The 57,671-nt window shown below is 41.7% G+C and carries 50 protein-coding genes, 4 tRNA genes and 1 riboswitch (1 of these 55 running past the window's edge); of the genes, 28 read left to right on the top strand and 26 right to left on the bottom strand.

Annotated elements, in window-relative coordinates; genetic code table 11:
• The 4 genes in view from rfbB to rfbC are tightly spaced (at most 3 nt apart) and all read left to right on the top strand, a layout consistent with a single transcriptional unit that may run on beyond the window.
• On the top strand, positions 1-746 hold the 3' portion of the coding sequence (rfbB, locus tag AXW61_RS00905; RefSeq protein ID WP_062031432.1) for a dTDP-glucose 4,6-dehydratase. 322 nt of this gene lie to the left of the window's left edge; only the last 746 of its 1,068 coding nucleotides appear in the window; its start codon lies beyond the left edge, outside the window; its stop codon occupies positions 744-746.
• Positions 747-749: 3 nt separating this feature from the next.
• Complete coding sequence (gene rfbD / locus AXW61_RS00900; protein ID WP_062031430.1) at positions 750-1,643, top strand: dTDP-4-dehydrorhamnose reductase; 894 nt, start codon at positions 750-752, stop codon at positions 1,641-1,643.
• Complete coding sequence (gene rfbA / locus AXW61_RS00895) at positions 1,640-2,524, top strand: glucose-1-phosphate thymidylyltransferase RfbA (protein ID WP_062031428.1); 885 nt, start codon at positions 1,640-1,642, stop codon at positions 2,522-2,524. The genes rfbD and rfbA overlap by 4 nt, the downstream gene beginning before the upstream one ends.
• On the top strand, positions 2,521-3,075 hold the full coding sequence (rfbC, locus tag AXW61_RS00890; RefSeq protein ID WP_062031425.1) for a dTDP-4-dehydrorhamnose 3,5-epimerase: 555 nt from the start codon (positions 2,521-2,523) through the stop codon (positions 3,073-3,075). Before rfbA ends, rfbC begins: the two co-directional genes overlap by 4 nt.
• A 74-nt stretch (positions 3,076-3,149) precedes the next feature.
• On the opposite strand, the gene AXW61_RS00885 is transcribed toward rfbC, so the two are convergent.
• The 6 genes from AXW61_RS00885 to AXW61_RS00860 form a co-directional block, all read right to left on the bottom strand.
• Complete coding sequence (locus tag AXW61_RS00885) at positions 3,150-4,850, bottom strand: glycosyltransferase (RefSeq protein WP_062031423.1); 1,701 nt, start codon at positions 4,848-4,850, stop codon at positions 3,150-3,152.
• Between the two features lie 105 nt (positions 4,851-4,955).
• Positions 4,956-5,969, bottom strand: coding sequence for a glycosyltransferase family A protein (locus AXW61_RS00880; protein ID WP_062031420.1), 1,014 nt, complete (start codon positions 5,967-5,969; stop codon positions 4,956-4,958).
• 35 nt (positions 5,970-6,004) lie between these two features.
• On the bottom strand, positions 6,005-6,223 hold the full coding sequence (locus AXW61_RS00875) for a hypothetical protein (RefSeq protein ID WP_004983573.1): 219 nt from the start codon (positions 6,221-6,223) through the stop codon (positions 6,005-6,007).
• 150 nt (positions 6,224-6,373) lie between these two features.
• Positions 6,374-7,258, bottom strand: a complete 885-nt coding sequence (locus AXW61_RS00870; RefSeq protein WP_062031417.1) for a lysophospholipid acyltransferase family protein — start codon at positions 7,256-7,258, stop codon at positions 6,374-6,376.
• Between the two features lie 319 nt (positions 7,259-7,577).
• On the bottom strand, positions 7,578-9,362 hold the full coding sequence (aspS, locus tag AXW61_RS00865) for an aspartate--tRNA ligase (protein WP_004697728.1): 1,785 nt from the start codon (positions 9,360-9,362) through the stop codon (positions 7,578-7,580).
• A gap of 152 nt (positions 9,363-9,514) precedes the next feature.
• Entirely contained in the window at positions 9,515-10,279 is a 765-nt protein-coding gene (locus AXW61_RS00860) for a DUF4184 family protein (protein WP_062031415.1), read from the bottom strand.
• A gap of 138 nt (positions 10,280-10,417) precedes the next feature.
• Between AXW61_RS00860 and znuD the strand changes: the two genes are divergently transcribed.
• Together znuD and AXW61_RS00850 are read left to right on the top strand one after the other, a co-directional pair.
• Positions 10,418-12,493, top strand: a complete 2,076-nt coding sequence (gene znuD / locus AXW61_RS00855) for a zinc piracy TonB-dependent receptor ZnuD (RefSeq protein ID WP_062031412.1) — start codon at positions 10,418-10,420, stop codon at positions 12,491-12,493.
• Between the two features lie 167 nt (positions 12,494-12,660).
• The gene (locus AXW61_RS00850) at positions 12,661-14,124 is read left to right on the top strand and encodes a phospholipase D family protein (protein ID WP_062031410.1); all 1,464 of its coding nucleotides are present in this window, start codon (positions 12,661-12,663) and stop codon (positions 14,122-14,124) included.
• 92 nt (positions 14,125-14,216) lie between these two features.
• Here the strand turns inward: AXW61_RS00850 and AXW61_RS00845 are convergent, their stop codons facing one another.
• Positions 14,217-14,669, bottom strand: coding sequence for a hypothetical protein (locus AXW61_RS00845; RefSeq protein ID WP_062031407.1), 453 nt, complete (start codon positions 14,667-14,669; stop codon positions 14,217-14,219).
• 196 nt (positions 14,670-14,865) lie between these two features.
• Here AXW61_RS00845 and AXW61_RS00840 point away from each other — a divergent pair, with 196 nt between their 5' ends.
• Positions 14,866-15,318 carry an RcnB family protein gene (locus tag AXW61_RS00840; RefSeq protein ID WP_062031405.1) on the top strand — a complete coding sequence of 151 codons (453 nt, stop codon included), beginning with the start codon at positions 14,866-14,868 and terminating at the stop codon, positions 15,316-15,318.
• Positions 15,319-15,388: 70 nt separating this feature from the next.
• Here AXW61_RS00840 and AXW61_RS00835 read toward each other — a convergent pair whose 3' ends face one another.
• The 4 genes from AXW61_RS00835 to AXW61_RS00820 form a co-directional block, all read right to left on the bottom strand.
• Entirely contained in the window at positions 15,389-15,886 is a 498-nt protein-coding gene (locus AXW61_RS00835) for a phosphate-starvation-inducible PsiE family protein (RefSeq protein WP_004983586.1), read from the bottom strand.
• Between the two features lie 140 nt (positions 15,887-16,026).
• Positions 16,027-17,808, bottom strand: a complete 1,782-nt coding sequence (locus AXW61_RS00830; RefSeq protein WP_062031402.1) for an acyl-CoA dehydrogenase C-terminal domain-containing protein — start codon at positions 17,806-17,808, stop codon at positions 16,027-16,029.
• 197 nt (positions 17,809-18,005) lie between these two features.
• The gene (locus tag AXW61_RS00825; RefSeq protein WP_004983590.1) at positions 18,006-19,808 is read right to left on the bottom strand and encodes an acyl-CoA dehydrogenase C-terminal domain-containing protein; all 1,803 of its coding nucleotides are present in this window, start codon (positions 19,806-19,808) and stop codon (positions 18,006-18,008) included.
• 305 nt (positions 19,809-20,113) lie between these two features.
• Positions 20,114-20,731 carry a hypothetical protein gene (locus AXW61_RS00820; RefSeq protein WP_062031399.1) on the bottom strand — a complete coding sequence of 206 codons (618 nt, stop codon included), beginning with the start codon at positions 20,729-20,731 and terminating at the stop codon, positions 20,114-20,116.
• A 137-nt stretch (positions 20,732-20,868) separates the two neighbouring features.
• Here AXW61_RS00820 and baeS point away from each other — a divergent pair, with 137 nt between their 5' ends.
• The 3 genes from baeS to AXW61_RS00805 all read left to right on the top strand — a co-directional run bounded on the left by baeS (position 20,869) and on the right by AXW61_RS00805 (position 24,795).
• A complete protein-coding gene (gene baeS / locus AXW61_RS00815) occupies positions 20,869-22,521 on the top strand; it encodes a sensor histidine kinase efflux regulator BaeS (RefSeq protein ID WP_062031476.1) in 1,653 nt (550 codons plus the stop codon).
• 19 nt (positions 22,522-22,540) lie between these two features.
• On the top strand, positions 22,541-23,227 hold the full coding sequence (locus AXW61_RS00810; protein ID WP_004983596.1) for a response regulator: 687 nt from the start codon (positions 22,541-22,543) through the stop codon (positions 23,225-23,227).
• A gap of 212 nt (positions 23,228-23,439) precedes the next feature.
• Entirely contained in the window at positions 23,440-24,795 is a 1,356-nt protein-coding gene (locus AXW61_RS00805) for an amino acid permease (protein WP_062031396.1), read from the top strand.
• 896 nt (positions 24,796-25,691) lie between these two features.
• On the opposite strand, the gene AXW61_RS00800 is transcribed toward AXW61_RS00805, so the two are convergent.
• The 7 genes from AXW61_RS00800 to AXW61_RS00770 all read right to left on the bottom strand — a co-directional run bounded on the left by AXW61_RS00800 (position 25,692) and on the right by AXW61_RS00770 (position 33,093).
• On the bottom strand, positions 25,692-26,063 hold the full coding sequence (locus AXW61_RS00800; protein ID WP_062031393.1) for an MmcQ/YjbR family DNA-binding protein: 372 nt from the start codon (positions 26,061-26,063) through the stop codon (positions 25,692-25,694).
• Positions 26,064-26,133: 70 nt separating this feature from the next.
• A complete protein-coding gene (locus tag AXW61_RS00795) occupies positions 26,134-27,579 on the bottom strand; it encodes a protein adenylyltransferase SelO family protein (RefSeq protein WP_062031389.1) in 1,446 nt (481 codons plus the stop codon).
• Between the two features lie 78 nt (positions 27,580-27,657).
• Positions 27,658-27,987, bottom strand: a complete 330-nt coding sequence (locus AXW61_RS00790; protein ID WP_062031386.1) for a DHCW motif cupin fold protein — start codon at positions 27,985-27,987, stop codon at positions 27,658-27,660.
• 74 nt (positions 27,988-28,061) lie between these two features.
• Complete coding sequence (locus AXW61_RS00785; protein ID WP_062031384.1) at positions 28,062-29,228, bottom strand: acyl-CoA desaturase; 1,167 nt, start codon at positions 29,226-29,228, stop codon at positions 28,062-28,064.
• Between the two features lie 276 nt (positions 29,229-29,504).
• Positions 29,505-30,227, bottom strand: coding sequence for a glycerophosphodiester phosphodiesterase (locus AXW61_RS00780; protein ID WP_058951656.1), 723 nt, complete (start codon positions 30,225-30,227; stop codon positions 29,505-29,507).
• A gap of 307 nt (positions 30,228-30,534) precedes the next feature.
• The gene (locus tag AXW61_RS00775) at positions 30,535-31,113 is read right to left on the bottom strand and encodes a cob(I)yrinic acid a,c-diamide adenosyltransferase (protein ID WP_062031381.1); all 579 of its coding nucleotides are present in this window, start codon (positions 31,111-31,113) and stop codon (positions 30,535-30,537) included.
• Positions 31,114-31,215: 102 nt separating this feature from the next.
• Positions 31,216-33,093 (bottom strand): TonB-dependent receptor, encoded by a 1,878-nt coding sequence (locus tag AXW61_RS00770; protein ID WP_062031379.1) that lies wholly within the window; start codon positions 33,091-33,093, stop codon positions 31,216-31,218.
• A 34-nt stretch (positions 33,094-33,127) separates the two neighbouring features.
• Positions 33,128-33,335: riboswitch (cobalamin riboswitch) on the bottom strand.
• Between the two features lie 143 nt (positions 33,336-33,478).
• Between AXW61_RS00770 and AXW61_RS00765 the strand changes: the two genes are divergently transcribed.
• From AXW61_RS00765 to AXW61_RS00750, 4 genes are all read left to right on the top strand, one after another.
• On the top strand, positions 33,479-34,120 hold the full coding sequence (locus AXW61_RS00765) for a phosphoribosylanthranilate isomerase (RefSeq protein ID WP_062031377.1): 642 nt from the start codon (positions 33,479-33,481) through the stop codon (positions 34,118-34,120).
• Positions 34,104-35,333 (top strand): tryptophan synthase subunit beta, encoded by a 1,230-nt coding sequence (gene trpB, locus AXW61_RS00760; RefSeq protein WP_010327485.1) that lies wholly within the window; start codon positions 34,104-34,106, stop codon positions 35,331-35,333. Before AXW61_RS00765 ends, trpB begins: the two co-directional genes overlap by 17 nt.
• Before the next feature lie 375 nt (positions 35,334-35,708).
• Complete coding sequence (locus AXW61_RS00755; protein WP_062031374.1) at positions 35,709-36,221, top strand: DUF1543 domain-containing protein; 513 nt, start codon at positions 35,709-35,711, stop codon at positions 36,219-36,221.
• Between the two features lie 159 nt (positions 36,222-36,380).
• Positions 36,381-37,373 carry a DUF2804 domain-containing protein gene (locus AXW61_RS00750; RefSeq protein ID WP_062031371.1) on the top strand — a complete coding sequence of 331 codons (993 nt, stop codon included), beginning with the start codon at positions 36,381-36,383 and terminating at the stop codon, positions 37,371-37,373.
• A gap of 62 nt (positions 37,374-37,435) precedes the next feature.
• Here the strand turns inward: AXW61_RS00750 and AXW61_RS00745 are convergent, their stop codons facing one another.
• Positions 37,436-38,311 carry a metal-dependent hydrolase gene (locus AXW61_RS00745; protein WP_062031369.1) on the bottom strand — a complete coding sequence of 292 codons (876 nt, stop codon included), beginning with the start codon at positions 38,309-38,311 and terminating at the stop codon, positions 37,436-37,438.
• Positions 38,312-38,446: 135 nt separating this feature from the next.
• On the opposite strand from AXW61_RS00745, the gene AXW61_RS00740 reads away from it, so the two are divergent.
• Positions 38,447-39,469, top strand: coding sequence for an AraC family transcriptional regulator (locus tag AXW61_RS00740; RefSeq protein WP_062031473.1), 1,023 nt, complete (start codon positions 38,447-38,449; stop codon positions 39,467-39,469).
• Positions 39,470-39,521: 52 nt separating this feature from the next.
• Here the strand turns inward: AXW61_RS00740 and AXW61_RS00735 are convergent, their stop codons facing one another.
• Positions 39,522-40,853: a Na+/H+ antiporter NhaC family protein gene (locus AXW61_RS00735; protein ID WP_062031366.1), complete on the bottom strand. Its 1,332-nt coding sequence runs from the start codon at positions 40,851-40,853 to the stop codon at positions 39,522-39,524.
• A 372-nt stretch (positions 40,854-41,225) separates the two neighbouring features.
• Here AXW61_RS00735 and trpA point away from each other — a divergent pair, with 372 nt between their 5' ends.
• From trpA to AXW61_RS00715, 4 genes are read left to right on the top strand one after another with little or no spacing between them, the layout of a single operon-like run.
• Complete coding sequence (gene trpA / locus AXW61_RS00730) at positions 41,226-42,029, top strand: tryptophan synthase subunit alpha (RefSeq protein ID WP_004983629.1); 804 nt, start codon at positions 41,226-41,228, stop codon at positions 42,027-42,029.
• On the top strand, positions 42,026-42,922 hold the full coding sequence (accD, locus tag AXW61_RS00725) for an acetyl-CoA carboxylase, carboxyltransferase subunit beta (protein ID WP_004697788.1): 897 nt from the start codon (positions 42,026-42,028) through the stop codon (positions 42,920-42,922). The genes trpA and accD overlap by 4 nt, the downstream gene beginning before the upstream one ends.
• Complete coding sequence (gene folC, locus AXW61_RS00720) at positions 42,919-44,202, top strand: bifunctional tetrahydrofolate synthase/dihydrofolate synthase (protein WP_010327478.1); 1,284 nt, start codon at positions 42,919-42,921, stop codon at positions 44,200-44,202. The genes accD and folC overlap by 4 nt, the downstream gene beginning before the upstream one ends.
• Positions 44,199-45,206 carry an SPOR domain-containing protein gene (locus AXW61_RS00715; protein ID WP_062031363.1) on the top strand — a complete coding sequence of 336 codons (1,008 nt, stop codon included), beginning with the start codon at positions 44,199-44,201 and terminating at the stop codon, positions 45,204-45,206. Before folC ends, AXW61_RS00715 begins: the two co-directional genes overlap by 4 nt.
• A gap of 26 nt (positions 45,207-45,232) precedes the next feature.
• Here AXW61_RS00715 and AXW61_RS00710 read toward each other — a convergent pair whose 3' ends face one another.
• From AXW61_RS00710 to AXW61_RS00700, 3 genes are all read right to left on the bottom strand, one after another.
• Positions 45,233-45,808 carry a dual specificity protein phosphatase family protein gene (locus tag AXW61_RS00710; protein ID WP_062031360.1) on the bottom strand — a complete coding sequence of 192 codons (576 nt, stop codon included), beginning with the start codon at positions 45,806-45,808 and terminating at the stop codon, positions 45,233-45,235.
• The gene (locus AXW61_RS00705) at positions 45,805-46,629 is read right to left on the bottom strand and encodes an MBL fold metallo-hydrolase (protein ID WP_062031358.1); all 825 of its coding nucleotides are present in this window, start codon (positions 46,627-46,629) and stop codon (positions 45,805-45,807) included. Before AXW61_RS00705 ends, AXW61_RS00710 begins: the two co-directional genes overlap by 4 nt.
• A 309-nt stretch (positions 46,630-46,938) precedes the next feature.
• Positions 46,939-47,580 carry a peroxiredoxin gene (locus AXW61_RS00700; protein ID WP_062031356.1) on the bottom strand — a complete coding sequence of 214 codons (642 nt, stop codon included), beginning with the start codon at positions 47,578-47,580 and terminating at the stop codon, positions 46,939-46,941.
• A gap of 355 nt (positions 47,581-47,935) precedes the next feature.
• On the opposite strand from AXW61_RS00700, the gene AXW61_RS00695 reads away from it, so the two are divergent.
• The 9 genes from AXW61_RS00695 (at position 47,936) to AXW61_RS00655 (ending at position 54,992) form a co-directional block, all read left to right on the top strand.
• Positions 47,936-48,361: a hypothetical protein gene (locus AXW61_RS00695; RefSeq protein WP_062031353.1), complete on the top strand. Its 426-nt coding sequence runs from the start codon at positions 47,936-47,938 to the stop codon at positions 48,359-48,361.
• Positions 48,362-48,576: 215 nt separating this feature from the next.
• Positions 48,577-51,300 carry a preprotein translocase subunit SecA gene (secA, locus tag AXW61_RS00690; protein WP_005401950.1) on the top strand — a complete coding sequence of 908 codons (2,724 nt, stop codon included), beginning with the start codon at positions 48,577-48,579 and terminating at the stop codon, positions 51,298-51,300.
• A 192-nt stretch (positions 51,301-51,492) separates the two neighbouring features.
• Entirely contained in the window at positions 51,493-51,840 is a 348-nt protein-coding gene (locus AXW61_RS00685) for a hypothetical protein (RefSeq protein ID WP_004983653.1), read from the top strand.
• A gap of 158 nt (positions 51,841-51,998) precedes the next feature.
• Positions 51,999-53,219, top strand: coding sequence for a bifunctional glutamate N-acetyltransferase/amino-acid acetyltransferase ArgJ (argJ, locus tag AXW61_RS00680; RefSeq protein ID WP_062031351.1), 1,221 nt, complete (start codon positions 51,999-52,001; stop codon positions 53,217-53,219).
• Between the two features lie 146 nt (positions 53,220-53,365).
• On the top strand, positions 53,366-54,433 hold the full coding sequence (nadA, locus tag AXW61_RS00675) for a quinolinate synthase NadA (protein ID WP_062031470.1): 1,068 nt from the start codon (positions 53,366-53,368) through the stop codon (positions 54,431-54,433).
• A 153-nt stretch (positions 54,434-54,586) separates the two neighbouring features.
• Positions 54,587-54,663 (top strand) — tRNA-Pro (locus AXW61_RS00670).
• A 46-nt stretch (positions 54,664-54,709) separates the two neighbouring features.
• Positions 54,710-54,786: transfer RNA gene (locus tag AXW61_RS00665), tRNA-Arg, on the top strand.
• Positions 54,787-54,821: 35 nt separating this feature from the next.
• Positions 54,822-54,897: transfer RNA gene (locus AXW61_RS00660), tRNA-His, on the top strand.
• Positions 54,898-54,915: 18 nt separating this feature from the next.
• A tRNA-Pro gene (locus AXW61_RS00655) sits at positions 54,916-54,992 on the top strand.
• Between the two features lie 115 nt (positions 54,993-55,107).
• On the opposite strand, the gene AXW61_RS00650 is transcribed toward AXW61_RS00655, so the two are convergent.
• Genes AXW61_RS00650 through AXW61_RS00640 form a run of 3 tightly spaced genes read right to left on the bottom strand, consistent with a single transcriptional unit; the run spans position 55,108 to position 57,324 of the window.
• Complete coding sequence (locus AXW61_RS00650; protein WP_062031348.1) at positions 55,108-55,587, bottom strand: OmpA family protein; 480 nt, start codon at positions 55,585-55,587, stop codon at positions 55,108-55,110.
• On the bottom strand, positions 55,581-56,819 hold the full coding sequence (locus AXW61_RS00645; RefSeq protein WP_062031346.1) for a sensor domain-containing diguanylate cyclase: 1,239 nt from the start codon (positions 56,817-56,819) through the stop codon (positions 55,581-55,583). The genes AXW61_RS00650 and AXW61_RS00645 overlap by 7 nt, the downstream gene beginning before the upstream one ends.
• Before the next feature lie 4 nt (positions 56,820-56,823).
• Complete coding sequence (locus AXW61_RS00640; protein WP_062031343.1) at positions 56,824-57,324, bottom strand: YfiR family protein; 501 nt, start codon at positions 57,322-57,324, stop codon at positions 56,824-56,826.
• Between the last annotated feature and the right edge of the window lie 347 nt (positions 57,325-57,671).

Here is a 57,671-nt window from a genome sequence, read left to right as displayed (position 1 = left end):
TGGAAGCGGCGCGTAAATACTGGCTTAGTTTGAGTGATGATGCAAAACAAGCATTTAGATTTCATCATATTTCGACCGATGAGGTTTATGGTGATTTAGAAGGGACTACAGACTTATTTACGGAAACGACTGCTTACTCTCCAAGCTCACCTTATTCGGCATCTAAAGCGAGTTCGGATCATTTGGTACGTGCATGGCACCGTACCTATGGTTTGCCTGTGATTGTAACGAATTGCTCCAACAACTATGGCCCTTACCATTTCCCAGAAAAACTTATTCCCCTGATGATTTTAAATGCACTACAGGCTAAAGCTTTGCCTGTGTATGGCAATGGTCAGCAAATCCGTGACTGGCTCTTTGTTGAAGATCATGCACGTGCACTTTATAAAGTCGTTACAGAGGGCGTTGTGGGAGAAACCTATAATATTGGTGGTCACAATGAAAAAGCCAATATTGATGTGGTCCATAGTATTTGTGATTTGCTTGAAGAGTTAGCGCCAAATAAACCTGAAGGGATTCAGCACTATAAAGACTTGATCACCTATGTTACAGATCGACCTGGTCATGATGTTCGATACGCGATTGATGCATCTAAAATTCAAAATGAATTAGGTTGGGTGCCAGAAGAATCATTTGAAACGGGTTTGCGTAAAACCGTTGAGTGGTATTTGAATAATCAGGAATGGGTCTCACACGTACAAAGTGGAGAGTATACATCTTGGTTAGAAAAACATTATCACGGTTAACGCATGAAAATTTTATTATTGGGTAAGAATGGTCAAGTAGGCTGGGAGTTGCAACGTTCCTTAGCACCGTTGGGGGAGCTGATAGCGCTTGATCGACATGGCTTAAATGAGTGGTCTGGGGATTTAAGTCTACCAGAAGATGTTGTTCAAACAATTTTAGCAATGCGACCTGATATTGTTGTGAATGCCAGCGCATATACAGCTGTTGATTTGGCAGAGACAGATCAGGTCACTGCTGATATCGTAAACCATATTGCGGTTCAAAAAATTGCCGAGGCATGTACCCAAATTAATGCATTATTTGTTCATTACTCGACCGATTATGTTTTTCATGGTGATGGGATTAGTGCCTTTACTGAGGATGATAATACGCAACCGATCAATACTTATGGTCAAACCAAAGTACTGGGCGAGCAAGCGATTGTAAATTCAGGTTGCAGACATTTAATTTTTAGAACATCTTGGGTATATGCAGCTAAAGGAAAAAACTTCCTTAAAACGATGTTGATGCTTGCTCAAAATAGAGAAGAACTCTCGGTGATTAATGATCAGATTGGTGCGCCGACATCGGCTGAACTGATTGCAGATGTCACTGCACAGATCATACCGCAAGTTCAATCCTCGCAAGCTAAGACTGGGATTTATCATTTGGTTGCAAGTGGAGAAACAAGCTGGTTTGGTTATGCCAAGTTTATTTTCAAACAGGCACAATTGTTGGGTGAAAACTTAGTGGTCAAACAGGTTCATCCTATTCCGACATCATCTTATCCGACACCAGCCAAACGACCACATAATTCAAGATTGAATAATCAAAAAATTCAAAATACATTTAACCTATATTTGCCTGATTGGCAGTTAGGTGTAGAAAGAACATTAGTGGAGATACTCAAGAAATGAGTTTAAAACGTAAAGGTATTATTCTTGCTGGAGGCTCAGGAACTCGTCTGCACCCTATTACGAAAGGGGTATCGAAGCAACTGTTGCCTATTTATGATAAGCCGATGATTTATTATCCTTTATCAGTGCTGATGTTGGCGGGCATAAAAGAGATTTTGATTATCTCAACACCAGAGGACTTACCAAACTTTGAGAAACTTTTAGGGGATGGTTCTCAATTTGGTATTGAGCTGAGTTATAAAGTTCAACCTTCTCCAGATGGCTTGGCTCAGGCATTCCTGATAGGGGAAGAGTTTATTGGTGATGATCATGTTTGCCTGATTTTAGGAGACAATATTTATTATGGTCAAAACTTTAGTAAACAGTTAAAAGCAGCGAGTGATCTTGAGCATGGTGCTACGGTATTTGGTTACCATGTGACAGACCCAGAGCGCTTTGGTGTGGTTGAATTTGACCCTTCTGGTAAAGTTTTGAGTATCGAAGAAAAACCAACGCAGCCGAAATCGCCCTATGCTGTAACAGGATTATATTTTTACGATAACCGCGTGGTTGAGTTTGCGAAACAAGTCAAGCCTTCACATCGTGGTGAGTTAGAAATTACTGACATTAATAATGCCTACTTAAAAGATGGCTCCTTAAATGTTGAGCTATTAGGTCGAGGCTTTGCATGGTTAGATACTGGTACACATGAGTCATTGTTAGAGGCTGGACAGTTTGTATACACGATTGAAAAACGTCAATCGTTGAAAGTGGCTTGTCTCGAAGAAATTGGTTTTCAGCAAGGTTGGATTTCTCGAGAAAAGCTGACTGAAAGTGCTGAAGCGCTGAAGAAAACAGAATATGGGCAATATTTGTTTAAATTGTTGGAAGAGTCGAAGTGAAAGTAGAAACCACCAAAATTGAAGGTCTTTTAATTTTACATCCAAGTGTCTTTGGGGATGATCGTGGTTGGTTTATGGAAAGCTTCAACCAACAACGATTTGAAACTGCATTAAAAGAGTTAAATTTACCCATTCCTACTTTTGTACAGGATAATCACTCGCTTTCGCAAAAAGGAGTGTTACGTGGGTTGCATTTTCAACGTGAACCCTATGCACAAGGCAAACTTGTACGTGTGGTACAAGGCAAAGTGTGGGATGTTGCGGTTGACATTCGACCTGAGTCAAAGACTTATGGTGAATGGGTTGGTGTAGAGCTGAGTGCAGAAAATAAAACTATGTTCTGGATTCCTGAAGGTTTTGCGCATGGATTTGTCGCACTGGAAGATAATACTCAATTTTTGTATAAAACCACGAACTATTATCATAAAGAAAGTGAAGGTGCGATCCTTTGGAATGATTCCACTTTAGCAATTGATTGGCCTTTAGAGGGCATTGAAGAAGTTTTGGTGAGTGATAAAGATAAAGAAGCTGATTATTTTAAAAATATATAATGTGACTCTGATATAGCTTAATTTAACTTTTCATTAAAAAAGCCTGATTAAATATCAGGCTTTTTTAATGAGGTTCAAGTCTTGGAAATTTTATCTTGAATAGCTTTAATGCTATTGAGGGTCATATCATTGTAGCTAAAACTAGAGAAATGTTTTCTATCCCATAGTGTAGTGCATATATCCTCTTTATGCCCGACAAGATATGGCAATGTAGTAATCACCTTTAAATCAGGCTTATTTTCGATATATCGATCGATTGCGTTGGTTTTAAGATCTTGATTTTTTTCATCCCATCTTAATAAATAATCGTAAACAGGTTGGTGGTAGATATTAAATACGGTTCCTGTGGTTTTGTTGAGCAGGACGTAGTTGGTCAGTTGATTTTTACTTAGTAGACGAATATCTGCTTCTGGGTGAAGGTTAGTCACATGGCCAGAGAAAATATCCCAGTTGAGAGACTTATCATCTAAAACATGATGGATATCCTCAAGCTTCTTTTGGATATCGTCAGGGAATAGCACATCATCTTCACAAATACTTATGTTGTTCCATTGATGATCCCGTGCATAGCGCAACATGTATTTATAACTTAGACCACAGCCAATCCATGGTGTTTTATGGCGGATACCGGGAAAGCTCCATATAGTTGGAATTTTATTTTGCTCTTTATGGAACTCGGCTTGTCGCTCTGTTGACTCAGGCAAACCTAAACACCAAAAGTTTGAAGTTGGATTCCACGTTTGATTCGTGAGCTGATAGAGCGTATTAAAATCGATCAATTCAAGAGATAATAAAACGCGATAAAAATAAAAGTTAAAAATATTTTGATCTTTTTGTACATATTGTTTAATGCGATTTTTTTGTTCAAGATATGCTTCAGTATGGTCTTTCCAGTACTGAATTCTTGTGAGCATATGTTCAACATCACCAATTTCAACAAAGTCGACTAAATCTGCGAGATCTGTATGTTGTTCGAAGTCTGAACTTTTTTCTGAAATAACCAGTGCGTGATTGGAAAGGCATTCATATAAGCGAGTGGTTTCTAGTAAGGCACTTTCATAATAATGAATGTTAATCACAACTTTTGCTTTACGGATTGCATGCCAAACATCTTCACCAAAAGCATTGTTGATGATCTTTACTTTGAATCTCTTTTCTAAAGCCTCTAGGTATACCTTGCGACGATCATTGTTTGTATCTCCATAAAAGAGAACATCATATTCGTGGTCGTGACTTGATTCGCTTGCCAAATCAATAGGTGAAATCGGGGTGTAGTAAATATGGCTAAGAGGGAAGCGTTGGTTTAAATAACTGATGTTATTGAGTGAATAATCCATCACCAATAATGACTTTTTCAGCTTTTGCATATTTTCCTGACCGAACCAACGGTCTGAAACAGTTTGCTCCATCTGAAATGAGATATAGCTTTCGGGAAGTTTCTTAAAGGCCTGAGGACAAACAAGGATATGAAAAGAGTCATCGAAGCTCTTAAAATCGGTGCCAATTTTTACTTGATACAGAAGTCCAGCTTTGTCTAAAGCTTGTGATAAGAGTTCGGCAATAAATATGGTGTGCGGTGTGGCAATAATAGTAATCGATTTATTGTTTTCGTATTTCCATCGCTTAAAATTTAGCTCTCCGCGATGTTTATGCCATAAAGATTGAACACCATCTTTCCCATTTTGAATAAACTCTCTTCTGTAAAGTTGCCATGCTTTACCTGTACTACCTTGAGTTGAAATGATGTATTGTAGTGTATTAATAAGTTTTTTCATGAAAATACAGCGTCTTAATTAGAGTTAAGATGGAGAGCACAGTTAAAAGTATAACGTTTTATATTCAATATTAATAAAATATAGTGAAGTATTTAAACGATGAATTTATTTTTTTAACAATTTTTTTATAGGTGCGTCAAAAATAATTGAATATATCAATTTTATAGCCATTTTAAACATAAAAATAGGGAGTAAATAAACTGGTAAAATGTTGCAGGCATCACGTATTGTGGGGATGATTTCATCAAAGTGTCTGCGTCTTATTGCAAAAGAACAATTGCGAACTACTTCTTTGTATAAGAATATTTTGTTTTTTCTATAAATTTGAGGGGTGAGTTCTGAGTCTGATAAGTGATGTTGCCAAAAATCAGAAATTTCTGATCGAAATAAAATAATTTGTCGACGAAGGCGAAATGGCCCAGATGTTTGTTTGGCTGTCGCGATGACACTAGTCGCATGGGATCTAAAATCATTTAAACAGCGACTAGAAAAGTGGATATCTCCACGAGAGACAATTTTTGCCCATACAGACCAGTCCCCAATCAAATTGAGATGAGAGCAAGCTCCTTCAATTTGAAGATAAGTTTGCTTTTTGAATAGTACTGCACTGGCATTTGGAATCGTATTTTTGATATTGAGAAAACGATGGATGTATTCCCAGCCATTCATATCAAAATTATGTTTAAATAATTCTGAATCTAAATCATCTGTATGGCTTTTCCATGAGCCAGTAATATTACCCTGACTATCCATCCGATGGGATTGGCTATACGCTAAAACAAGATTTGGATTCTGTTGAAAAGGTTCAACTAAGGTTTCTAAAAAGCTAAGATCAGCAACATCATCAGATTCAGCAATCCAAATCAGTTCACCTTGAGCCAATGCCATACCTTTATTCCATTGATGAAAGGTAGAGCCTGAGTTTTTTTCATTGATGATGCAGTGCGATACTTTGGGATGATCTTTATAGGAGAGTAGAATTTCCGCACTTTCGTCTGGAGAAACATCATCCAATAAGATAAGTTCAAAATTTTGATAGGTCTGATTTAATATGCTCTCTATGCGTTGTTTTAAGTACGGAGCATGGTTATAACAGGGAACAATAACACTAACAAACATATAGATATTCAACCAAATCGTCTAAAAATAGGAAATTATTCCTTATCCGCATTTCCCTTCAAGACCATATAAATTAAGCCGACAAAAATGACAAAAGCACCTGCAAGGCTACTTACACAGAAAAAGACAATACGGTCATAGGTGGTTAAATTAAATAATTGATTGTCTAAAATATAGCGCATGAAAAACCACTGTACGATTGCAAAAACAATTAGCACAATACCTCGACGACGGACTTCAGGACGCATAGCCATTTGGTTGCTCACAACTTATCTAAAACAGTGCGCCATTATGCCACTGCTGAGAATTGATCTCAAATAAATAAAAGTATGCTAATCAAGCTCAAAGTAACAATCTTGATTTTGTCTCCTTGCCTTATTTGAATCAGATCGTGATCTATCCAGTCATACATGTGGTTGTTTCTTATATGGATTGATATTGCCATAACAGTTTCGAAAACGTTTATAGGACCAAATGTATTGTTCAGGTGCTTGGTTAATCATATCTTGCATGGCAAGGTTTAAACTATCTACAGACTGTTGTAGATCTTTTGATAAAATGTCTTGAGATAACTCGGTACAGTACACATCAAAACTCGCTGCGTCAGTATTACGAATACAACTTAATCCAATCACATTGCATTGTGTTTTAGCCGCCATTTTAGAGACCAGTGTCGTGGACAAAGTATTCTGCTGGAAAAAATATGAATAAATACCGCCACTAGGTTTTGGCAGATGATCCGGTAAAATCACCGTCAGCCCACCTTGTTTTAAGTGTCTGAAGATACTGCGGATACCTGTTTCATCGGTGGGAACTAGTGTGGCATTAAACTTTTGACGTGCAGCTAGAATATAGCGGTTAATCCCTTTAATTTTATAGGGTTTATACATAATCATTGGTTGCGTATAGACATTTAACCATGCATTTAACAGCTCCCAACAGCCAAAATGCGGAATGACCACAATCACGCCTTTTTTATTGGCTAAAGCTTCTGTTAGAACAGATTCACCATGAATATTTTTTAATAAATCTAAGTTGTATTGTGGTGGCATTCCCCAACATTTTAAAAATTCAATATAGGTCTGACACTGGCTTTGAATGCTGAAATGAACGCGTTTCTGGAGTGTTATTGGGTCGAGTTCAGGGTAGGCCAATTGCAGATTAATGGTGGTGATACGCTTAATTGAAGAGTCACTATAGTAAAGCAGGTGCGCAATTCCGCGTGCGATGTATTGTAAAAAGGACAATGGAAAAAGTGAGATTATTTTAAGTAGATAATAAATAGCCATATTTTGACTCAGAAATTTTTTTTAAAGATGAGATGAGAGAAAATTTTGCAAAGAGACTTAAAAATCTAAGATAGATAAAATCAAAAAAAGATGAGCGTCTTAAGAACAAAATAAATGAATAAATCAATAGAGTGATTCAGTGCCAGAACTGTTGCAATAAAATATAGACTATCGTGAATCACTGTAAGGGGGATAGATTAAAAGTTCAAAAGAAATTTTGGAAAATTTGAAGCGAGAATAATATCTATGAAACGGATGGTCTTGTCTTGAATGAAAAAACCCTGCGCATGGCAGGGTTTCTTTAATCAAAATCTAAAGATTATTTAGTTTCTTCAGCTTTTGGCTTTTCACGTAAGCGAATACCTAAATCACGTAGTTGATTGGATTCAACTGGTGCAGGCGCTTGCGTTAATGGACATTCAGCAGTTTTGGTTTTCGGGAATGCAATCACATCACGAATAGAAGCACCACCCGTCATGAGCATGACTAAACGGTCTAGACCGAATGCTAAACCACCATGCGGAGGAGCACCGTAACGTAATGCGTTGAGTAAGAAACTAAATTTCTCTTCAGCTTCTTCTTCACCAATACCTAATGCTTCAAAAATTGCTTTTTGCATTTCTAGGTTATGAATACGTAGTGAACCACCACCAATTTCAGTACCGTTTAACACCATGTCATAAGCCACAGAAAGTGCAGCACCTGGGTTATTTTTCACATCTTCAACGCTTGATTTAGGCAGTGTGAATGGGTGGTGAACAGAAGTCCATTTGCCATCATCTGTTTCTTCAAACATTGGGAAGTCAACCACCCAAAGCGGTGCCCACTCGCAAGTCGACATTTTTAAGTCATGACCGACTTTAATACGTAAAGCACCCATAGCATCGTTCACAACTTTAGCTTTGTCTGCACCGAAGAACACGATATCGCCATTTTCTGCGCCAACACGTTTTAATAGATCAAGCACGATTGGCTCGATGAATTTCACGATTGGAGATTGTAAGCCTTCGATACCTTTTTCAAGCTCGTTTACTTTGATGTACGCTAAACCTTTTGCACCGTAGATGCCGACAAATTTCGTGTATTCATCAATTTGGCTACGTGGTAAAGAACCTGCACCAGGAACACGTAATGCAACGATACGACCTTTAGGATCTTTCGCTGGACCTGCGAATACTTTGAATTCAACTTCTTGCATTAGGTCTGCGACGTCAACCAATTTCAAAGGAATACGTAAGTCTGGTTTGTCCGATGCATAGTCACGCATAGCATCTGTATAAGTCATGCGTGGGAATTTATCGAATTGAACATCAAGAAGTTCTTTGAACATCTTAACCGTCAAAGTTTCCATTAAATCCATGATGTCATCGTCACTCATGAACGATGTTTCAACGTCGATTTGAGTGAATTCAGGCTGACGGTCTGCACGTAAGTCTTCATCACGGAAACATTTTGCGATTTGGTAGTAACGATCGATACCACCCACCATCAACAATTGTTTGAATAATTGTGGTGATTGTGGAAGTGCATAGAAGCTACCATTTGAAACACGGCTTGGCACTAAGTAGTCACGCGCACCTTCAGGCGTTGCACGGGTTAAAATCGGGGTTTCAACGTCTAAGAAACCATTGTCTTCGAAATAGTTACGAATTAGGTTGGTTAGCTTAGAACGGAAACGTAAACGATCTAACATTTCAGGACGACGGATGTCCAAGAAACGGTATTTCAAACGAATTTCTTCAGAAATATTGGTGTTGTCGTCATTCAATGGGAACGGCGGAGTTTCTGATGCAGCAAGAACTTCGATTTCTTTACCTAAAACTTCGATTTGACCGCTCACCATATTGGCATTTTCTGTGCCTGCATAGCGGCGACGTACACGACCTGTAATTTTTAATACGAATTCTGAACGTACTTTGTCTGCAGTTGCGAATGCTTCAGGAGTGTCTGGGTCAATAACCACTTGCACAAGACCATCACGGTCACGCATATCAAGGAAGATGACACCACCGTGGTCACGGCGACGGTGTACCCAACCGCAGAGAGTTACTGTTTCATCAATTTGAGTTTCGGTTAAAGAACCGCAGTAATGAGTTCGCATCATGGCGTTAAAAATCCAACTATATGGCTAAAGGTAGCGAATACGTAAACAGCGCATCGCCTAAAATTTAATGTGAGATTATGCCTCTTTGGACATTGAGTCACAAGGCGTAGTGTAAAAAAGGCATGAAATAGCATTTAAGCGTTGGTGTAAATTCAGCCTAAGCGGTAGTCACGATCTAAAAATAAAAACAGAATGCAGCCAAAGATTAAAATCAGCAAAGCGACTTGGCTAAACTCATTAATACTTCGCCCTGTAAAATAATACAGGTCTGACTTCCAAACTTGCGTGGGAATATAACGTGCATAGTCCCAAACACTGACTAAACCGCCTAAAAGGCTCAGTATGAACAGTCCCATCGCAAAGCGTTTGATTTTTAAACTCACAGGAAAATGTTGCCGATAGGTTTGGTAATAACGCCAACTCATCCATGCCAACAAGGGCAGAGCCAGTGCCGATGTGCCAATTTGTAAAATGCGGTGTAGCGGATAGCTGTGCCCTAACAAAGAGATCTCTTGGCTTAAAAATGCATGTCCAAACAAGGTGCGGAAGTCAGCATGGGTGAGTCCGTCCCATAACAGATGCGTTGCTGTGCCGAGCAGTATTGCGAGAATAACGGCCACAGAAAATTTAAAAAAACGCAGCATACTGCTGAGCCTTAATTCATGCTGAATGCCTAAAAAACGATAAAAACAGGGCCGTAATAGCGCGTACCACAAGACACAAAAACTGAGTCCAATCCAAAGATCAGGATGAATCAGTGAAGTCCAATAGTGGGTAGTATTTGAATTGGCTTGTGTAAACAGTCGATAAAGATCGGGGGTCATACTGCCAATGGCAATGGCAGCAATGGGTAAACGGTCACCACTGAGTTTGGCTAAAGGGGGCGCGAGAACGGCATGTGAAAGGGTAAAGGGCATTGATCTGTTGGCGTTGGCATCGACTTAGATGGATAGGGCAGTTTATCTTTTTTCTAGGATTGGAATGTTTTTTATTGCAATGAATTTGAAATGTTATATTATAACAATATTGAAAAATTGTACGCTTGAGTGAGTTCCATGGCTTTCCATAAAAATTTGATAACGCTCTCTATTTTGGCGGTGGTCGCACCTGCCGTTTTTGCAGATGACACAACAACACAACAACTTGAAACGTTGACCAGCCAAGCACATCCACTCGTTCAGACCGCTGCTGATTTTGCAGTCGCCGATCAGGTTATCGAGCAAAAAAGTTTAAAAGAACGTGCACCGACCGTCGGGGATGCTTTGGCCGATGAGCTAGGCGTATATTCAAATCAATATGGTTCAGGTTCAAGCCGCCCCGTGATTCGTGGTCAAGATGGCCCTCGCGTGAAGGTCTTACAACATGCTTCAGAAACAGCCGATGTCTCGAGTTTATCGCCAGACCATGCCGTGACGGTCGATCCGATTTTGGCCAAGCAAATTGAAATCATCCGTGGCCCTTCAACCCTGTTATATAGTGCAGGCACCGTGGGCGGTTTGGTCAATGTCACCGATCAAAAAATTCCAACCAGCATGCTTGAAAAAGGTTTAGAAGGTACGGCTGGATTACGCTACAACTCTGGCAGTGATGAAAAGTTGGCCAGTGCTGGGGCGACGGTTGCCTTGGGCAGTCAGTTTGCTTTGCGAGTTGAAGGTTCAAAGCGTGAAGCAAATGACTATATTGCGCCGAACTATTTCCATGAACATGAGGGTGAACTCGAAAAAGAACGTCGTGTCGGAAATACCTTTGCCAAAGGCGAAACGGTCAGTGTTGGTGGTTCATGGATTGGTGAGCGTGGTTTTGCGGGTATCGCCTATACCAACCGTCAAGATCAGTACGGTTTACCTGGGCATAGCCATGAATATGAGAGCTGTCATCCGCATGATGATCATTTGCACTGTGACGGCAGCGATAATCATGGACATACCGATGAACATGATCACTCAGGACACGACCATGCGCATGACGAACATGAGGCAGGGCCTTGGGTTGACTTAAAGTCAGAGCGTTATGACTTCCGTACTGAAATTTTAAATCCGCTTGCAGGGTTTGAGAAGTTACGAGCCCATGCCAGTTATACCGACTACCAACATGATGAAATTGAAGGTGATAGCGTTGCAACTACCTTTAAAAATAAGAGTTATGATGCGCGTCTAGAAATGGTGCATCAGCCGATTGCGGATTGGGAAGGTGTGGTTGGCGTACAGTACAATCAACAAAAATTAGATATCACGGGTGAAGAGTCTATTTTAGAACCGACCAAGACGCAAAAGTGGAGCGTATTTGGTTTAGAACATAAACAGCGGAATGACTTCCATTTTGAGTTAGGAGCACGTGTCGATCAGCAGACCATAGATATTGAGTCAGATCGAAAAGACTATGATGATCATGCCGTGTCTTATTCGGGTGCTGTGAATTGGATGTTTGCACCGAACTATAAACTGTCTTTGGTCGGGTCACATCAAGAGCGTTTACCTTTGGCACAAGAGCTTTATGCTGATGGTAAGCATCTTGCTACCAATACCTATGAGCGTGGCAATGAAAATCTCGGTGTCGAAAAGTCTAATAACCTAGAGTTAGGTTTCCATTACGATACGGATAAAATGGATTATCACGTTCATGTTTACCATAACTGGTATGACAACTACATTTATGCCCAAACTGCAGACCGTTACGAAAACTTCCGTCTAGTGGACTACACCCAAGACAAAGCACGTTTTTATGGGACGGAAGCAGAAGCCTCTTATGCCCTCAATGATGTTTATAAAATGAGTGTCTTTGGTGACTATGTACGTGGCAAAATTGACAATAAAAATGCTCCACGGGTGCCTGCTGGCCGTTTAGGAACAAAAGTGAATGCGAACTTTAGTGACACGTGGTCAGGAACAGCAGAGTACTACCATGTGTTTGAGCAAGATCGAATTGCAAGCTATGAGACCGAAACCGAGGGCTATAACATGGTGAATCTGGGCTTGGCGTATAATGGTCAGTATATGCAGGGCAATGATTATCGCGTGTATTTCAAAGCCAATAACCTCTTAGATGAGACGGTTTATTCGCATACCTCTTTCTTATCGACCATTCCACAAGTGGGGCGTAACTTCACGGTCGGACTGGACTTTAGTTTCTAAGGTGCTATTTCAAGCTTCAACCCAACCTTTTCCATAAAGAGGAGATGCTCGCTCTCTCCTCAAAGGAGAGTGTTAGGGAGAGGTTGCCAAAACATTGACAACAGAAATCCTCTTGAAAAATCAAACAATAAGACCTAGTCTGAGTATATTGGATTAGGTTTTTTGTTATGCGTATCTTTCGAAAATTACATCAAAAGCTCAACTGGACATCGACCCGTTATATCGGTGTCGTGGTGGGGTTATTGGCTCTGACTTATTTAACCTCCGCAGTTTACCATAGCGTTAAACTACTGCCTGATGGCCTGGACTATACGGGCAAGTTACGTCATGCCGATGTCAAATTTATTGCAGATCAAACCTACATCGACGCACAAGGCAAACAGCAACAAGATCATCATATTTTCGACACAGTGTTTAAACTAATTGAAGATGCACAAACCACGATTGTGTTGGATATGTTCTTGTTTAATGATGAAGTGGGGACATCTCAAGCATCACAACGGGCGTTGACTCGGCAGTTGACCGATGCGTTGATTGTCAAGCGAAGCTTACATCCGAATATTGAAATCAAAGTCATCACTGACCCGATTAACTCGGTATATGGCGGGCTATTACCTGAGCATTACCGTAAATTGCGTCAGGCAGGCGTGGATGTAATTGAAACGGATTTACGTCCGCTACGTGCTTCCAACCCTGTTTGGTCTGGTTTTTGGTATATCTGTTGCCAAAATGCAGGTAATAATCCCGACGGCGGTTGGTTAAGAAACCCGTTTGGGGATGAAAAAATCACCCTACGTAGCTATCTAAACTTATTTAATTTCAAAGCTAATCACCGCAAAACTTTGGTGGTCGATACCGCGGAAGGTTGGAAAACCTTGGTCACATCAGCGAATCCACATGATGGCAGTTCGCGACATTCCAATGTGGCGCTGTTGGTGACAGGCAATACCGCAATTGATGTCTTGAAAACCGAGCAAACTGTGGCTCACATGTCTCAGGGCGATGTGCCGATGGTGATTCTAGGCGAAATTGCAGGAAATTCATCGCAGCCTCAGGTACAGGTGCTGACGGAAAAAGCAATCCTAGATACAACACTCAACTTGTTGAATACGGCAAAAGCCAATGACCAGATTGATTTGGCGATGTTCTATTTGTCTGAGCGTCAAATTATTACTGCTTTAAAAGATGCACAGAACCGTGGCGTTAAACTTCGGATTTTACTCGATCCCAATAAAGATGCATTTGGTCGTCAAAAGAATGGAATCCCCAACCGTCAAGTTGCGTCTGAGCTTAACGATGCAGGTATTACAGTGCGGTGGTGTAATACTCAAGGAGAGCAGTGTCATAGCAAAATGATTTTAAAACGCCATGCGCAAGAAGCACAGCTTATTTTAGGTTCAGCGAATTTTACCGCACGGAATTTGAAAAATTATAACTTAGAGACCAATTTACGTGTGATTGGCCAGTCTAAGGCAGCGGTGTTTACAGATGCACAGCAATATTTTGATGGGGCATGGTCGAACTTAAATGGTCGTCAAATGAGTGTGGGCTATGAGCAATACAAAGATGAGTCAAAACTCAAATATGGGCTATACCGCTTTATGGAATGGAGTGGTTTGTCGACGTTTTAGAGATTTTTTTCTTGTTAGAAAAGGCGTAGCACAGCTAGGTAAGAGAAAAACTAAAATAGAAAAAGTGCAATATGCGCTTTTTCTATTTGGACTTACTGTTCAGGATTCGGCGGGATGATTTGATCCAAATCTTTATCAGTCATCTTATCGAGTTCATGTAGATCGGTTTTGATTTTCCATTTTTCAATATCTTCTACAGGGCTTGGTAGGCGTGCTTCTAACCAGTCACAAATGACATCGGGTGGAAAATCAGCATGGTTACACTGAATGACCCATGCCAAGAATTGCTTGGCTTCACCATTCATATACGGCGGGGGTGACACAGGTAAAAACTGCGTCGGTAGGCGCTCATTTTTAGAAATATAGTTCAGTACATGTCCCAGCTCTTGTACCGTTTGCCATGCCAACGGGTGATCTACATCAATTTGAAACTTAAACCACCATGCACTTTTTCCATCTGTGCCATAAGCATCAATCAGATTTTTTTGAATACTGGGCACTTTTGCAAAATATTCATAGAGTCGATCAAAACTTAATTCAGCCACGATTGTTCATCCAATACATTTATAAACAAAGATTAAGTATAAACTGAAAACATATATGTTTTTTGCTTTTCAAAGGAATCCTGCTTCATACCTTATAGCGATGATAATAGGCAGTGATCTAAAATTGATAAATTGTACATTTTTTATCCATAAAATAGGTTTAAAATAATAAGATTCACCTCAGTGGAGGAAGATGATGAAATATTTAAAAATAATCTATGGAATAAGTTTACTCAGCTTATTTCCTGCACTGAGTTCTGCTCAACCAGCGACGCGTTATTATGGAAAACCGCTGACTTCGCAAACCCAGCGTTTCCCAACCTATGCTGGGCCGTATCAAGGTGCAATGCCCAGACCTATATCACCGCCTCAAATTGAACCCCCTCATCACAGACCACCTCCGCACCATCCACCACATGGCGGATATCCAATGCGACCAGGTGTGAGTATTATTTACCGAGCACCCAGCTATTCAACCTATAGTCAGGAAACCAATAGCTATGTGTATGGGGATGGCGACTCCAGTATTGAAAGCCGTGATTATGTGCTGATTACCGATTGGCGACGTTTGGGATTGCCAGACCCACCTGAAGGCATGCACTGGATCTATGAAAATGGACGTTACGCTTTAGAACCTGATTCAAAATAAATGAATCTTTGGCTGATACAAAAAACCCTCCGTTGTTTAGACTGAGGGTTTTTTAGTGGTTAATAAAGAATTAAGCGAGTTCATCATCTTGTGGGCGTGGTGTTTTCCCTTCAGGTAAAGGCTTGTCGGCATGTTTATCCCGAATTACTGAAGGATAATTCCACGATGCATAACGCACCACCAAAATTGCAATCGCCATAATTAAAATTGAACCCGTAATAATCACCAAATCCATATCCGCTTTGTGGTCATGCTGGATATCGGAAATTAAAAGTCGGGTGAGCGCAGTGATGGCGATATAAATTAAAAAGCGGACAGGCATGTGGTTGGTTTTAAAATAGATACCGACCATTGCACCCAGTTCGAGGTAGATGAATAACAATAAAATATCATCAATCGAGGCATATTGTTTAATGGTCAGGATCTCATAAACGGTATGTCCTGCCGACCAAATCACCATACAGCCAATAATAAATAAAGCCACATAGTGAAAGCTTTCTACTGCAGTATTGCCCAGTTTATCGAGGAGGGTTTCTATTTTCTCTATTTTAGGGTCACGGTTAGTCATGGCTGCCTCCTGATATGTTGATGGTGGTTTATTGCATCATAAGCAAATTTCATGCACATGACGTATAAAAGCAAAAATAAAGCTGAGTAATAAAAAAACGCCTGACGAAGCAGGCGTTTTTTTATTCAGTCTTTAAGCGATTAAGCTTGGCTGGTGAAGTAGTATTCAGAGAAGTTCATGATGACTTCTGCACCTGCTTTTACTTTTGCAATACGTAAGTCGATTTCAGGCAAAATACGTTGAGCGAAATAAGCTGCAAGCGCCAGTTTGTTTTGATAGAAGTCACCATCTTTAGCTTTTGCAGCATTGGCAATTCTTGCAAACATATAGGCAAAGCTGAGTAGGCCGACTGCATGTAAGTAATCTACTGCTGCAGCATTCGGGAACTCTGCACTTTCAGCAGCACGTTCAAGGATATACTTGGTCACTTCTTCCACTTCAGTTGCTGCATCGAGTGTTGCATCTTTAATGAAGTTTAGGTCAGCGTCTAAGCCGTTAGCAAAGTCACGGATTTCAGTAATGTAGTCTGCGATGAATGCACCACCACATTTAATGGTCTTACGACCGATTAAATCTTGAGACTGAACACCGTTGGTGCCTTCATAGATTTGTGCAATACGTAAGTCACGTACACATTGCTCCATGCCCCATTCACGAATATAACCATGACCACCGAAGACCATTTGTGCATCTAAAGTTGCTTGGAATGCTGTGTCGGTTAAATACGCTTTTGCAATAGGGGTTAACAATGCAACACGGTCATTGGCTGCTTTCACCGCTTCAGGGTCTGTTGAGAACTTGGTGATATCCAGTTGCTGACCCACGTAAACTGCAAATGCGCGAGATGCTTCATTATTGGCACGTGCATTCAGCAACATACGACGCACATCACCATGAACTAAAATGCTGTCTGCAGGTTTAGCAGGCGATTGAACACCAGAAGCGCTACGGCCTTGTAGACGGTCTGTTGCGTACTGTGCCGCATTTTGGTAAGCAAATTCAGATGCGCCTAAACCTTGAATGCCCATCGATAAACGTTCGTAGTTCATCATCACGAACATTGCAGCAAGGCCTTCATTTTCTTTACCGACCAAGTAACCTTTGGCACCATCAAAGTTCATTACACAAGTCGCAGACGCTTTGATCCCCATTTTGTGTTCAATTGAACCTGGACCTGCCGCATTACGCTCGCCTACAGAACCATCTGCATTCACTAAGAATTTAGGTACGATGAAGAGTGAAATACCACGTGAACCCGCAGGTGCATCTGGTGTTTTCGCCAAAACCAAGTGAATGATATTTTCAGCTAAGTCGTGGTCACCGCCAGTAATAAAGATTTTAGTCCCTGTAATGTTATAGGTACCGTCTTCGTTACGTTCAGCTTTAGTTTTGATAATGCCTAAATCTGTACCTGCATGAGGCTCAGTTAAACACATGGTCCCAGACCATTCGCCTGAGTAAATTTTAGGTAAATAGGTTTCTTTTTGTTCTTGCGATGCGTAGCTGTTCAGCGCCATGCCAGCACCGACAGAAAGAAGCGGGTAGAGCATGAATGATGGGTTGGTTGCGAACAGCATTTCATCTGCAAGAACCGTCAGCATTTTTGGCATGCCTTGACCGCCCCATTCTTCATCAGCCGCTAAGCCAATCCAGCCGCCTTCAGCATATTGCTTAAACGCTTCTTTAAAACCAGCAGGAGTAGTCACTGCGCCATTGCTAAAAGTTGCGCCTTCTTCATCACCTGTACGGTTTAAAGGTAGGGTTACGTTCTGCGCAAATTTAGCCATTTCCTCGAGGATCGCTTCAGCCGTCGCACTGTCTACATGAGCTAGATTTTCATTAGACTGCCAGAACTGATCTGCATTGAAAACGTCATTGAGGATAAATTTCATATCCGCAAGTGGGGCATTATAAATTGGCATGTTCGTTCACCTGTTTATTGTTTGAATCTCTGTAGACTTAGGACAGCTTAATTAACAACGGAGAGTGTTGTTAAATGACCCAAGCGAAATAACGCTCTATTTATAAAGAAAAAGGACCGCCAAAGCTATGACTGTCCTTTTTCATTTCTGTACTCAAGAGTACAACTATTTCGAATATCGAATTAGTTATTAATTACTTAGAATGCAAAGTGCTCTGCATCTAATGCGAGTAATGGTTCTACGCCACCAGCAATCACATCAACGTGTGAGCGAACACGTGGAAGGATCTTCTTGAAGTAGAAACGAGCTGTCGTGACTTTAGCATTATAGAAGTCAACGTCAGTTGTACCTGCAGCCAATGTTTCTTGAGCCACAAGTGCCATACGTGCCCATAGGTAAGCAAGCGTTACATAACCAGAGAAGTAGAGGTAATCGACCGCAGCAGCACCCACTTCATCTGGGTTTTGCATTGCTTTCATACCAATTTGCATGGTTAAGTCGCCCCACTCTTTGTTTAGAGCAGCAAGAGGTTCAACAAACTCTTTCATTGCAGCATTGTCTTTGTTTGCTTCAACAAATTTGTGAATAATCTTAGTGAAGTCTTTCAACATTGCACCTTGAGTACCCAAAACTTTACGACCTAACAAGTCAAGCGCTTGGATTTCAGTTGTCCCTTCGTATAGACACGCAATACGTGTATCACGAACGATTTGTTCCATGCCATGCTCTGAAATAAAGCCGTGACCACCAAACACTTGAACGCCGTGTTTTGCAGATTCAGAACCCGTTTCAGTCAAGAATGCTTTTGCAATTGGAGTAAGCAGTGACAAGATGTTGTCAGAAGATTTACGCTCTTCTTCCGTTGCACCTTGCTCAACCACGTCAGCATGTAGAGACAATAAGTAAACCAGTGCACGACCACCTTCAGCAAATGCTTTTTGAGTTAACAGCATGTTACGAACAGCAGGGTGAACAATAATTGGATCGGCTTCTTTTTCTGGTGCTTTAGGACCTGTCAAAGAACGCATTGCTAAACGGTCTTTCGCATAGGTTAATGCACCTTGGAATGCGCCTTCAGATGCTGCAAGACCTTGTACAGCCGTACCAATACGTGCAGTGTTCATGAAGGTGAACATGCAGTTTAAGCCACGGTTTTCAGGGCCAATCAGGAAACCTTTTGCATTGTCAAAGTTGATCACGCAAGTTGAGTTCCCGTGGATCCCCATTTTGTGTTCGATAGAACCACAACGCACCGCGTTACGCTCACCCACAGTACCGTCTGCGTTTAAGTTAAACTTCGGTACGATGAATAAAGAAATACCTTTAGTGCCTTTAGGTGCGCCAGGAAGACGGGCAAGGACGATATGAACAATGTTCTCAGCCATGTCATGTTCACCCGCTGAGATAAAGATTTTCTCACCAGTGATTGCATAGCTACCGTCTGCTTGTGGCTCAGCTTTAGTACGGATAATACCCAAGTCAGAACCAGCGTGTGATTCTGTTAAGCACATCGTACCTGTCCAAACACCTGAAACAAGGTTTGGTAAGTAAGCATCTTTTTGTTCAGCTGAACCGTGATGTTCTAAAGTACGAACTGCACCATGAGAAAGACCTGGGTACATGCCCCATGCCCAGTTTGCAGTACCGACCATTTCTGAAATCACGTTACCCAAAGAAACAGGTAATGCTTGACCACCGTATTGCTCTTCAGCAGAAAGAGACGGGAAGCCAAGTTCGATATATTTTTGATACGCTTCTTTAAAGCCTGTTGGAGTTGTAACAACGCCATCATTCCAAGTACAACCTTCGCGGTCGCCACTTTGGTTGATTGGAGACAATTCGTTTTCACAGAAATCTGCAGCAGCTTCTAAATATTGGTCAACCAATTCACGGCTTACGGTTTCCTGAAATGCAGGCAATTTAGAATAGTGTTCTTCTGCATTCAATAGCTCATGCAGTACGAATTGCATATCACGTAAGGGCGCTTTGTATTGTGGCATATCGGTTTCCTCAATACTGGTTTAACCAGCTTATAATCCTAATAAACATAAAAACGTGTCTTCTTTGACACGGATTGGAATAACTTAATCGTGCAACATCTTCTAATTTGGTACAAGCGGTTCGGGTGCTTTTCTTGGTGACTGTAAAGTCAAATAAATATTATTCAAAATCGCTAAGTGCACTGAGTGTAAACAGTTTTGCTGCTTTTGGCATGACATAAATAGTCAAAAAGCGTAAAAAGTTATGTCCAATAAAAAAGGCGCAATTTGCGCCTTTTTTATCTATTTATGCTTTTTAGAGTGGCTTAAGCGGCCTTATTCGGTGCTGAAACAGGGGCTTTAGGCTGGAAGTGAACTATACATTTGCCATCTACTGTTTGTGTGCCAACTTTTAACTGCACGGCTTTACCATCGGTTTGACCTTGGCAGGCTTTGGTTGCGGCTTGTTGACGCGCTTGACGTTCAGCTAAACGTTGATCGTATTGCTGGGTTAACTCAGCACGTTTCGCATCGGTTAGTGGTTCGCCACGCTGCATATGCATGCCACGGAATTCACCACGATCGGCTTGATCACCACGCATTGGTCGATGTTCACCACGTTTCATTTCATCACGGTTCGGTTTAAACGAAATCGCACATGTGCCTTCTAGTGTTTGTTCACCTGCTTTAACTTGGACTGCTGAACCCACTGCTTTGCCATCGCAGGCTTTTTTAATGTCTTGCATGACCTGTTTACGTTCAGTACGCATTTTTTCAAACTGTTCGCGTTGTTCAGGTGTCATGTGACGGTCTTTCTGATAATGACCATGCATATGTTGCGACTGCTCCATATCTTTCGGTGCTTGGGTGGATTGACAGGCAGTCAACGCACCTACAGATAAAACGCTGGCAGTGGCTAAAGCCATTTTTGTCATCTTATTCATTCTACAACTCCCCCATACAAGAGCATCTCATTTTGGATGATTAAAGATTAAATAATAAAGATGTAGAAACAATGGAGAGTTTTTTGGTGCAGTGTTCTATACAATAACAAGGCAAAAGAACGACCGAGAGATTGCTTTTGAAGATTCGCCGCGTACCGATTGCTTTACGCTTATTCCTCACTGTATTGCTGACCACTTTGGTGATTACCACGGTGAGTTTAGGTGTGCTGCATTGGACGATGCAAAAGAATTTTGCCAAATATGTGGCGGACGTGGAAATGCAAAAGCTCGATCATCTGATTGATAACTTGGCTGGCGTTTATAGTACCTATCATGACTGGGGCAATGCCATTCAAGCACAAATTTTGCAGATTGAAGGACATGCCGCGCCAGATGATTATGACCGTCTCTCTCGTTGGTGGCTGCGCCGCCAGTACGATATTGCTCTGCAACAGCGTTATTTTAAAGAGAATACCAAAACCTTACTCAGTGATGTCTCTACCACTGAAGTCAAACATGAAAAACAGATTTTAACCGAACAAGAACTGCAAGCTTTGGAGGAAAACTTACCTTCGGAGTTTCAACCCTTTGAAGGTTTAAAGTTTCCGCTCAGCGCCAATCAAAATGTTTTCCGTCCAGATCGTAAAAAAGAAGAGATTGAACAAGAGAGCAAACAAAACGCAGGCAAAAAACAGTTTATTTCCACGCCTGACCGTTTAGGTCTTAGCTCGCGTTTGTCTTTATACGATACGCAGCGTCAGTTTGTGGTCGGTGAACCCTCGGATGATCAAGTTTCTTTCCGTCCTATTGTGGTGAATAACCAAGTGGTGGGCTACTTGGGGCTGAAACCAGTCCTCGATCAAGATGATGCATTGAGTATCAATTTCTTTAGTAATCAAAAACGTTATTTATTACTGGTCTATGGTTTAACCGTTTTTGCCAGTTTAATTGCTGCGTTGTTACTTGCGACTTATTTTAAGACACCGATTCAACGCTTGTTGAATGGTACGCGTGAATTAACGAAGGGTAATTTTCAGCATCAAGTTAAAGTGAATCGAAACGATGAGCTGGGTGATTTATCCAATGAACTGAACCAACTGGCGGTGATTTTAGATCAGCATGAAATTTCACGTCGTCAGTGGGTGTCAGATACTTCACACGAGTTGAAAACACCGCTAGCAGTTTTACAAGCGCAGATCGAAGCGATGCAAGACGGTATTCGAAAGCCAACGCCTGAGCATTTTGAATCGATGTTACGCCAAGTCACCAGTTTGAAAAAACTCACGCATGATTTGGCCGATTTGGCACAAGCGGAAGCACAGCAATTAAACTGTTACTTTGCAACCGTGAACCCGTGGGCGGTGATTGAGCAAGAAGTGGAAAACTTTAAGCCCAAATTTGAACAGGCCCATTTAAGCATCAGTGTCGAAGGTGAGGGCGCCGAGTTACAACTTGATATTGACCGCTTTAAGCAAATCATGGTCAATTTGTTGGGTAATAGCATTCGTTATACCGAAGCGGGTGGTCAGGTTCGAGTTCATACGGAACAGTCTGCAACAGATTGGACAGTCTATGTCGATGACAGTCCATATGGTTTAACTGATGAGCAACTGGCACGACTCGGTGAGCGTTTCTACCGAGTCGATGACTCGCGTACGCGGAGCACAGGTGGTACAGGTTTAGGTTTGGCTTTATCGGCTAAACTGGCACAAGCTTTGGGCGGCGAATTGAGTTTTGATCATTCGCCTTTGGGTGGTTTACGTTGCAAGTTAACGTTCCCAAAAAAATGAAACACAAAAGGAAGTATGTATGAAACATATTATGCTGGTTGAAGATGAAGTAGAACTTGCACAATTGGTCCGCGATTATCTTGAAGCAGCGGGCTTTGAAGTCAGTATGTTTCACGATGGTCAGGACGCATTTGATAGCTTTACGCAGCGTAAACCGAGTCTGATGATTTTAGATTTAATGGTGCCGCGTATGGATGGCTTGACCATTTGCCGTAAAGTCCGTGAACAGTCTGATTTGCCGATCATTATGGTCACTGCACGTACGGAAGAAATTGACCGCGTGCTTGGCTTGAACATGGGGGCAGATGACTATGTGTGTAAACCCTTTAGCCCGAAAGAATTGGTAGCGCGTGTCCAAGCTGTGTTACGCCGTTTAGAGCGTAAGGCTGAGCCTGAAGATCAGTCTTTGTTCCGTATGGATAAAGCGCAGCAACGTATTTGGTATCAACAAAAGCCTTTAAACCTAACACCGACCGAGTTTCGTTTACTGGAGTTGTTTTTAGAGCATGTGGGACAAGTCTATTCACGTGCGCAGTTACTAGATCATATTAACCCAGACAGTTTTGAAGTAGCTGACCGTGTGATTGATAGCCATATTAAGAACTTACGTCGTAAGATTTCGGATGCAGCTGAAACAGGTAACCGTCATGAATGGGTGCAGGCGGTATATGGTGTAGGCTACCGTTTTGAATATCCTGAAGATTAATTCAGTTTTCTGAACGATAAAAAAAGCGGATAAGCTGAGGTTTATCCGCTTTTTTTATGGGATTCAAGCAAAGGCGGCAATCGAAATCAGCAGTTCGCTTAAACCTCTAGCTTGTGAAATGAAACCGAGCAATCTGCAATTTAAAAGGACAAGACTGGTTGATCGTCTGTACAAGCGGTACAATTCATTTTTTTATCAGATGAGCATGTGTTTTGAGCAGCGAGACGCCTAAACTTCAGCGCCGTTTAAAGAACCGCCATATCCAGTTGATCGCCATGGGTGGTGCAATTGGCACAGGGCTGTTCTTAGGTTCAGCACATATTATTGAATCTGCTGGCCCATCGATTATTTTGGGTTATATGATTGGCGGTTTGATTGCATTTTTAATTATGCGTCAGCTCGGTGAGATGATTGTGCATGAGCCAGTGACGGGTTCATTTAGCTACTTTGCTTTTAAATATTGGGGGCGGTTTTCAGGCTTTTTAACGGGCTGGAACTACTGGGTGCTGTACATCTTAGTGGTGATGACTGAGCTGACCGCGATTGGTAAATATGTGAATTACTGGTGGCCACATATTCCTGCGTGGGTCTCGGTGCTGGTGTTTTTTGTGGTGATCACACTGGCCAATCTTGCCAATGTCAAACTGTATGCGGAGTCTGAGTTTTGGCTGTCGATGATTAAAGTTGTGGCGATTATCGCCATGATCATCTTCGGGGTTTATCTGTTGTTGACGGCTGATGTCGGTTCAACCGCATCCGTCACGAACTTATGGGCACATGGCGGGTTTTTCCCGCATGGCTTTGAAGGCTTGTTTTATATGCTGGCCTTTATGATGTTTGCCTTTGGCGGCATTGAGCTGATCAGTATGGCGGCTGCGGAAACAGAAGATCCTGAAAAGAACATTCCAAAAGCCGTCAATCAAACGGTGATTCGGGTTTTCCTGTTCTATATTTGCTCACTGGCGATTCTTTTGTCTTTAGTGCCTTGGAATGAATTGGATTTGGGTGGCTTAGATAAAAGTCCATTTGTGCTTATTTTTAAGCAAATTGGCATTGATTGGGCAGCGCATTTACTGAATTTTATTATTCTGACGGCATCAGTTTCTGTTTGTAATAGTGGGATGTATGCCAATAGTCGCATGCTTTTAGGTCTGGCAGAACAAGGCAATGCCCCGCAAGTTTTTAAGCAGGTGAATCGGCAAGGGACACCGATTGCGGCTGTTTTATTTTCAGCATTACTGATTTTTGGGTGTGTGCTGCTAAATTACTTCTTGCCTGAAAAAGCGCTCAGTTATCTGATTTATATTGTGGTCAGTGCGGCGGTGTTGAATTGGATGATGATCAGTTTGATCCATCTTAAATTTAGACAGAGTATGAAAAAGCAGGGCATTCAAACTAAGTTTCCAGCGTTATTTACACCGTTTAGCAATTATTTTGTTTTAGTGTTTATGCTGATGATTTTATATATCATGTGGAATCAGGGTTTTATGCTTTCCGTGTTGATGCTTCCTGTGTGGATCCTCGTGTTATTTGTGTTATTTAAAACATTGAAGCCGAAGAAGAGCTAAAGCGCAAGTGATGATGTTGAAAAGGACTCATATTGAGTACTTTTTTTATTGGGTTTTTGATCATTTAGGGTTCTGGTTCATGGGTGAATTATAAGTATCTAAAATAATGTTTTAGTTTGTCTTTTTACTTTTACGTTTGTTTTAGACAAAGTTGATGAGTCGATATTCAAATCAGCAACTGAATATGAAAATGAACAAGATTTTACTGATTCTCAATGGGTCTTTATCTGAGGTTTGGCATGACCTGCTGATTAACTTGGGTGGAGAGTGAGCGACTCTCATACTTCATCTTTTCGGATTGATATGTATAGATAATTAAATAGGCAAAATCGAGAAAGAGTGATTGTATTTCCAACAGATTGAAGTACTGAGCTATAAAGTTGCTTTTAAAGTACTCAAAAATTCATTTTAAGGAGTCAAGTTTAGCTTCAGTTGTCCTGAAAACTATCCACAATTTCTGCGGATAATTTTGGGGGTAAGTCTAATTAAGCTTATTTTTCCATGTACGTTTTGGCTTACAACTATTCAAGCGGATTGCGTCTAGGTCAGTCCCAAGATTTTTTATATGATGCAGTCATAGAGAACAGGAAGTTCCAAAACATAAAACAAAAATGATAAGTTCAACACTAGGATGTGAGGTACGACAGGAGTTATACCTAGCTAACCAATACGAAAAAGCCCGACAGGATGTCGGGCTTTTTTTATGATCTATGAATGCCTCATTTCACTTTTAGTTTCAAAATTTGGGTTCAAATGGGCAATACGTAGAAAACGTCGAAAAACTGTCTAGCCGAGACAATATACGTTCAAATCCATGACCTGTTTGATGCAGTGATAGGGTTGAGCTTTACAAAATGTAATAGGAATAATTAAAAATTTTTTCATTCAATACATATTTAGGTGATGGCTTGAAGCGCAGCGATTCGCTGTCTTTGTAGTTTATTCAGCTTGGATACCACGAGCTCATAAGAGCTATGTACCAGATCAATGACTAAATCCGGATCTAAGTCTTCATCTTCATATATTGAAATCCAATGCTTTTTATTCATATGCCAACCTGCATGAATATACGGATAAATATCACGTAGCATCGCGCCGTGGTCAGGCGTAACTTTTAAGTTACTTAAAGCCGCGCCACTTAAAGATGAATTGAGCAAAAACATTTTATCCATGACTTTATATACATCACAGCCTTCACCAAAGGGCTGACTACACGTCACTTCTGGCAGGGCAAGTGCAGCTTTTGCAGCAATAAGGTGTAAGGACATGTTGATCATCACTCTAGTGGGCGAAGCCCTGTGGATATTGTTTAATTTATCCACAGTTTAAGCCAAATGCTTAAGAGGAACAACTCACCATCACCTCAGGAACATCCGTTGGTAAAGGTGCTAAATCCTCAGCTTTCTCTAGTGCTAGATTCCGCTCAAACGGGCGGCTAAGCAGGTCAAATAAGCGTTCGACTTCTGAGAAGTCATTCCGCTCAGCTAGTTCAATCGCTTTTTGTGCCATGTGATTGCGTAGGATATAAACGGGATTGGCTTGTTGCATGGCTACATTGAGTTCTGTTGTGTCTTGATTTGCACGAATTTGTTCATATTGTGCGAGGAAACTTTCAAATTGACGACGGTCAAGGCAGTCATCTTTAATCGTTTCATATTGTTGATTCTGTAAACGCGTAAAGCTTTGTGTGTAGTCGAGCTGTTCGGTTTGTAGAATCCGTAAGAAAGTCATGGCACAGTCAAAACTGTCCATGTGGAAATGAGGTAAGCCCATTTTTTGACTTAAACCCAGTTTGTAGTGCTCCAAGAACGTGGGTTCATAGTGCTCTAAGCAATCTGCAAGGTCTTGCTTCCATTGTTCTTTGTCATAGTCTTGCGGACAAAGTGGAATGAGGTTATTCAACCATGTCCATAAGTTCCAGTGTCCAATGCTCGGCTGCTGCTGATAGGTATAGCGACCTTGGTAGTCGGAGTGATTGTTAATCCAATTCGGGCGGAAGCGCTCCATAAAACCATAAGGGCCAAAATCGAGGGTTGAACCTGTAATGTTTAAATTATCAGTATTCATCACCCCATGTGCGAAGCCGACCAGTTGCCATTTGGCAATCATTACTGCAGTCCGTTGAATCACTTGAGTTGCAAATGCCAAAACAGGTTGCTCTGCCTCTAAACACTCGGGGTAATGCCAAGCGATGCATTTTTGGGTAAATTCGTCGAGTAAATTAGGTTGGTACTGGTTTATCCACTCAAAATGTCCCAAGCGAATATGACAGTCCGATGTACGTAACATCATCGCACCGAGTTCCAGTTTCTCCCGCTGCACACCTTGAGCTGATGAAGTAAAGCCCACCGCGTTGCTTGAAGCCACGCCTAAACTATTCAGCGCATGTCCAGCCAAGTACTCACGAATGACGGAGCGAAGTACCGCACGACCATCTCCCATACGTGAGTAAGGAGTAGAGCCGGCACCCTTTAAATGCAGGTCAATGGTTTGCCCATGTTGATTGAGAATCTGTGCGATCAATAAACCCCGACCATCACCGAGCTGTCCTGCCCACTGACCAAATTGATGTCCTGCATAGACCATTGCCAATGGTTCAAATTCACTAAAGGTTTTTTGTCCGCTACAAATCTCTACCCAAGACTGTTTGTCGGCTTCAGACCATTGCAACTGTTCTGCCAAGGCTGCATTGAAGTGACCTGCTTTTGCGCCTTTTAGTGGCAGGGGCTGTTGATGGTGATAAAGTTTTGACGGAAGGAGAGAATAGCGTGAATTGAACTGCATAGTGAAGGATCACAAGGGATAAGCCATGACCCCATCAATATAGCAAAGTTTTAGTGTTAGGACATATATCCAACTGTTTCAGTCAACTATAAACAGTTTGGCACCTTTTGAGGTGGATGAGCGATGGGCTTCGGCTTGATCCGCAACTTGGTAACTCATGCCAGCCGTGAGGGTAAAGCTACGACCATCATCTAGTTCGGTGTGTAGTTCGCCTTCTAAGCACAACAGGATATGTCCTTTAGAACACCAATGGTCGGCCAGATAGTTTTCCGAATACTCCACCATACGCACGCGAATCGCGTCAAATTGCTGAGTACGCCATAGGGCATAACCCTGATCACCTGTATGGCGGGTGGTTGGTATCTCGGCCCAGTTGGTGATACCGAAAGGAATATTCTTAATATCCATGCTGTTATCCTTTATGAACTGCTAAAAAAAGCCCCTTGCGGAGCTTTCTTTTGAAATGCTGAATCAGAGATTAATTATTGTGAAACAGGGGCTTTTTTAATGCTACGCATCAGTGTGGTCAAGGTTTGACGGTGATGACCTAAGCGCTGTTCAACCAATTGAAATTCAATTTTGAGCTTCTCATCCATTTGATGGATTTTTTCAGCCACTGCTGTTTTCTTGGCTTGAATTTCTTGTTCTTTCAATTTTGCCCAGTCATTCAAGGTTTGGGTGAATGCATCATACTCTTGCGCAATACGAGCTTTCGCAGAACTAATGTCATCACTGACATTCAGACCATGAACTTCTAAGTCTTGTTCAGCATATTTAAACTTCATTGCAAGTTCAGCTTTTTTAATATTAAAGCTCGGAATACGACGTAAGTTTTTAGCTAAACCCAGTTTTGAGCATGACCAAATCAACCATTTGGTTGGGTCATATTGCCACCATTTCACCCCGTTACGATAGTCGTATTGGAAAATGTGGTGGTAGTTATGATAACCCTCACCCCAAGTGGCAATGGCTAACCAGAAGTTGTCACGTGCAGTATTTTCGTCGGTATATGGACGTTTGCCCCACATGTGGCATAAAGAGTTAATGAAGAATGTAACATGGTGACTGAGGATTAAACGCATTAATCCGCCCAACAATAACACCCCCCATAAGTCGCCTACAGCCCAACCAATTGGTAATAAAATACCCATGTGGACGATGATCACTAAAGGAACATAGTATTTGTGTTGGAACATCACCAATTTATCATTCAGTAAATCGGGTGCATTTTTAAAATCAGGTTCTGCTGATGGATAGTCACGAAGCATCCACCCCATGTGCGCATACCAAAAACCATTGTTAATCGAGTACGGATCTTTCTCGATATCATCGACATGGCGGTGATGGGTCCGGTGACCTGAACTCCAAAATAAAATACTGTTTTGCACGGCAAAGGTACCCATAATCATCAAAATGATTTTTAAAGGTAAGCTTGCTTCATAAGCACGGTGTGCCCATAAGCGGTGATAGCCAGCGGTAATACCTAAGCTACTAACACCCAGTAATACAAACATGCTGATCCAAGCGGCTAAGCTGAAATCATGCTGAAAGGCATATAAGGGAATTGCAATCACAGCCACAATGGGAAGAAAAACCAATGCAAAAATTGCAACCCAGTTAAATGGGGCTTTGGGTAGGGGAGCATTCATCTCCAACAGCACTCCTGAAACCTTGGGAGGTATAAATGGAAGGTCAATCCATTACTTTTTGCATGGATTAAGCTACAGCATATTAGCATGAGCGAACCTTGGTTCACTAGCATTATTGTACAGATGTATTGTACTAAACAGTAACAGAATACGAATGTTTAGATATCGAAATTATCGAAGCATTTCTAGGCTTTATCGTAGCAGAGCGATCAATATGAAAAATAAACATTTTCAGTGCCACTGCTCATGTAAAACTCAAGTCAATCTGTGGCCTGTTCAATGCACATCTATCAAATGTTGTAGCATCATTTTAGGAAAATCTGTAATTAATCCATCAATGCCGCAGTCACGTAAATGTTTGGCGCGCTCGATGTCATTTACCGTCCAGACACTAGTGGCTAAATTCGCTTGTTGTGTGGCTTTTAACAAGTCATCGGTTGCCAGTTGGTTCATCCAGCCGATTTGGCAACAGTCGTATTTGAGCGCTTGTTCAATCGCAAGATGTTGAATATCGTCTTCAATCAATAAGCCACGTTTAAATGTTGAGTGTTGATCTTGGAGTGCTTGTAGGATTTTAAGATCAAAACTGGTGATGACCGCACTGTGTTCAAAGCCTCTAAGTTGCTGTGTGAGATGGTGTGTTAGTCGTTCCGCTTCAGCTTGTGTTTCTACAGCTTTGACTTCAACTTCAAGATGTTCAAAGTCCTGCATAATCTGGAGTGCTTGTCGTAGTGTTGGGGTACTTTGCTTTTCCCAGTCTAGCCAAATATGTGCTTGGTTATAGCTATCGAGTTGTGTGCTGCTTAATGGGTAGAGCGCTTGGTCGATCCCAGTGGTTCGGAGCATGTTGTCATCATGCATAATGATCAGCTCATGGTCGTTGAGCTGACGAACATCAAATTCAACCGCACGTATGCCTAGATCATGAATATATCGAAAACCGCCGAGTGTATTTTCTGGGGCTTCGCCACGTGCACCACGATGTCCGATGATTCTCATATTGAACCTGATCTATATACGTCTTTTGCGTGATTGTAGCGCTAAAAACATCGGATTGGGGATAGATTCTAAGGTGGAAATATCAGATATGCGTAAATGCGATTCGTAATGGTTTGAGGTAGGACTGAATTTGAATGAAATGTTTCTGTGATATTTAGGATAAGAGATGGTAGTAGACGAGTTTTACGCTTGGAAAATGGTTTTGGTTTCTTTTCACAAAAGAAAAATAATATCAAAAAGTCTTCCAGTGAATTGATCACAGGAAGACTCTGAAAAAATCTATTTCGTTCTAAAAACTTAGAATCGTTTAAATAGTTTCATTGATATTTTTTTGCCAAAGTACTTCCGAGCCACCTTCAGCACGCTGTAAAGCACGCGATGCAACAAAAAGCCAATCAGATAAGCGGTTGAGTAACTGTAGTGCGGTGCTTTGAATATTTTGATCACGAGTGTGCACCGACATTAAGCTACGTTCAGCTCGGCGACATACCGCTCGTGCTTGATGGGCATAGCTACATGCTAAAGAACCTGAAGGTAAGATAAATTCTTTAAGCATAGGTAAGTCTTCATTCATACGGTCAATTTCTTGTTCAAGAAACTCAATACAAACCGGTTGAAGCAAGTGATAGTTTGGAATACACACTTCACCACCTAAGTCGAAAAGCCAATGTTGAATGAGGCTTAAGCTTTTGTCCCATGTGGCTTTGTCTGTGATTTGGCTTGCATTAATTTGAGCACGAAGTACACCAATTGTTGAATTGAGCTCATCGACATCACCAAGTGCGGTAATTCGTAGATCATCTTTAGTTACACGTGATCCATCACCCAGACCTGTGGTGCCTGAGTCGCCAGTACGGGTATAAATTTTACTTAAACGGTGGCCCATAACTTTTCCTTATGTTGAAATGAAAAAAAAAGGATAATGCCGATCAAAACATTATCCATAAACTGCGCTGTTTTAAATTGTTTTTTGAGTCTTTACATTAAATTAATAACGGAAAGTGACTCCGGCGGTAGCAAGGCGACCGCCATTCACATAATAGTATCCGCTACCATAAGATGTCGTTTTGTATTCAACATCACCAATATTCTGAATATTTGTAAATAATTTAACGTTAGGATTTACATTCCAGAATGCATTTACATCAACAGTAGCATATCCAGAAATTGTACTATTTTTGGGTCTAGATTTAGCTGAAAGTGATGCACTAATGCCATACACTTCATTTTGTAGTCCTGATGTCAAAGTCAGACTTTGGCGTGAACGGCGAGATATATCTTTATCAGTTTCTTTGTCTTTTGGTTGTACATAAGCATATGAAAGATTGGTAAATAACTCATCTTTTGCCCAATCAAGGTTAAACTCGCCACCTGTAAATGTTGCTTTTTTAACATTGTATAGGCGACCTTCATATGTAATTGGATCGGTTACATAAGTAATCAGATCATCAACTTCATTTCGGTATGCAGATAAGCCCATTGTTAAGTGATCTGTAAGTTGTTGGTCGAGACCAATTTCATATGAAATACTTTCTTCTGGTTTCAACTCAGGATTCCCACCCCAGCTTAATGCATATAAGTCATTATTCGTTGGAGCGCGGAAAGCAGTACCAATATTGGTATAAATACTAGTAGCTGGTAAAATTTGATAACGTGCAGCAGCTTGTCCTACTGTATGAGTCCCAAATGTCTCATGATCTTCTACACGGACACCTAATTGGGTGTGTAGTTTTTCGGATTGGTATTGGTGTTGAACAAAATAACCTGTACTTACAACGGTTTTATCGTAGTCGACAATACCAAAAGAACTTACAGAAAAGACATCAGATTTAATATTTTTTGTTGCAATTCCTGCCAAGAGATTCTGAGTAGAGCTAAATTGCCATTTACTATAAAGTTCAGCTTCTTTTGTTGTATTGTAGATTGCATCATGAGAATCATTTTGCTCAAGTTCATCTTTGAATTGAGATAAGCGAGCATGAAGTGCAAAGTTATCGCTTAGGTTTATACGACCTTTCACATTAATGATTTCATTTTTAAAATCTTGCGAGATATTTTCTAAGCCTATGACGTTCCAATCATTATCATATATACCATCAACATAAGTTGAATTACCTTGGTTTTCCGAATAATCAACAGAAGCCGCATATAGTTCTTTTTCTACACCGAATTTTGCACTAAAACCCTTTTGATCATAGGCTCCTGCATTGACTTGAGCATCTTTGAAGTCTGTAACTTGTGTACCATCAGATTCTAAGCGTTGTCCACGAATTTGTGCATAAATTCCATTCTCAGCCAAATCTGCACCAATGACAGACTTATAGGTATTATGCTCACCGATTTCACCAGTTACAAAAGCCCCAGTTTTTTCTGGTGTTTTGGATACGAGTTGTACTACGCCACCAATTGCATCTGTTCCATATAATACAGAGGCTGGACCTTTGAGTACTTCAATTTTTTTAATATCAGTGGTATCAATGAATGAGAGTGAAGCAGAACCTGCAGAGCCAGTATTTAGACGAACACCATCTCGTAATACAAGAGTATGAGTATCGTTTGTTCCACGCATATAGATAGATGCAGTTTGACCATAACCGCCATATTGCATCATATCGATAGAAGCATCACTCATGAGCAAATGTGGTAATTCTGCAATAGGAGATTGTTCAACAATTTGTGGTTCAATAATAGAGATTCTTGAAGGAACGTCTTTAATCTTTTCTTCAGAACGTGTTGCAGTTACAACGAGTGTGTCTAAAGAAGCATTAACAACATTCGTATTGTCTTGTGCAAATGCTGTTGCGGAGAAACCCATCGCAATAGCGATTGCGCCCACTAAAGCTGTAGGCTGAAATAAATTTGGCATGCTGGCTCCATACATTCACCCCCCGTGAATGATTGAGTTAAATGGCGCAATAAGCAGGTCTCCGGACTTAAATATAAATATTGCGAACAATATTGGTATATCCATCTTCCCACACGAGTGCAGTGATGTAAGTGTAAACACTTATAAAGATATACGTTTCGTTTTACCGTTGCGGGGGCAGTGTTGGACTCTCACCAACTTCCCTAAAGCATAGTGCTCAGACTTATTGCATTTGGGCGAAGTATAAGGTTTGTATGCGAATTAAACAATCTATGTAAAGATTTTTCAGGATGAACTTTACGCAAGGTGAAAAAATTGCATTACAATGATTCGCCCTGTTATTTATAGATCAGCTATAAATAGGGTTGAGCCAGAGTCATAACCTATGCGAACCCGTGCCAAAATTTGTGGAATTACCCGTAGCCAAGATATTCAAGCTGTGGTCAATGCTGGGGCTGATGCGATTGGTTTTGTATTTTTCCCGCCTAGTCCACGTCATGTCAGTGCAGCTCAAGCTAAAGAATTGATTCGATATGTGCCTGCCTATGTGCAAACTGTTGGGCTTTTTGTGAATGCAACTGCGGATGACATTGCCGATGTGTTAAAACAAGTGGCACTGGATATTATTCAGTTTCATGGTGATGAAACACCAAAAGACTGTCAGGCAATTGCGGCACAAGTAGGACGTCGTTGGTATAAAGCCATTCAGGTGAAACCTGAACTGGATGTGGTTGCAGAAGTTCAACGCTTCCAACAGGCCGGGGCAAGTGCAGTGCTCTTAGATGCATGGCATCCTGAACTGAAAGGGGGAACAGGACACAGTTTTGACTGGTCACAATTCCCTAAGCTCGATATTCCTTTAATTTTAGCTGGTGGTTTAACCCCAACTAATGTTGAAGACGCTATAAAGACGACTGGGGCTTATGCTGTAGATGTCAGCGGAGGCGTCGAATCCGCTAAAGGTATAAAAGACCAACAACTTATAGAAAACTTCATGCAAGGAGTCCATCGTGGATCAGCAAAGTAATGTGATTGACTATACCCAATACCCAGATGAACGTGGGCATTTTGGTATCCATGGCGGACGTTTTGTGTCAGAAACTCTAATGGCAGCATTAGAAGACTTAGAAAAGCTCTATTTCCGTATGAAGGATGATGAGCAGTTTCTGGCAGAATTCGACCGTGACCTCGCCTATTATGTAGGTCGTCCTAGTCCTTTATATTATGCTGAGCGATGGTCGAAAGAATTGGGTGGTGCGCAAATTTACTTAAAACGTGAAGACCTCAATCATACAGGTTCACATAAAGTGAACAACACGATTGGTCAGGCTTTATTGGCAAAATTGTCGGGTAAAAAACGAATTATTGCTGAAACTGGCGCAGGTCAGCACGGTGTTGCAACGGCTACGATTGCAGCGCGTTTAGGGCTTGAATGTGTGGTATTCATGGGTGCAGAAGACGTGAAACGTCAAGCCATGAATGTCTATCGTATGCGTTTACTCGGTGCGACCGTTGTGCCTGTGGAAAGTGGCTCTAAAACATTGAAAGATGCCATGAACGAAGCAATGCGTGATTGGGTGACCAATGTTGATTCAACTTACTATGTGATTGGTACAGTTGCAGGCCCGCACCCATATCCTCAATTGGTTCGTGATTTCCAATCGATTATTGGTCGTGAAGCTCGCAAACAAATTCAGGAACAAGCAGGGCGTTTACCTGATGCCTTGGTAGCATGTGTAGGTGGTGGTTCAAATGCAATGGGCTTGTTCTACCCATTCTTAAACGATGCTGATGTGAAAATGTACGGTGTTGAAGCTGCAGGTTATGGCATTGAAACGGGCAAACATTCTGCACCGTTAAATGCTGGTCATGTTGGTGTATTGCATGGTAACCGTACATATTTGATGTCTGATGAACAAGGTCAGATCATTGAAACCCATTCGATTTCAGCAGGTTTAGATTATCCAGGTGTAGGCCCTGAGCATAGTTTCTTAAAAGATATGCACCGCGTGGATTATGTGCCAATCAATGACAATGAGGCTTTACAAGGTTTCCGTGATTTAACCCATATTGAAGGGATTATTCCAGCACTGGAAAGCTCTCATGCCATGGCCTATGTGACTAAACTTGCGCCAACCATGTCTAAAGACCAAATTATTATTGCGACTGTTTCAGGCCGTGGTGATAAGGACTTAATGACTGTGGCACGTATTGATGGCGTAGAAATGGTTGAGATGTAATTACTTCCTTGAAGCCTCCCCCATGTAGGGGAGGTTTTACGACTAGATTTAAAGAATCGTGTTGGGTGAAAGCTCAGCACGATTTTTTCTTATGTAGATAGTTTTGGTTCAAAAATGAGCGCTTAAGAGTTTAAAAATTAATATAATTATTTGATTCGAGGAAAGACTGTTTGCAATTGTTTGAGGCAGACTATTAGTTGAACTATACAGTTTCTGCGATATAGTGAACGAATTGATGATATGTGCCGAGTTTTGCAAACGGAAATGCCTTTGGTTACTTTGGGCAAAACCAAAGTAACATGACGAGCTCTGCAAATAAGAAGTACAAACTGTAAGACTCCGTCATGTACATTTTAATTTGAAAAGGAGTAAAACATGCCTAGCCTATTTATGGTCATGCTTGGTGGTCGTCATGCCCGTGCCAATACCGAAGTTCATGATGTTGTATTTGCAGTCGCTGACAGTTTAGAAGAGAGTTACCCGCAACTTAAAAATGCGTGGTTTGGTGAACAAAAAGGCTTACATATTGATGCTTGGACGCAAGTGAATGGTATTGAATGTCGAGGGAAAAAATATCAAATACAGTTTAGCGATGCACAGCCTCAAGTCACAGATGAAAAACTGTGGTTAATCAACTTGGGTGGCTATGACACACGTGAATTTGGTGAGTTACATCGTTATGTACTCGTCGTTGCCCAACATGCCTCAGAAGCCAAACAGCTTGGCAAACAATATTTTGATCAAAAGTGGCAAAAGCAACATACTGACCGTGTTTTAGATGTCGATGATTGTATTGCGATTGATTGTGTACATGGGCGTTATGTGGTTTTGGTTGAAGCTGAATTCGATGCAAACACATGGGAAAATACATATCTCATGTTAAATTAGGTTGGATTATTCCTAATTTTTTAAGTGATGTATTAAAACGAAAAGCAGGTTTAGCGAATAATTTGATGAAAAAACAAACTAAATACTTTTCACCTTTAAAATTATAGGCATAATAGGCTTATGGATATTAATTAACTTTTGCTTAAGGATAAAGCATCAATGGATTTGATACAGTCCAACGGACAACTACATTATGGTCGGTTTAGCGAACTTCCAAAAACCATTGATTTAAATAAGTATCAGTATAAAACCCCATATGGTGAAGTACTCACCGGTTGGCGGAAAAAGCTGAAATATAAGAAATTCAAGTTTTGTAGTATTCAACATGAGCATTACACCATTGGCTTAGCGATTGCTGATATTGCTTGGGCTGGCCATGGTTTTGTTTATATTTATGATCATCTCAAAAATGAAGTGCTTGAATGGAACGCCGTCAATTTTCTGGCGCGTAAAACTGTATTAGATGAACAGCCTTTATATAACCAAAGTGTGTTTGCAAACTCACCTTTTCAAATTGAAATCCAGCATGCCAATGGGGTGCGTTATGTTCAAGTCACCAAGTATGGTGAAATTAAGCTGAGCGCCCGTATTTTCTGTGCAGGCACTGATCCATTGAGTATGTGCAGTCCAACAGGGATTAATGGTTGGACTTATACCCAGAAACTGACCACCTTAGCTTGTGAGGGTTTTTTTACCAATAAAGCGGGGCAGATCATTCAGTTTAATGAGCGAACCTTGGCTGCGCTAGATGATACCTGTGGCTTCCTCCGACCAGAAACAGCTTGGTTTTGGCTTTCTTGCAGTTTTTGGGATGCACAGGGTAAGCGTATTGGTCTGAACTTAGCTTCTGGTGTGAATGAAAGTTTTGGCAATGAAAACTGTTTGTGGGTGAATGGAAAGCTCTACACCGTGAGTGATGTTCTGTTCCAAATGGAAGAAGAAGGGCGTTGGAGCATTCGCTCGCTAGATGAACGCTTAAATTTAACTGTGACTACGGGCTGGCGCCGTTTTGAAAACCTAAATTTGCGTCTCGTGGGCAGTCAGTTTAGTCAGTGGCAAGCCAAGATTAGCGGTACGATTCAGCAGGGTGATCAAGAGGTTGTTTTGCTGAATGAATATGGGCTGCTCGAACAGCACTATGCAAAGTGGTAAAAAGACTTGTGATAAGAAAAACCGGCATCATGTCGGTTTTTTCTTTTGTTATGTTTATGAATTTATTTTCCTGCTTGCCAAAAAGCTTCACCGGCTAAAATCGGGTCATGACTTTCTGCTAGGGTATCGATCCAAACATCGTACTGTTCAATCACAGGATGTTGATTGGGATGAAAGTCTTTCTTAAACCAATCGAGATATTGACCACGCATCCGAGACAGTATCCCTTTTTTCCCAAAGAACCAGGGCAGTCCTTTACGCATCATTTGCAAGCGTTGAATACGGTTAAAGCCATCATGTTTGAGCATGACATCTGCACGATAGGTGGTGAAACCAAACATCATCACCGTGGTAAAGGCCAATGCAAATAGACGCGTCGCTTCAGGCACATGTCCGACTTGTTTCATTACATCAAACGCGACATCACGGTGTTCCATTTCTTCAATTGCATGCCATGCAAATAAAGCACGAACATAGGGGTGGGCCTCAGCCAACGTGGCTTTATGGCTATAAAAAGTTTCGGCCATCAGTGCAGTTAAATGTTCTGCTGCAGCCGTCATGGCAATGTTGTACTGCGGAGAGCGTTTGCTTAATTCGAACTTAAATATTTTATTTAAACGCTGAATGAACTGATCGACAGGCATGCCTTGTTCTCGCATGACCTGATTCATTTTGTCATGGGCAATGCCATGCTGTGCTTCCTGCTTAATAAAATCGGTGACACGAGCCGCTAAGTTTGGGTCTGTAATTTGGTCCCGAAACAAACGCACACTTTGAATAAAATAGCGTTCTCCATCGGGGAAAGTGAGGCTGAGTGCATCAAACATGCGCGTCCGAAATGGGTCGCCGCCAAACCAAAAACGGGGCACTTCATCGAGCTTAAAATTGAGTTGGGTTCGCACAATCGGTTCAACAGGGGCTTTAACAATGGCATTCATTTTGTTTTACTTCATTTGCCTTGGATGATTGCAGTATGTCGGAGAAAATGCAGTTTGTTTTGACAGATATTGCCATTTTTTATACATTTTACGCCAATGTGAAAATATCGCATGTCAAATAGCGGGTGGGCCGTCATGCAAGAGTTACAAATCCCCAATGGTTATTTTCAGCTCTGGAATATGTATCTCATAGAGCAAGGAATTGATTTTCATCAACTCGATTTTTTAGCGCAATATCGGTATGAACTGGAGCATGTATTACAACTGCCAATCGATACCCAATCGCCATTTTCGTTCTTTCAAACGATTTTACAACTGACGCGAGAACAGTTGGATTGCCCTCAGTTGATTATGGAGATGGCAAAATTTATTCAACCTGAGCATTTTGGTGTTTTGGGCTATATGGCCACACGCAGTAATAGCGTGGCTGAAGCACTGAGTTATGTGATGCGCTTTAGTCGTTTGGTGATTGATGGGGCAGAAGTTAGTCCCATGCAGATGCAGCAAAGGGGCAATGAAATTTGGCTGACTTGGCCTTTTCTTAATGATAAATATGCTTCACTGAATGAAATGACCATGGCATCTATTGTGCATTTGGCCAAGAAAATTTTTCCCGATCAATTACAGTTCTTAAAAGTCCAAATGGCGCATCCAGCCCAGATGGCACAGTATCATTATCAAAAATTTTATGGCTGTGAAGTAAGCTTTAATCAAGCCTGCTATGCCTATGTGATGAGTGCGGACAGTTTGACTTTAAAATCGGGCTTTGCGGATCCTTCCTTAACGCAGCTTTTACTGAAACAAGCAGAGGTTGCAATTGCCCTCAAGCCTCGTTATGAGAGCGTATTACAACAGATTCATAGCGCCGTGGCTGATTATCTTAAAGCACATGCGGAAGCTCCTAAAATTGAACAGATTGCCAATGAATTACACCTGTCAACGCGGACCTTACAGCGTCAGTTGCAAGACTGGGATAGTTCATTTAAGCGGGTACTTGAGTCAGAGCGCATGAAGCGATGTGAATATTTATTACAACAAGGTTTGAGTTTAACTGAAATCGCCTTACAACTTGGCTATTCTGGGCAGTCAGCTTTAGCACGTGCCTATAAACAGCATAGTGGTCAGACCTTATTGCAGTTGAAACGACAACTGAAATAACAGCAGGCATAAAAAAAGCGCCTTCGGGGAGGCGCTGAAATGTATGCAATGATCAGACTGATTTTAGTTGTGGAAAACGGAATGCAATTGCAAGGATGGCAAAGATCGCCAGTATCCAACAGTAGTAAATGCTGCCGATGAGTTCAATTGGCGAAAGCTTTGCAATCGAGCAGGCCAAGAGAAGCTGTGCGCCATAGGGAATAAGCCCTTGTACAACACATGAAAAGATATCGAGCAAAGCGGCTGCACGTTTTGGGTCTACGCCATATTCTTTAGCGACTTCGCGCGCCATATCGCCCGATAAAATAATCGCTACAGTGTTGTTGGCCACAAAAATGTTGGAAAACACCACTAAAAAGCTCACTCCGATTTCACCTGCGCGCTCACGACCAACTTTAAATAAACGGGTGAGGCTGTAAATGCGTTGAATAAGCCAGTCGAGTCCACCTTCTTTTTGCATAATGGTCGAAAGACCGCCCAAGAACATCGACAGTAAAGCGACTTCAAACATACCAACAAAACCATCATAGATGGCTGTGTTGAGTTGAATGACCGTAAATTCTGGCTGTGCAATCAGTCCCATCACCCCAGAGAGCACCACACCGACTGTAAGTACCGCAAGCACGTGTAAACGACTGAAGGCGAGGAAAAACACCACCACATAGGGCAATACTAGCCAAGGATTAAAGTCTTTGGATTGAATGATTTCGGTTTGATGGATGCTAAAGACATAAATCGCGATCGTGATTAAAGCCGCAGGTACTGCAATCCAGACATTGACGCGAAACTTGTCTCGAAGTTGAACTTTTTGACTGGTGGTGGCTGCAATGGTGGTATCCGAAATCATCGACAGGTTATCACCAAACATCGCACCGCCCACGACCGCACCTATGGCATAGACAGCAGCAATATCGGTGGCTTGAGAGAAACCAAAGGCAATCGGTGCACAGGCCGCAATGGTGCCCATCGAGGTGCCCATTGCTGTTGCAATGAACGCTGAAATAATGAATAGCATGGGCAGCACAAAGGCTGGTGGAATCGCAGACAAGCCCATTTGCACTGTGGCATCGACACTACCAATGGCGCTGGTGGTACTGGCAAATGCACCTGCCAGCATGAACACCATGAACATCAAGATGAGGTTCGGGTGACTTGCACCGCGCAGAAAGGTTTCGATGCCTTGATTCAGCTCACCGCGATAAATCAATACCGCCAAAATAATGGCAGGAATGGCCGCAACAGGCGCTTTCATTTGATAGAACGCAAACTCGGTTCCAATCACAGAATGGTAAATACCACTGCCTAAGAAAATGGCTAAAAAAACAATAAGCGGTAACAGCGCAAGCGCACGTGCTTGCACTAAACCTGAGTTATCGGTGGTCATAGGAGATAGGGAAATGAAAGAATGTGCGTAGTATAATGCAGGTTTTGCTATTTCATAAAACTTTAAATGTAAAAGCTAAACCGCCTATTTTTATCATTTTTTTGCAAATAAAAATAAGTTTATCTAAAACTTAGACATTTTGGTATTTCCTAAAATTAGGCATCTTTGATCATTGAGAAAAAAACCGAAATATCAGTAAATGGTGCTTTACGGTTGTTCTGAAAATATTTGACGAAAAATGAATTGGAACGCGAACGCGATGTGCTCTATTCAATGAGTAAAAAATAGCGTTACAATGCAGCGTCTTGTATTTTTACAAAGCCAACTCCTCAGTAGTTTTAATTTTAAACAAGTTAAGGAAAGCACAACCCTATGTCACGTTTAGCCACTCGTTTTGGACAGCTTAAATCTCAACAGCGTAAAGCTTTGGTTTCTTATGTTATGGCTGGTGACCCTCATCCACAGGTAACGGTTCCTTTGTTACATCAGATGGTCGAGGCGGGTGTAGATGTGATTGAACTCGGTCTTCCATTTTCAGACCCTATGGCAGATGGTCCTGTGATTGCCCTTGCTGCAGAACGCGCATTGGCAGGTGGTACCAATACCTTAGATGCTTTGAATATGGTCAAAGAGTTCCGTCAAAAGGATCAAGAGACCCCAGTCGTATTGATGGGTTATCTGAATCCTGTTGAAGTCATTGGTTATGAAAAGTTTGTATCGACTGCGCATGCATGTGGTGTCGATGGCATTCTACTGGTGGACTTACCACCAGAAGAAGCAGCAGAGCTTGATGTTGTATTGAAGCAATTTGATATGGATCAAATCTTTTTACTAGCGCCAACCTCAACGGACGAACGCATTAAACATGTGGTGAAACAAGCGAGTGGTTTCATCTATTACGTGTCTTTAAAAGGGGTCACAGGTGCAGCAACTTTAGACGTTGCTGAAGCTGCAAACCGAATTGCAAAAATTAAAGCAGAAACAGATATTCCTGTCGGTGTTGGTTTTGGGATCAGTGATGCGACATCTGCCAAAGCAATGGGCGGAGTGGCTGATGCTGTGATTGTTGGTAGTGCTTTTGTTAAGCAATTTGCAAGCTTAGCACCAGAACAAGCCGTGGTTGAAACGGTTAATAAAGTCAAGGAGCTTCGAGCAGCGCTCGATGAGTTAGTATGAGTCAAGATGTTAAATCAGGGAAAATCCTAAGCCCATCGACGCCATGGACTGAACGTGGTGTACCCGGTATTCAAGTACCTGATGAGCAAACCTCACTCAAGGCGACGTTTACAGAACCAACGATTGAATGCCCTGAGTGCCATGCACTTGTTACACGTACTGCAATGTCATTTAACGCGTATGTTTGCCCTCAGTGTGATGAACATTTGCGTATGAAAGCCCGTGATCGTTTGAATTGGTTCTTTGACCAAGTGCAAACAGAGTTGGGACAAGAATTTAAAGCCAAAGATCCGTTGAAATTTGTCGACTCAAAGCCATATCCAGCGCGTATGAGTGAAGCACAGACCAAAACAGGTGAAACTGAAGCCTTGGTGGTGATGCAAGGTTTACTTAAAGGTATTCCTTTGGTTGCCTGTGCCTTTGAATTTGACTTCATGGGTGGTTCAATGGGTACGGTTGTTGGTGACCGTTTTGTGCAAGCGGCTGAAAAAGCCATTGCGGACAAACAACCTCTGATTTGCTTTGCTGCTTCGGGCGGTGCACGTATGCAAGAAGGCATGTTGTCTTTGATGCAAATGGCGCGTACATCAGCAGCCATCCAAAAAATGAAAGACGCGGGTCTGCCATATTTGGTGGTGTTGACGCATCCTGTTTATGGTGGTGTAACGGCATCTTTAGCGATGCTCGGTGATGTACATATTGCAGAGCCGAAAGCGATGATTGGTTTTGCTGGTAAACGCGTGATTGAACAAACGGTACGTGAAAAGCTAGAAGAGCCGTTCCAGCGTGCGGAATACTTGCTTGATCATGGTGTAATCGATCAAATTGTTCACCGTCACGCATTACGTGATACAGTTTATCGTATTGTCGCGAAACTGATGAATTTGTCTTGAACACAGCACCACTTGCAACAGACTCTTTAGAAACATGGCTCGATTATTGGGGCCATGTTCACGTTACGGGGATTGATTTAGGATTGGAACGGGTCATTCCTGTAGCTGAAAAGCTCGGTGTGACGCGTCCCGATGCTAAAGTTTTAACCGTAGCGGGAACCAATGGAAAAGGTTCGACCACCACCACACTGGCTGCCATTTTAAATGCGCAAGGCTATAAGGTGGGACTGTATCAGTCACCACATATTTACCGTTTTAATGAACGGGTTAAATTGCGTGGTGTAGAGGTCGATAACCAAAGCTTGGTCAATGCTTTTGTACAAGTGGATCAAGCGCGCCGTGATTGTGATTTAAGCCTCTCGTTTTTTGAGGCGACTACACTCGCGGCTTTTGTCATTTTTAAAGACCAAGCATGTGATGTTTGGGTGCTTGAAGTGGGTCTAGGTGGTCGCTTAGATGTGGTCAATGTAATTGAACCCGATGTTGCGGTGATTACCAATATTGGTTTAGACCATACTGACTGGTTGGGCGATACCATTGAAAAGATTGCTTTTGAAAAGGCAGGTATTATCCGTCCCAATATTCCTGTGGTGTTTGGCGGCTTACAACAAATCCCTCAAGCGATTATCGATAAAGCGGATGCTTGTGCTGCAAAACTTTATGCAGTGAATCGTGACTATTTTTATCAACGCAGTGAGCATGGTCAGTCGTGGATGTTTGCATCCTCTGGTACAACCTTAAAATTACCGCAGGGTGCACTCGCTGTTGAAAATATTTCAACAGCCGTTGCTGCTGTTTTATTGAGTGGTTTAACGGTTACTCAAGTGGCTATTTCTGAAGGAATTCAAAACGCAAAATTGCAAGGTCGTTTTGAAATTCGCCAAATACAGAACAAAACAGTGATTTTTGATGCAGGGCATAACCCGCATGGTGTTGCTTTTTTATTAAATCAATTGCGAAATTTCCTAAAATACAATAAACAGTACACTGAAGTAGTCAGTGTTTTCTCGATGTTGGCAGATAAAGATGTGAAATCTGTCACAGAGTTATTGAAAGACTCCATACAAACGTGGAAAATTGCGGCATTAACGGTCCCGCGTGCAGCTCCAATTGAACAATTGGATCAAGCGCTGCAAGGGCAACATGTGCAGCACTTTGACAGTGTGAAATTGGCTTTTAAATCAGCGCTCGACGAAACAAAGAATAATCAGCTGATTTTGGTATGTGGTTCATTTCATACCTTAGAAGCGGTATGGGAGTATTTGGAAGAATGTCAATGAATAGCAAACAACGTTGGATGGGTGGCGTTGTTTTATTAGGTGGTGGTGTCCTTTTGGCGGCATTACTGCTTAAAGGCAAAGAAGAAATACATCAAAATAATATTAAAACACCAGAGCTAGTCACACAAAATGTGCAACGTAATGCCGAAGGTGAGTTGGTTCAACTTCAGCCGTTAACGGTTGATGTCGAAACAGAAAAGCGTTTACTGGAACAACAACGTGTAGCACGTGAAAAATCGGTTGCTGAACAAGAAGCTCGTGCGGCCGAATTTTTAGCAATGCAACAGCAAGCCGAAGCAGATGCTGCGCGTAAAGCAGCGGAAGAATATGCCGCGTTGAATGCACACCGTAATGCTGCACAGCAAAGCTCGGACAACATTCCACCAGAATTGGTTGAAGATGAAAAAGCCAAGCAACAGCGAATTGCTGCGGACAAAGCGGCTGAAGTAAAGAAGTTGGAACAGCAAAAGCTGCAAGCGCGTACTGAAGCTGAAAAAGCAGCGGCTGCAAAAAAACTGGCTGAGCAAAAAGCCTTAGCAGAAAAGCAAGCACTTGAAGATAAAGCTAAGCGAGAAGCTGAGGCTAAACGTAAAGCAGAAGATGAGCGTAAGGCTGAAGCGAAAAAAGAAGCTGAACGTAAAGCAGATGCTGAGAAAAAAGCGGAAGATAAACGTAAGGCAGATGAAAAGCGTAAAGCTGATGAAGCAAAGAAAAAGGCGGAAGCTGAAAAAGCACGTGATTTGCTTGAACATGGCGATAAGCAGTGGATGGTACAGGTGGCATTGGCTGCCAATGAAGCCAATGCGGATGCACTGGCGGCGAAACTTCGTGCCAAGGGCTATAAGGTCACTAAAAGTCCAACCTCTAAAGGCGTACGGATTATGGTGGGGCCATCTAAAGACCGTGATACTGCCGATGCAGCCCGCAAGAAGATTACTGCAGATGCGAGCCTGGGTATGAAGTCCGCATGGGTGATTGACTGGGTGCCACTCGACAAACGTTAAGATCGGGTTAAAACCAATTGCCTTCACTAAGATGGATTTAACAGTTGCTGTTGAATCCATTTTATATTTTCAGGGCTGAATAATGGCTCAATATTTTGCCAAATTGGATGAAAACCATAACCGCCATGTTTCATCTCAGCCAAGGCATCAGCGGTAGACCAGTTTTGAAAGATAATGCGGTACATAGCCACACTCGCACCTGTACGGTCTGAGCCATGGTAGCAATGCAGTAAAACTTTTTGCTGGTTTTGCTCCGCATGTTGAATTTGCTGCATCACCTTTAATAAATCTTCTCGGTCAATCGCCCATGTATGAATCGGGATATGTACCAGTTCAAACCCTTGGTTGGACAGTTTTTTCAGGTCTTGATTGTGTGAGCGTAAATTAATAATCACATCAATTTCTTGTGCTTTTAAACTCGGAACTAAATCTTGATCGGGTTGCTCACTACGAAAAACAGTTTCACTGATTTGATAGAAATTATGCGCAGGTTGGATCGACTGTCCCCAGTGTTGTGGACGCTCGGTCTCGGGCAGCGCAGGCGTAGTCATACAGCCAGAAACACTGATACACAGAGAAAGCATAACAAGATATTTGGTCATAGGATCAGGCTCTGATGGTGTGAAAGTTCAACAGGGTCATGCGCACAAAAGATTTCGATACTTGGTTCAGACTGTGCCAATTTTTGAATCTTATGCAGGTTGCTTAAGCGCTGTGCATTATCTTCGGCAAAAAATACTTCCAAGGTATTTAAGCTACGAAGTTTATTTTGAGGGTTAAGCTCTAGGTGGGAGTAGTAGGCATCTCCGCAGAAGAGTTTCCAACCCTGTTGGGTTTTAATGGCAATGCCACAGTGACCTTCAGTATGCCCAAACAGTGGAATCAAAAGAATCTCATTATGAAATAAGTCAAACCCTTGTACTTGAGTCAAATTAAACCATGCGTCACCGTGAATCGGCTCAATAAAGTGCCAATGGCGATGCTGCTGAAATTGTTGTGTTTTATAACGGGCTTTATTTTTGAATGATTTCAGGTTTTGTGCCGCATTATATTCGTTAGACAGGATATGTACTGTTGCATTGGGAAAGTCGGAAATACCCCCCGCATGGTCAAAATCCAGATGTGAAACCAAAATGTGTTTGACATCCTTTGGGCTAAAGCCAAGTTTTTGGATTTGTGCAATGGCTGTTAATTCTAAGTTTTGTTCAATTTTTCCAATTCGAGCCACCAACTGCCCCAAACGCTGTTTGGTGTGTAGATAGTCCTGTATGCCTAAGCCCGTATCAATCAGCACCAGCCCTTGATCTGTTTCAACCAAAAGACAATGGCACACGACCTTAGCTTGAAAACCTTTTTGACCAAAGAGTGGGGCACACACTGGACACATGGTGCCGCAATGTAAATGGTGAATGTTATAGATCATAAAGTCATTTTTATCGTATTGTTTTGACTGTTATAGCGGAAGATTTTAGTTTTAACAGTTTGATTTTGTTAAAGAGTCATGCATGCCTGCTTTAAGCGGAAAAAAGCCTGTCGATTGACAGGCTTTCAAAAGTTCAAACCCGGCTCGTCATTGGAGTTTGAAACGATCATACAAGGTGACTCAGAGCGTATTTTTATGGGTTAGTCTCCTCTTTTGATTGCTTGAAGCTCGGTACCCTATTTTTGTTTTCAATGGAGCTGCTCGGTCAAAACCTCGGGCTTCACTTGTCTGCTGCCACAGCAGAATATTTTATCTTTGCTCAGGCTGTGGAGTCAGGCGTAAATACGGGGTAACTGCTTTATAACCTTTCGGAAAGCGCTGTGCGATTTCAGCTTCATCTTTGAGTGACGGCACAATCACCACATCTTCGCCTTGTTGCCAGTTCGCAGGAGTTGCAACTTTGTGGTGATCGGTCAGTTGCAGTGAGTCAATCACGCGTAAGATTTCATGGAAATTACGACCTGTTGATGCAGGATAAGTGATAATCAAACGGACTTTTTTGTTTGGATCGATAATCACTAAAGAGCGAACCGTTAATGTTTCACTGGCATTGGGATGGATAAAACCATATAACTCAGACACTTTACGGTCTTGGTCGGCAATGATCGGGAAGTTCACCGTGGTATTTTGGGTTTCATTGATGTCTTTAATCCAACCCTGATGCGATTCGACATCATCGACCGAGAGGGCAATGGCTTTTACTCCACGTTTTTCAAATTCATCTTTGAGTTTTGCAGTAAAGCCAAGCTCGGTCGTACATACTGGTGTGTAGTCAGCAGGATGTGAAAAAAGTACCCCCCAGCTATCGCCTAAAAATTGATAAAAATCGATTTCGCCTTCGCTCGAAGCCTGTTGGAAATTGGGTGCGATATCGCCTAAACGTAAACTCATGTTGAACCTCAAATTATCTTTATGTCTATGGAATGAACATCACTATGGCGCAATTTCTTATGCATGAAAAATAGTGTTTTATTATTTATTTATAAAAAATATTCATAATAGATCGGATAGCTGTTATGTATTTGGGTATGCCAAAGATGACCTCATTGTTGCTCTAGAGACCGCTTATTTGCATATTTGGTAATGGTGTTTAGACGAGATTATTTCTGCTTCTGAAGTGTATAACTTTATAGAATTGATCGCGCATAGGATCGGTTTATGATTGGCTATAATTCTTTTCATGATTGATTTGTAGTTGTTTCTTAAAGTAATTTCACAGAGTATAAAAAACTTGAGTATTCGAACAATGAAAAAAATAGGGATAGCCCTGACTTTAGTGTTATGGGGACTGGAAGTAACCCATGCGCAGAATGGTGGGCAATTGAAACAAGCCCAAGTGAGTACTGCTCGTCAAACGCCACAACAAATTACAGATCAATATCTAGCATCTCAAAAAAGCCTTACACAGCGTAAAGCCACCCTTTCACAAGCTCTCGAGCGTGAGTTGGCTCAAAGTCAGAATACGAATGCGAGTAATGTCTATAATATTACCTGCGTACAGCTCGTTCCGATTCTCACCGCGATGCGGGTCAATGATGAACAACTCTTGGGTTTTCTACAGAGCATGAATCCAAATCAACCCAACAACGGGGTGAAAGCTTCGCTGCGGCAAAATCAAGCGCTTGAAAGCAAAACCTTGAACAACTGCAAACAATTAAAGTCACTACTTTAAAAAAGACTGTTGAATCCTGATGAGTTCGGATGAAATCTCTATGTCGGCTGTTTAAAATTTGTTACATTAGTTTGCCTTAGATTCGACGGGCTAGAAACAATGAATAGATTTTTTAAATGGTTTTGTGTAAAGCCCTTGTACTTCAAATTTCTAGCACCATAATAACGACTAAGAAAACATATTCATTTGACAAGCAAGATTTAGAGAGTCTATTCATGTTGGCAAGTCTGATCGGAGGAATCTTCGGTACCAAAAATGAGCGCGAACTCAAACGCATGCGTAAAATCGTAGACAAGATTAATGCGCTCGAGCCGACGATATCCGCTCTTGGCGATGCAGACTTATCTGCAAAAACTGAAGAATTTAAACAACGATATAACAAGGGCGAAAGCCTCGATAAATTACTCCCAGAAGCATTTGCCGTCTGCCGTGAAGCAGCTAAGCGTGTCATGGGCATGCGTCATTATGATGTACAGTTGATCGGTGGTATTACCTTACACGAAGGTAAAATTGCAGAGATGCGTACAGGTGAAGGTAAAACCCTGATGGGTACCTTGGCGTGTTATTTAAACGCGATTAGTGCTCAAGGTGTTCACGTCATTACCGTGAATGACTACTTGGCACAGCGTGATGCTGAATTAAACCGTCCGCTGTTTGAATTTTTGGGTTTAAGCATCGGGATTATCTATTCCATGCAAGATCCAACAGAGAAAGCTGAAGCCTATCGTGCCGATATTACCTACGGTACCAACAACGAATTTGGCTTTGACTATCTACGTGACAACATGGTGTTCTCGCTTGCTGAGAAAAAGCAACGTGGTTTGATCTATGCCATCATCGATGAAGTTGATTCGATCTTAATTGATGAAGCGCGTACGCCTTTGATTATTTCAGGCCAAAGTGATGATTCTTCACAGTTATATGCCGCAATCAACAGTATTCCGCCCAAGCTGCATGCGCAGAAAGAAGAAAAAGTCGCGGATGGTGGTCATTTCTGGATTGATGAAAAACAACGTTCTGTTGAAATGACAGAAATTGGTTTTGAAACGGTTGAAAATGAACTGATTGAAATGGGCTTGTTGGCTGAAGGTGAAAGCCTGTATTCATCAACCAATTTGAACTTGGTTCATCATGTTACTGCCGCCATTCGTGCGCATTACTTGTATCAACGCAATGTGCATTACATCATCAATGATGGTGAAGTGATCATTGTCGATGAAAACACAGGACGTACCATGCCAGGTCGTCGCTGGTCTGAAGGTTTACACCAAGCAGTTGAAGCAAAAGAAGGCTTAGAAATCCAGCCTGAAAACCAAACGCTTGCAACCACAACCTTCCAGAACTATTTCCGTCTATACAAAAAGCTTTCGGGTATGACCGGTACTGCCGATACTGAAGCTGCGGAAATGAAAGAAATTTATGGTCTAGATGTAGTCATCATTCCGACGCACCGTCCAATGGTTCGTCTCGATCAAAACGATTTAATCTATTTAAATCGTAATGGTAAATACAACGCGATTATTCAAGAAATTCAACGCGTGCATGAGTCTGGTGTAGCCCCAATTTTGATTGGTACAGCAACGATTGAAGCTTCTGAGATTCTTTCTGATAAATTGCGTGATGCAGGCATTCAGCATGAAGTGTTAAACGCAAAACAACACGAACGTGAAGCAGATATCATTGCACAAGCGGGTGCACCGCGTGCAGTAACTATTGCAACCAATATGGCAGGTCGTGGTACAGACATTCTGCTTGGTGGTAACTGGAAAGCTTTACTGGCAAAAATTGAAAACCCAACCCCTGAAGATGAAGCGCGCTTAAAAGCCGAATGGGAACAAAGCCATGAAATGGTATTAAGTTCTGGTGGCTTACACATCATTGGTTCTGAGCGTCACGAATCACGTCGTATTGATAACCAACTTCGTGGTCGTGCAGGTCGTCAGGGTGACCCTGGTGTGTCACGTTTTTACTTGTCACTTGAAGATGACTTAATGCGTATCTTTGCGGGTGATCGTGTTGTGGGCATGATGCGTGCGATGGGCTTACAAGAAGACGAAGCCATTGAGCATAAAATGGTGTCACGTTCGATTGAAAATGCGCAGCGTAAAGTTGAAGCACGTAACTTCGATATTCGTAAGAACTTATTGAAATACGATGACGTCAACAACGAGCAGCGTAAAATTATTTACTCGCAACGTGATGAAGTTTTGGCTGAAAGTACATTGCAAGATTACATCGAAGAGATGCAACGTGATGTGATGAAAGGCGTGATTTCTAACTATATCCCACCTGAGTCAATTCACGATCAATGGGATATTGATGGGCTTGAAAAAGCGTTACGTGAAGACCTCGCGATTGATTTGCCAATCAACCAATGGTTGGAAGATGACCGTCGTTTAGATGAAGAATCTTTGGTTGAGCGTATTACCGATGAAGTGGTACAGCGTTACCGTAGTCGCCGTGAACAAATGGGTGATGAAACTGCAGTTATGCTGGAGCGTCACTTCATGCTGAACTCGCTGGATCGTCACTGGAAAGATCACTTGGCGGCGATGGATTATTTACGCCAAGGCATTCACTTACGTGGTTATGCGCAGAAAAATCCTGAGCAAGAATACAAAAAAGAAGCGTATAACTTATTTGTAAATATGTTGGCGATTATCAAATCGGATGTTGTGACTGATTTATCTCGCGTACATGTACCAACGGCTGAAGAGCTGGCTGAAATGGAAGCTCAAAAGCAAGCTCAAGCTGAAGCAATGCAATTGAACTTGTCGCATGCAGACTTTGATGGTTTGTTGGCCGATGATCAAAGCCACTTCGCAGAAGTAGATGCACAGTATGAGCCAGTAGAAGAGTTTGCTGCACCTGCGAGTCGAAACGCACCTTGCCCATGTGGTTCAGGTCTAAAATACAAACAGTGTCACGGTAAAATCTAAACTGTGAACGAGTGAAAAAGCAGAACTTCGGTTCTGCTTTTTATTGGTATGACTGAAAAATTGACGTTAAGATCAATCCAAATACGATTCTGATTACAGCTAAAGCGTTGCATAATGTGAATAGCATTTGCAGTGTTAGGCATTAAATGCTATTTAGTTGCTCATCATCTAAACCTCTAAAGTGGAAAGACAATGAAAAAAGTATTAAAACCAATCATGATTGTAGCTTTAGCGCTTCCAACTTTTGCATTTGCAGATACCACTACCGCAGCTAAAGTTCAACAAGCGCGCGGTGCAACCACAGCACCTGCGGCACAAGCCAATGGCAATATTACGGTACAAAGTCCGCGTACAGGGATTCGTTATACCTTTGCTAATCCAAATCAACGCCCAGTGGTTCTGCAAACGGCTGCTATTGCTCCTGTAAATGCAGCAACAGTGAACCGTATTGTGGCTTCAAATCCAGCGCTTTCTCCTGTAAGCCAAGAAAATGCTAAACAAGCGCTTTTGTCTAGCTCAGCACAGCTTGCTTCAAATTAATCAAATGCTGCTGCATAAAAACCAATCTTCGGATTGGTTTTTTTATGTCAAAAATGAGTGTGCATTGAAAAGTTAAAGCAAACAAAGTCTTCTGCTCGATTTTTTCTGAAAATTCTAATAAGCTGTGTTTTTTCTAACAAATGAATTGGACGTTTAAAATGCCAGTAGGTGACGTATCAATGCCACAAATGCACGTGGTGAAAGGGGTGAGAATCGGAACGGCTGAAGCTTATGTGCGCTATCAGAACCGACGTGATCTTGTCATTTTCGAATTTGCTGAAGGAACGAATGTTGCGGGTGTTTTCACTCAAAATGCGTTCTGTGCAGCGCCCGTGCATGTGTCAAAAGCGCACTTACAAGTGGCGAATCCGCGCTACCTCATTATTAACACTGGTAATGCCAATGCCGGTACAGGCAAAACGGGCATGCTGAATGCTGAACGTACTTGTGCAAAATTGGCTGAGCTTGCTGGTGTTCAAGCAACGGAAGTATTACCGTTTTCAACAGGGGTGATTGGTGAACAATTGCCGTTGGAGCGTTTGTTAAATGGATTACAGCCTGCATTAAATAGTTTGAGTGCTGATGCTTGGGATGCTGCTGCTACTGGGATTATGACCACAGACACCACACCGAAAGGCGCATCTGAGCAATTCGAATTGGATGGCATCACGTATACCATGACGGGTATTTCTAAGGGTGCAGGCATGATTCGTCCCAACATGGCAACGATGTTGGGCTATGTAGCAACCGATGCACCTATCAGCCGCGAGTTGGTTCAGCAACTGTTGAGCGAAACGGTTAATGTTTCTTTCAACCGAATTACCATTGATGGTGATACTTCAACCAATGACTCCTGTATCTTTGCAGCTACGGGTCAAGCGGGTGGTGTTGAAATTAGCTCAACCCAAGATGCACGCTATACCGTAGTGCTAGATGTACTCACGCGTATGATGAAACGTCTTGCACAACTGATTGTGCGTGATGGTGAAGGTGCAACCAAGTTTATTACGGTTGCTGTTGAGGGTGGGTATGACACGCAAGAATGCTGTGATATTGCTTATAGTATTGCGCATTCACCTTTGGTTAAAACTGCGATTTTTGCGTCAGATCCGAACTGGGGACGTATCTTGGCTGCGATTGGTTATGCTGGGGTTAAAAATTTAGATGTTGAAAAAATCCAAGTTTGGTTAGATGATGTGCAAATCTGTAAGGATGGTGGCGCAGCTGCCGATTACACGGAAGCGGAAGGTGCTCGTGTAATGTCACAAGCTGAAATGACCATTCGTGTAGATCTAGGACGCGGGGCAGCGAAAGACACAGTGTATACCTGTGACTTATCTTATGACTATGTAAAGATTAATGCGGATTATCGCTCTTAATCTTAACAAGTGTAAAAAAAGCCTCCTTTGGAGGCTTTTTTTACCATAAGAACTTTTGAATGATTGGTCAAAAGCCGAGAAGCTATTTGGCCAATAAATTAAGTGCGGGACTTGCTTGCCGACAAGCATGAAGGGATGAATGAATGATGAACAATGCGACCAATTTAATTGCCAATGACGCAAAATCAATTGTGCAGGCGCATTTGGACCGTTTGGGTGAAACCAAAGACTCAAAGCTCAGTGAAGAACTGAAGCAAGAAAAATTTGCTTTAATCTTGGAAGAGTTGAAAAAGCGCGATGCGGTATTGGTAGCGCACTACTATTGCGATCCTGAAGTGCAGGAATTGGCCGAGTTAAGTGGTGGCTGTGTTTCTGACTCATTGGAAATGGCCCGCTTTGGTCGTGATCATCCAGCATCAACCTTGGTGGTGGCGGGCGTTAAATTTATGGGTGAAACCTCAAAAATTTTATCACCGAATAAAACCATTCTGATGCCAACTTTAGAGGCTACATGTTCTTTAGATTTGGGTTGTCCTGTTGAAGAATTCAGTCAGTTTTGTGATGCCCATCCAGACCATACAGTAGTGGTCTATGCCAACACTTCAGCAGCCGTTAAAGCCCGTGCCGATTGGGTGGTGACTTCAAGTTGTGCGGTCGAAATTATTGAGCATCTAGACAGTTTAGGTGAAAAGATTATTTGGGCGCCTGATCAGCATTTAGGCCGTTATATCCAAAAGAAAACGGGCGCAGACATGTTACTTTGGGATGGTGCATGTATTGTGCATGAAGAATTCCGTGCACGTGGCATCGCGCAAATGAAAGCGCTTTATCCTGATGCTGCGGTGCTGGTACATCCTGAGTCACCTGAGTCGGTGGTGGATATTGCTGATGCCGTTGGAAGTACTTCGCAACTGATTAAAGCTGCGCAAACCTTACCCAATGAGCGACTGATTGTGGCAACCGATCGGGGTATTTTCTACAAAATGCAACAAGCTGTACCGAACAAAATTTTGGTTGAAGCACCAACAGCCGGAGAGGGTGCAACCTGTCGTTCTTGTGCACATTGTCCATGGATGGCAATGAATGAGCTGGATGGTATTTTAGAGGTATTACAGCGTGGCGATCAGGAAATATTTGTAGACCCAGCACTTGCTGAGCGTGCGAAATTACCTTTAGATCGCATGTTGGATTTCAGTGCATCGCTAAAACGTTAAAATTTGTATAAAAAATGCCTGAAACGCTTGATTAATATACATTTGACGTGATTTTTTTATTTTTTTTTAATATAGGTGTTGACGTTATCAAGCGTCACGCCTAGAATGCACACCGTACCGAACGAGATGTTCGATACAAAAGCTGAGATGAATCGGAGCATAGCACAGCCTGGTAGTGCACCTGGTTTGGGACCAGGGGGTCGTAGGTTCGAATCCTACTGCTCCGACCAATTCTTCAAGGCAAGGTTATCCATAATACCTCGTATTATTGGTCATGCGCCTGTAGCTCAGTTGGATAGAGCATCCGCCTTCTAAGCGGATGGTCACAGGTTCGAATCCTGTCAGGCGCGCCATTAGGTAGCTTGGTATTAAGAATCGACACGTTATGGTGGATGTAGCTCAGTTGGTAGAGCCCTGGATTGTGATTCCAGTTGTCGCGGGTTCGAATCCCGTCATTCACCCCAACTTTAAAAAGTTGAAATCGGAGCATAGCACAGCCTGGTAGTGCACCTGGTTTGGGACCAGGGGGTCGTAGGTTCGAATCCTACTGCTCCGACCATTTATTGAAATGGTCGAGATAAAGATGCCGCGTTAAGCGGTTTTTTTATGCCTGAAATTTAGTAAAGTACATAAAAAAGCCTTCGTGACGAAGGCTAAAAATAAAACATAAATGTTTATGGAATAATAATAATATTCACACGACGATTCAGCGCTCGATTTTCCTCGCTGCTATTTTCTACCAGAGGTTGTGATGCACCGCGACCCATGCTCTGAATATTTTGAGTTTTAAACCCTGTTTCGATAAAAATCTGGCTAACCGTTGATGCGCGTTTCTCCGAGAGTGTTTGATTGTAGCTTGGGTCACCAATATTATTTGTATGTCCAACCACTTTAATTTTATTCAAATTATACTGCTGCAACTGTTTAGAAAGCGCTTCGAGTGCGGGTTTTTGAGAGGCTTGAATATCTGATTGGTCAAAGCCGAACAATAATTTTTCAGGCAGTCTCAGCGTCCAGCCTTCTTCGGTCAAGGTAAAGCCTTGTTTCTTCAGCATGCGCGCTTGTTTATAGTTGAGATGCCCTAAACTGAGACAGCCAGATAAAGCAGTGATAAGACCTGTGATAAGCATAAATTTGCAAACATGTTTTAACATGAGGGTTCATGATTAGGATTTATGCAAGGTGTGATATACCACCCTTGAGCTAAGTTTTTGGCTTTATACATGGCATTGTCTGCTTCAGCAATCAAATCTTCAGGTGTTGTTGCACATTTTGAGAAAGTAACGCCAATACTGAAACTAAAATGAATCTGTTGTTGATCGAAAGAAAACGGGGCTTTACTGCATTCGATTAGATGCTCGCAAATTAGTTCTAAATGATCATAGTGCTTTATATTGCGGAGCAGAATTGCAAATTCATCACCACCTAAGCGCGCAACCACATCGTGGCTTCGCACATTCTTTTTTAAGCGTTGGGCCATTTCTTTGAGGACGGCATCACCTGCTAAGTGCCCATAAAGATCATTAATGTTTTTAAAGTTATTGTTGTCGATAAAAAAGAGAGCGGTCTGGTTTTTCTCGGGGTGCTCAAATTGATTGAACAAAATATTGTAAAAATAATGACGATTCGGGAGTTCAGTTAACTGATCATGCAACGCTTGATGTGATAATTGAGAGTTTTCGCTTTGTAGCTTTTCATTGGTACGCTGCACCTTATCTAATAAATTATTAAATGCACCACTGATGACGCGAAATTCATAAATAGGGGATGATGGAAGACGTGCTTGATATTGAGTATCAAGATTAAGGCTTTCAACGGTATTGACCATGGGTTGAATCGAGTGCATCAGTTTTTGATAGGTTGAATGTACCAACCACAACATAATCAACAGGATGATAAAAATCCCAGCGGAGAGACAAATCAAGAGCTGAAAGAAAAAGCTCATGAGTTGAGTAGCACTTCCGTAAATGATCAATGTCCCGTACTGGTTATTTTGATGTTTGATAGTGCGTGTCACAGGGTGTTTAAAGAAGACCTTATCAAACAGATTTTCCATCCAAGCAAACTCAGGTGTAGGTTTGTATGCTTCGGCCAGTGGTTTCCCTTGTAGGTTGATGACTTGAATAGCGCGAATTGGATATTGCTGAATATGATTGTTCAGTGTTTGCTGTAGTGTAATAGGATCATTGAAAATGACAGCAGGTTGAATTTGCTCACTTAAGGTTGCGCTAAAAATATTAAGGCTTTGCTTGGCGTAGGTATTCATGGTGTAGATGGAAATCACCACGAAAATTAAACTACAAATTCCAAGAGTAAGAGTAAAAATCAGCAATTGAGACTGACTAAAAATTTTTTGTAGCGAAGTATTGGAGCTTTTACGAAACATTGACTTAAAGCTCCGTAGATTTTGCTAATAATAAAACACGTGGATCTACACGCGCTTGGGACTGGGATAGGCTGGCCAAGTTTACCTTAAAGGAAGTTCGCGTTTTATTTTGATATAAGCAAAATGCGCTACCTAATTCGCATTCAGTATTGTTAGAGCTAAAAGTTAGTGGAGCATCTTTTAGGTTATTTATAATATTTTGCTCTTCACGTGGTGTGTAGGTTGAGAAAAAAACAGCATTGCACATAACCTTATTTAATTCAGACAAACTGACCGCTTGAATTTGATACGCACTCTTGAGTTGCTGATTCACTTGAATGAACTGATTGGATAATTGGCTGTTATTTAAAATGCATAAAGAAATAGGATTGGGTGTATTCCAACGCACATAGCTCAAAATCGTCAACGTGGTTGCAGGGAGATTTAGTTGTGGCTGCGCCTGTACTTGAGAAATCATTAAGCAGGACAAAAGGGTTAAATAAATTTTGTATTTAAAAGCTGTCATTATTCATTTTGCTTGGCAGCGAAAGTGAGCTTATTTTAACGAAAAATAAACAGTGATGGTTAAAATTGCTTTAATAATCGACAAAAATCACATTTTTGACCAAAAAATATGCGTTTAAAATAAAATAATGAAAAAAGGTATTGCAAGGGATTAGAAATGCTGTAGAATGCACATCCATCGGCGGTGATGTTGATTAAAACTTGTTGAGAAACAAGGATTTAGCCCAAGCGGTAGAATCTGGAAGTCTTGAATAAGTTTAAAAATAATTAACAAAACCAGTTGACTTCTTCTTGAAAGAGAGTAGTATAGCCGACCTAGCTTGCTGATGACGAATCAGCAAGAAGATC

The organism is Acinetobacter sp. BMW17, from assembly GCF_001592855.1.
GTDB classification, from domain to species: domain Bacteria; phylum Pseudomonadota; class Gammaproteobacteria; order Pseudomonadales; family Moraxellaceae; genus Acinetobacter; species Acinetobacter johnsonii.
Note: the sequence above shows the minus strand (reverse complement) of the source record. Positions and strands in the feature narration are given on the sequence as shown.

Excerpts from the sequence above, each read along its gene's own strand:
- AXW61_RS00800 (WP_062031393.1), bottom strand. The coding sequence starts at position 26,063 with ATGTCCTTACACCTTATTGCTGCAAAAGCTGCACTTGCCCTGCCAGAA.
- AXW61_RS00820 (WP_062031399.1), bottom strand. The coding sequence starts at position 20,731 with ATGAATAAGATGACAAAAATGGCTTTAGCCACTGCCAGCGTTTTATCT.
- nadA (WP_062031470.1), top strand. The coding sequence starts at position 53,366 with ATGAACAATGCGACCAATTTAATTGCCAATGACGCAAAATCAATTGTG.
- AXW61_RS00785 (WP_062031384.1), bottom strand. The coding sequence starts at position 29,228 with ATGAATGCTCCCCTACCCAAAGCCCCATTTAACTGGGTTGCAATTTTT.
- AXW61_RS00795 (WP_062031389.1), bottom strand. The coding sequence starts at position 27,579 with ATGCAGTTCAATTCACGCTATTCTCTCCTTCCGTCAAAACTTTATCAC.
- AXW61_RS00840 (WP_062031405.1), top strand. The coding sequence starts at position 14,866 with ATGAAATATTTAAAAATAATCTATGGAATAAGTTTACTCAGCTTATTT.
- aspS (WP_004697728.1), bottom strand. The coding sequence starts at position 9,362 with ATGATGCGAACTCATTACTGCGGTTCTTTAACCGAAACTCAAATTGAT.
- AXW61_RS00740 (WP_062031473.1), top strand. The coding sequence starts at position 38,447 with ATGCAAGAGTTACAAATCCCCAATGGTTATTTTCAGCTCTGGAATATG.
- AXW61_RS00735 (WP_062031366.1), bottom strand. The coding sequence starts at position 40,853 with ATGACCACCGATAACTCAGGTTTAGTGCAAGCACGTGCGCTTGCGCTG.
- AXW61_RS00745 (WP_062031369.1), bottom strand. The coding sequence starts at position 38,311 with ATGAATGCCATTGTTAAAGCCCCTGTTGAACCGATTGTGCGAACCCAA.
- AXW61_RS00775 (WP_062031381.1), bottom strand. The coding sequence starts at position 31,113 with ATGGGCCACCGTTTAAGTAAAATTTATACCCGTACTGGCGACTCAGGC.
- AXW61_RS00695 (WP_062031353.1), top strand. The coding sequence starts at position 47,936 with ATGAAAAAAATAGGGATAGCCCTGACTTTAGTGTTATGGGGACTGGAA.
- AXW61_RS00710 (WP_062031360.1), bottom strand. The coding sequence starts at position 45,808 with ATGACCAAATATCTTGTTATGCTTTCTCTGTGTATCAGTGTTTCTGGC.
- AXW61_RS00650 (WP_062031348.1), bottom strand. The coding sequence starts at position 55,587 with ATGTTAAAACATGTTTGCAAATTTATGCTTATCACAGGTCTTATCACT.
- AXW61_RS00810 (WP_004983596.1), top strand. The coding sequence starts at position 22,541 with ATGAAACATATTATGCTGGTTGAAGATGAAGTAGAACTTGCACAATTG.
- AXW61_RS00860 (WP_062031415.1), bottom strand. The coding sequence starts at position 10,279 with ATGCCCTTTACCCTTTCACATGCCGTTCTCGCGCCCCCTTTAGCCAAA.
- AXW61_RS00875 (WP_004983573.1), bottom strand. The coding sequence starts at position 6,223 with ATGGCTATGCGTCCTGAAGTCCGTCGTCGAGGTATTGTGCTAATTGTT.
- rfbD (WP_062031430.1), top strand. The coding sequence starts at position 750 with ATGAAAATTTTATTATTGGGTAAGAATGGTCAAGTAGGCTGGGAGTTG.
- AXW61_RS00885 (WP_062031423.1), bottom strand. The coding sequence starts at position 4,850 with ATGAAAAAACTTATTAATACACTACAATACATCATTTCAACTCAAGGT.
- AXW61_RS00870 (WP_062031417.1), bottom strand. The coding sequence starts at position 7,258 with ATGGCTATTTATTATCTACTTAAAATAATCTCACTTTTTCCATTGTCC.
- trpA (WP_004983629.1), top strand. The coding sequence starts at position 41,226 with ATGTCACGTTTAGCCACTCGTTTTGGACAGCTTAAATCTCAACAGCGT.
- AXW61_RS00640 (WP_062031343.1), bottom strand. The coding sequence starts at position 57,324 with ATGACAGCTTTTAAATACAAAATTTATTTAACCCTTTTGTCCTGCTTA.
- argJ (WP_062031351.1), top strand. The coding sequence starts at position 51,999 with ATGCCAGTAGGTGACGTATCAATGCCACAAATGCACGTGGTGAAAGGG.
- AXW61_RS00705 (WP_062031358.1), bottom strand. The coding sequence starts at position 46,629 with ATGATCTATAACATTCACCATTTACATTGCGGCACCATGTGTCCAGTG.
- AXW61_RS00715 (WP_062031363.1), top strand. The coding sequence starts at position 44,199 with ATGAATAGCAAACAACGTTGGATGGGTGGCGTTGTTTTATTAGGTGGT.
- AXW61_RS00850 (WP_062031410.1), top strand. The coding sequence starts at position 12,661 with ATGCGTATCTTTCGAAAATTACATCAAAAGCTCAACTGGACATCGACC.
- AXW61_RS00685 (WP_004983653.1), top strand. The coding sequence starts at position 51,493 with ATGAAAAAAGTATTAAAACCAATCATGATTGTAGCTTTAGCGCTTCCA.
- AXW61_RS00825 (WP_004983590.1), bottom strand. The coding sequence starts at position 19,808 with ATGCCACAATACAAAGCGCCCTTACGTGATATGCAATTCGTACTGCAT.
- AXW61_RS00770 (WP_062031379.1), bottom strand. The coding sequence starts at position 33,093 with ATGCCAAATTTATTTCAGCCTACAGCTTTAGTGGGCGCAATCGCTATT.
- AXW61_RS00790 (WP_062031386.1), bottom strand. The coding sequence starts at position 27,987 with ATGGATATTAAGAATATTCCTTTCGGTATCACCAACTGGGCCGAGATA.
- AXW61_RS00830 (WP_062031402.1), bottom strand. The coding sequence starts at position 17,808 with ATGCCAATTTATAATGCCCCACTTGCGGATATGAAATTTATCCTCAAT.
- secA (WP_005401950.1), top strand. The coding sequence starts at position 48,577 with ATGTTGGCAAGTCTGATCGGAGGAATCTTCGGTACCAAAAATGAGCGC.
- znuD (WP_062031412.1), top strand. The coding sequence starts at position 10,418 with ATGGCTTTCCATAAAAATTTGATAACGCTCTCTATTTTGGCGGTGGTC.
- AXW61_RS00700 (WP_062031356.1), bottom strand. The coding sequence starts at position 47,580 with ATGAGTTTACGTTTAGGCGATATCGCACCCAATTTCCAACAGGCTTCG.
- AXW61_RS00780 (WP_058951656.1), bottom strand. The coding sequence starts at position 30,227 with ATGAGAATCATCGGACATCGTGGTGCACGTGGCGAAGCCCCAGAAAAT.
- AXW61_RS00835 (WP_004983586.1), bottom strand. The coding sequence starts at position 15,886 with ATGACTAACCGTGACCCTAAAATAGAGAAAATAGAAACCCTCCTCGAT.
- AXW61_RS00750 (WP_062031371.1), top strand. The coding sequence starts at position 36,381 with ATGGATTTGATACAGTCCAACGGACAACTACATTATGGTCGGTTTAGC.
- accD (WP_004697788.1), top strand. The coding sequence starts at position 42,026 with ATGAGTCAAGATGTTAAATCAGGGAAAATCCTAAGCCCATCGACGCCA.
- rfbA (WP_062031428.1), top strand. The coding sequence starts at position 1,640 with ATGAGTTTAAAACGTAAAGGTATTATTCTTGCTGGAGGCTCAGGAACT.
- AXW61_RS00645 (WP_062031346.1), bottom strand. The coding sequence starts at position 56,819 with ATGTTTCGTAAAAGCTCCAATACTTCGCTACAAAAAATTTTTAGTCAG.
- AXW61_RS00880 (WP_062031420.1), bottom strand. The coding sequence starts at position 5,969 with ATGTTTGTTAGTGTTATTGTTCCCTGTTATAACCATGCTCCGTACTTA.
- AXW61_RS00765 (WP_062031377.1), top strand. The coding sequence starts at position 33,479 with ATGCGAACCCGTGCCAAAATTTGTGGAATTACCCGTAGCCAAGATATT.
- AXW61_RS00755 (WP_062031374.1), top strand. The coding sequence starts at position 35,709 with ATGCCTAGCCTATTTATGGTCATGCTTGGTGGTCGTCATGCCCGTGCC.